This is a genomic window from Arthrobacter sp. KKT183, from assembly GCF_055657625.1.
The window spans coordinates 2,682,717-2,740,387 of the sequence record NZ_CM145770.1; the positions used below are offsets into that span (position 1 = coordinate 2,682,717).

Sequence of the window (57,671 nt, forward strand, 5' to 3'; positions counted from 1 at the left end):
GGTTGCCACCTGACACCCCATCGAGTGCCCAATAAGCACCACGGAGCCCACATCGAGGTTGCGCAGAACGGTCAGCACAATCTCTCCGAGCTCCGGAACAGACAGCGGGCGGTGCGGCCCTGGAGAGGAACCGAACCCGGGCAGCTCGATGGCATACACCGCGCTGTTCCGCGCCAGTTCGGCGGCGAGACGCTCGAAGTAGCGGGCCGAGACGCCGATACCGTGAACCAGCACCACAGGATCTCCCCGCCCCACTCTCCGCACGGTCACCACGCAGTCCGCAACGCGCTCCTTAACTACGTCATCCCACGGCCCGCGGCCCATTCTCCTACCCTTCATCGCCGGCATCTCCATCCAGCGTAGTCCGTTAGGTTCGGCTTATTATGAATTACTCACAACAGATGTTTGACTGGTGTCATGACCGAACATACCGCGCCCGCGAACACGTGGGCTGAGTCCCTGCGTTCAGCGGGACGCCGGGTGACGAAGCAGCGCCTGGCGGTACTCGCCGCCGTTGAGCAGTCGCCGCATTCAACCGCGGACGACGTCGTCACTGCGGTCCGCGCCGAACTCGCCGACATCACCGTGCAGTCGGTCTACGTAGTGCTCTCCGACCTCACCGTCAGCGGACTGCTGCGCAGGATCGAAACACCCAACTCGCCCGCACGGTATGAGACCAGGGTGAATGACAATCACCACCACGCCGTCTGCACCGGGTGCGGCCGGATCGAGGATGTGGACTGCGCCGTGGGGCATGCACCGTGCCTGACGCCCGCCTGGTCGCCGGGCTCAAACCAGATGACCATCCAGATTGCCGACGTCGTCTATCAGGGCCTGTGCAACGACTGCCGCGAGGCATCCGCCCAAAATTTCACCACTACTTCCTGAACTAACTGAAACACACTGAAAGAAGGAGAATCCATGACTGCCAACTACAGCACCACCCAATCGGGTGCCCCCGTTGTTGACGACAGCAATTCCTCGGCGCTGGGCCGCGACGGCGCCATCCCGCTGACTGACCATTACCTGATCGAGAAGCTCGCCCAGTTCAACCGCGAGCGCGTGCCCGAGCGCGTTGTGCACGCCAAGGGCGGCGGCGCATTCGGCGTATTCGAGGCCACTGAGGACGTCAGCAAGTACACCAAGGCAGCTCTCTTCCAACAGGGCGCACAGACCGAGACGCTGCTCCGGTTCTCCTCCGTCGCCGGTGAGCAGGGTTCTCCTGATACCTGGCGCGACCCCCGCGGGTTCGCCCTGAAGTTCTACACCTCCGAGGGCAACTACGACCTCGTGGGCAACAACACCCCGGTGTTCTTCATCCGCGACGGCATCAAGTTCCCCGACTTCATCCACTCGCAGAAGCGCCTTCCCGGCTCCAACCTGCGTGATGCAGACATGCAGTGGGACTTCTGGACCCTCTCCCCCGAGTCCGCACACCAGGTGACCTGGCTGATGGGTGACCGCGGCCTCCCCGCCTCGTGGCGGACCATGAACGGTTACGGCTCACATACCTACCAGTGGATCAACGAGGCCGGAGAAAAGTTCTGGGTCAAGTACCACTTCAAATCTGCCCAGGGCCACGAGGCGCTGACCGGCGACGAGGCCGAGGCACTCGCCGGCTCCGACGCCGACCACCACATCCGTGACCTCTACGAGAACATCGAGCAGGGCAACTTCCCCAGCTGGGATCTCAAGGTCCAGGTCATGCCGTATGAGGATGCGAAGAACTACCGGTTCAACCCGTTCGATCTCACCAAGGTGTGGCCGCACGCGGACTACCCGCTGATCCCGGTCGGCAAGCTGACCCTGAACCGCAACCCGGAGAACTACTTCGCGCAGATCGAACAGGCAACCTTCGCGCCGTCGAACTTCGTTCCGGGCATCGCCGCGTCGCCGGACCGCATGCTGCAGGCACGCATCTTCTCCTACGCAGACGCACACCGCTACCGCGTGGGCACCAACCACGCGCAGCTGCCCGTCAATGCCCCGAAGAGCGAGGTGCGCAACTACTCCAAGGACGGCGGCGCACGCTTCTTCTTCAACTCGCCGCAGACCCCGGTCTACGCACCGAACTCGATGGGCGGCCCTGCTGCAGATCCGTCGCTGACGGGCCCCGAGGGCGGCTGGGAGAACGACGGCGATCTGGTGCGTGCCGCCCACAGCCTCCACGCTGAGGACGATGACTTCGGTCAGGCCGGAACGCTGTACCGGGAGGTCTACAACGACGCCGAGAAGGCGCGTTTCCTGGAGAACATCACCGGTGCGGTGAGCGGAGTAACCATTGCGGACATCCGCGAACGCGCCATCCAGTACTGGACCAATGTCGATGCCGATCTCGGTGCCAAGCTACGCGCCAACCTCGGCAGCGCGTCCGGTGCTGCACAGAACTCTGACGCCGAGGCTGCGAACAAGTTCTAGTCCGTAGCGTTTAACCACGCAACGCAGGAAGGGCGGGCCCATAGCGGGCCCGCCCTTCCTGCACTTCTTATCTGTTTGCCTGGGAGAGAGCCTGGTCCAGTCCGGTGAAGAAGCGGTCCATCAGCAAGTGCAGTGCCTGTTCGACGGAATCCCGGTCCTGGTTCAAAACGTAGTCATACTGCAGGCCGTACAGACTTGTTGTGAACAACCGCGCCGAGGAATCGGCCTCCGCACGCTGCATACCCTGATTGACCAGCCAGTCTGCCGACAAGGAATGCCAGTAAGCGAACTTCCTCATGGCACTGCCTCGTGGATTGAGGCTCACTGCATCCTGAAGAGCCGCTTCGAATTCAAGGCGCTGCAGCTGTCGGTTTCGCTCAATCAGGAGCCAGTTCCAGGAATCGAGAATCCACCTGCGGAAATCTTCCCGGGCAAATCCTTCGGGATTCTCAGGCTTCAACGCGTCATGACGCGCCTCGATGTGCCGGACAATCTCATTGATGAGTTCCTCGCGGTTGCCGAAGTGGTACACGAGTACGTAGCTGCTGATACCCAGGCCGTCCGCCAGGGTGCGGAAGCTCAGGCTCGCGAACGTCTTGTCGAGGAGATGATCGACAATCTGCTCGAGGAGCTCGTTCTTCCGTTCCGGTTTCGGGGGGCGCGCCATTGCTGAATAGTACAGCGCGTGGAGCACGCCCCCGTGCGCACTTCCTACTTCCCGGCGCGCAATTCCTCCAACACCGGCTCGCCCGTTTTATCTTCTGCGGCAAGGCGTGAGTGCCGCTGTCCATAGGCGAAGTAGATAGCGAAACCGACCACGAGCCAGATCCCGAAGAACACCCAGGTCACGGTGGCCAGGTTGAGCATGAGGTACACGCAGAGGATGGCCGACAGGATCGGAATGACCTTGCCGAACGGCACACGGAAGGATGGCTTCAGGTCGGGCCGCTTCTTCCGGAGTACCAGGATGCCCAGACTTACGGTGACGAACGCGGAAAGCGTGCCGATATTGATCATCTCGGCGAGCAGTTCAACCTCGGTGAAACCGGCCAGGAGAGCGACGACGACGCCACACAGAATCTGCGTACGCGCAGGAGTGCTTCGCTTGGCTGAGGTCCGGCTCAGTCCGCGGGGCATCAGGCCGTCGCGACTCATGGCGAAGATGACGCGCGCCAGGCCCATGAGCAGCACCATGATGACCGTGGTCAGCCCGATCAGGCTGCCCACGGAAATGATTCCGGCGGCCCAGTCAGCACCCACAAGCTGGAATGCGGTGGCCAACGACGGCGACTCGGTTGCGGCCAGCTCCTGGTAGGACACCATGCCTGTCACGGCCAGCGTCACCAGGATGTAAAGCACGGTCACCAGGGCGAGTCCGCTGAAGATGCCGCGCGGGAGGGTCTTCTGTGGATTCTTCACTTCCTCCGCGGAAGTGGCCACGACGTCGAAGCCGATGAATGCGAAGAACACCAGTGCCGCGCCGGAGATGATGCCCGTGAAACCGTACATGGCAGGATTTGCGCCGCTAAGGAAGGACAGGAACGGCTGGGACGCCCAGCTGCTGTCGAGTTCGGCCGGTGCCTCGGAGGCAGGGACAAACGGCGTGTAGTTTGCGCCGTCGATGTAGAAGAACCCAACGACGATGACGAACAGGACGATGGCGATCTTGATGATCGTGAAGATGTTGTTCACGCGGGCGGAAAGCTTGGTTCCCAGCACCAGGATCATCGTGAAGATGGCGACGATGATCAGCGGGCCCCAGTACACCGTGATGCCCAGGAGGTTGACCTGGGACGGAACGTCGAGGTTAAGCACCGCGAACAGATCGCTGAGGTAGACGCCCCAGAACTTCGCGATGACGGCGCCCGCCATCAGCAGCTCGAGGATAAGGTTCCACCCGATGATCCACGCGAGTAGCTCTCCCATGGTGGCGTAGGTAAAGACGTAGGCACTGCCTGCAACGGGCATTGCCGTTGCGAACTCGGCGTAGCACATGATGGCGAGCGCGCAGGTGATGGCGGCGAGCACAAACGAGATGGTCACTGCAGGGCCGGCGTTGAATGCTGCTGCCTGGGCACCGACAGAGAAGATCCCGGCACCGACAGCAACTGCGACGCCCATGATCATGAGGTCCCAGGTGGTCAGCGACCGCTTGAGTGTGCGGCCTTTCTCACCTGAATCTGCGATCGATTGTTCGATCGACTTGGTACGGAAAAGATTCACGGCTTTGTGTCCTCTGTGGGGAAAACTGACCGGTCAATCGTAATGAGCACGTAATACGCCTCCACATTCGTCTCGGCATGTGAGACGAATGTGGAGGCGTATTGGGACGGTCAGTGTCTGGTTGAGACAGGCGCCGACTCCGTCAGTGGGCGTGCGCCGTCGTCGTCCGTGTGTTCAACCAGGCGAGCGCCTTCAACGTCAACATCGGGCAGGACGCGGTCCAGCCACTTCGGCAGCCACCAGGCTGAGCGGCCGAGGAGGTGCATCGCGGCCGGGATGAGGGTCATCCGGACCACGAACGCATCGAGCAGCACACCGAACGCCAGGCCGAAACCGATGGGGCGGACCATGGTCAGATGCGAGAAGACAAAGCCTGCGAACACCGAGACCATAATGATGGCCGCAGCCGTGACCACCCTGGCGCCGTGGCTGAATCCGACCCGCACGGCTTCCTTGGCGGGCCGGCCATGAACGAAGGACTCGCGCATACCGGAGACAAGGAACATCTGGTAGTCCATGGCCAGACCGAAGAGCACGCCGATCAGGATGATGGGGAGGAAGCTCAGGATCGGGCCGGGGTTGGTGACGCCGAAGAAGTCTCCCAGCCAACCCCACTGGTAGATCGCGACGGTGGCACCGAAGCTGGCCAGTAGCGAGAGCAGGAAGCCGGCGGTGGCGATGAGCGGCACCAGGATGGACCGGAACACCAGGAGCAGCAACACCAGCGACAGCCCGACGACGATGCCCAGGTAGAGCGGCATGGCCTCCATGAGTTTCGCGGAGACGTCGATGTTCGCGGCGGTCTGCCCCGTGACGGACACGGTCACGCCGGTAGCGTCCTCGATGCTGGCGGCTTCGGCACGGAGGTCACGCACCAGTTGCTCGGTGCTCTCGCTCGCCGGGCCTTCTTCCGGGATGACCTGGTAGATCGCGGTGCGTCCGTCGTCGCTGATTCCGGCAGGGACAGCGGTGACGACGTCATCAATGGCGGCGAGGCGGTCGGCGACGTCGAGCTGGAGGTCGGTGCGCTCGCCCTCATCCTCGATCGGGGGCAGTTCACCGACGGCGAGGAGAGGTCCGTTGGTGCCTTCGCCGAACTTCTCCCCCACCAGTGTGTAGGCCTGGTAGGCGGTGGAATCGGTCGGCTCGGAGCCGCCGTCAGGCAGGCCGACGCGCAGTTCCAGCGCCGGCAAAGCAAGCACACAGAGCGCGACGACGCCAACCAGTACCGTGAGGATGGGTTTGCGGGTGACAAAACCGCCCCAGCCGAGGCCTGCGGCATAGGAATTGTCAACAGAGTGCTCGTCAGCCTCTGCCTCGCTGGCGGAGTGCGCGGTCTTCCAGCGGCGTTTCGAGATGACCCTGCGGCCCATGAAACCAAGCAGCGCGGGCGTCAGGGTGAGCGCAACCAACACGGCGACGGCGACTGTTCCGGCAGCGGACAGGCCGAGGATCGTGAGGAACGGCAGGCCGGGGACGGCGAGCGCAGCCAGCGCGATGATGACCGTGATGCCCGCGAAAAGCACAGCGTTGCCCGCGGTTCCGGTGGCGCGTGCGATGGATTCCTGCAGCGGCATGCCGCGCAGCAGCTGTGTGCGGTGGCGGTTCACTATGAAGAGCGAATAATCGATCCCGACGGCGAGTCCGAGCATCAGCGCGAGCACCGGCGAGATGGAGCTCATCTGGATGACTCCGGTGAGTGCGAAGGTTATTCCGACGCCGACTCCTACGCCGACGATGGCCATGAGCAGCGGCAGGCCGGCTGCTACCAGCGTCCCGAGCATGACGATCAGGACAATGGCGGCGACCAGGAGGCCGATGACCTCGGCCGGACCGAAAATCTCGGAGATGTCCTGGACGATCTCCTTGCTGTATTCGACGTTCAGCCCGGCTTCAGTCGCGGCGCCCGCTGCTTCCTGGACCGCTTCACGGGTCTCGGGTGTGATGGCGTCTACTGCGGTGGTGAACTGGACGCTGGCAACCGCTGTGGTGCCGTCGTCGGACACGAACTGAATGGCTGAGGTGGCCTCGAGGAGGCGCTCTCCGCGCTCGAGTTCCACTCGGGCTGCGTCGAGTTCTGCCTGGCCCTCGTCGAGCTGGGCGCGCTGGGCGTCGATCTCGGCCTGGGCGGCGTCAAGCTGCGCCACGGTTGCGTCGATCTGCTCAGCGGGCAGGAACGCCTTCCCCGCTTCAAATTGAGCGCGCTGGTCATCGAGCTGCGCCTGGGCGGCATCGAGTTGGGCGGCGGCGTCGGCGAGCTCCTGGGCGCCGGCCCCGAGTTCCGCCCTGCCGTTCGCGATCTCCTCGCGGCTGTCGGCGAGCTGCTGGGCAGTCTCGAACGGGTCGATGACTGATTCGACGCCGTCGAGCCCTTCCACCTCCGTGAGGGCAGCCGTGACTTCCTCCTGCTGCTCCGCGGTGAACTCACCGTCAGTGCTCTGGAAAACGATGGTCCCCATGCCGCCGACGGCCTCGGGCATCTCCTCCTTGAGCTGATTGAGGACACGCTGTGACTCGGTGCCCGGGATGGTGAAGTTGTTGCTCAGTGTGCCGGAGAAGGCGACGGCGGAGCCACCTACCGCAACCATGATGGCCAGCCAGGCGGAGACCACCCACCAGCGGCGGCGGTAGGCGAAGGAACCGAGTCGGTACAGGAGGAAAGCCATGGTGTTGTGCGTCCTGGGTTAGAGGTCTGGATTAGGAGGAAGGACGGGAGAAGCCGTCGCGCAGCATGGTCAGCGTCGCGACGATGGAGTCCTCGAGGGTTTGCGCCGCATTGTGGTCCGGGTTCTCACTCGATGCCCATTCCCGCATTGCGGCCTTGGCGCAGGAGAGAAGTGAGCCGACCAGCGCGTGCACGTAGAGGGTTGATGCCTGGCCGCGCAGCCGGTCCTCGACCGCGCTGATGATGCGGGCTTCAGCCCGCTCCCAGGCGAGGAGGTGGGTACCGAGGAGGTCCGGGTTGCCTGCAGCCATGCGGAAGAGGTCGCCGCAGTCCTTCAGGTTTTCCACCTTGGTGGTGGCGGCGAGCGCGGCAATCATCGCGTCGAGGATGGGCTCATCCCCGGGACGGTCCGCGAGTTCGGCTTCGGCGCGGTCGAGAAACGACTCCGTGGAGACGATCAGTGCCTCTTCCGGGCTGTGAAAGTAGTTGAAGAAGGTGCGTCGGGAGACGTTCGCCTGATCGGCTATTTGCTCAGCCGTGAATCCGCCCATGCCGTGGGTGCGTGCGAGGTCCAGAGCCGCCTGGGCAATGGCCCTCCGTGTTTCGAGCTTGTTCTGCTCGCGGCGGCTGATTTGTTGTTCTGTCACATACTTACACTATGTGCAACTTTGCACAGAGTGCAAACTGGCGTTCCCGCCGTCGCGCGTGCGGGCCACATTCCCCGGGTACTGAGCATGAAACGGCGTGTCGCCTACCGACACGCCGTTTATTGGGCAAGCCATCCCTGAGAAGGTGGGGAAACCGGCCCACCGCGAAGAACCCCTGGGACTTACTCCCCGCGGGAAATCGCGATCATGTCCTCGCGCGGAACCAGCTTCACACGCTCGCGGACCAGCTCAGGCAGGCTGCCGTCGTCGTGCATGTAGTTGGCGCCCAGCTTCATTTCGTGGGAATCGAGTTTCAGCCAGCCCTCCCAGGTGGTGTACCGGACGCCGCGATCCTCAAGGAGGTTGATGATGGCGTCTTCCGACGGATGCTCTGCCGGGGGCAGGTTGAGGCGGTCCTCCAGGAGGTAGCCGATGGTCTCAAGGGCGTCACCCTTGGTGTGGCCGATCAGCCCCACGGGCCCACGCTTGATCCAACCCGTGCAGTAGATGCCGGGCACCGCGTTGCCTGACTCGTCGATGACCCGGCCGCCCTCGTTGGGAATGACGCCGGCCTGCTCGTCGTAGCCCACCTCCGGAAGTTCGGAGCCGAAGTAGCCGATAGCCCGGTAGAGCGCCTGGACCGGGTAGTCGAGATACTCGCCCGTACCCTCGACTGAGCCGCTGCCGTTGAGGCGGGTGCGTTCGAAGCGGATGTTCGCAACCTTGCCCGGAGTCTCCGGCGAGTCAGTGATCTCCACAGGACTGTGCAGGAAGTGCAGGTGAAGGCGGCGCGACGCCGTGAACTCCGCCGGGTCTTCCGGCTGCTCAACCAGCCAGTTGGTCAGCGTCTTGACCATCGTCTTCGTCTGGTTATTGCTGGCGATCTGCTGTTCCGAGGCCTCGTCAAAGTCGAAATCCTCCGGGTACAGCACAATGTCGACGTCCCGTGAGTGGGACAGCTCGCGCAGTTCCAGCGGCGTGAACTTTACCTGTGCGGGACCGCGGCGGCCGAAGACGTGCACGTCCGTCACCGGCGACTTCTTCAGCGCGGCGTAGACGTTGGATGGAATCTCCGTGACCAGGAGGTCATCGGCGTGCTTGGAGAGGACGCGGGCGATGTCCAGGGCCACGTTGCCGTTGCCGATAACAGCGATCTCCTTGGCGTCCAGCGGCCAGTCCCGGTCAACGTCAGGGTGCCCGTCATACCAGGAGACGAAGTCCGCTCCGCCGAAGGAGCCTTCGAGGTCGACCCCCGGGATGTTGAGGTCCGCGTCCTTCACCGCGCCGGTGGCAAAAATGACGGCATCGTAGAAGGTGCGGAAGTCTTTCAGTGTGAGGTCGCGGCCATAGTTGACGTTACCGAGGAAGCGGATGTCCCCGCGGTCCAGCACTTTATGCAGCGCGGTCACAATTCCCTTGATACGCGGGTGATCAGGGGCCACACCGTACCGGATCAGGCCGTACGGCGCCGGGTACTGGTCAAAAAGGTCGATGGAAACTTCGAAGTCTCCGCCCTTGACCTCCTGCGACTTTGTCAGGATGTCTGCGGCATACACACCGGCCGGGCCTGCGCCGATGATGGCGACCCGAAGTGGACGGACCGACGTCGTGCTGGACACTGATGCCTTCTTCCTGGTGGATGACCTGGGGGCTCCCTGAGGACTTCTCCTAAGGGATGAACGGACGCACATTAGCGCACAGTTTCCTATTCTAAATCCCCCGTCCGATGCGCGTCGAAACCAGTGGCGCGGATCACCCGCTCCCCCACCCGCGTTGCCTACGGAATAGGAACGGCACGACGGCGGTTGGCACGCATGTGAGCCGCACCCGCACCAGTACGCGTCCTGCCCGTAGCGAAAACGCCACGGGCGTGCTTTTTGGTATCGGCGCTTACGGACTGTGGGGCTTGCTCCCCATCTACTTCCTCATCCTGCTGCCGGCCACCGCAGTGGAGATTGTCGCGAACCGTGTGCTCTGGTCACTGATTTTCTGCGCACTGCTGCTGACCGTTCTGCGGTCCTGGGCCACAGTCCGCACCGCCTTTGCGAACCGGCGGGTGCTCGGAACCCTTACCGTTGCCGCTCTCCTGATTGCGGTGAACTGGCTCGTCTATACCTACGGGGTTACCAACGGTCACGCCATCGAAGCTTCGCTGGGCTACTTCATCAACCCGATCGTGTCGGTACTTCTCGGTGTCCTCGTGCTGCGGGAAAAGCTGCGCCCGCTGCAGTGGGCAGCCGTGGGAATGGGGCTTGTCGCCGTCGTCGTCCTGGCGATTGGCTACGGGAACGTTCCGTGGATTGCCCTGGCGCTGGCGTTTTCGTTCGGTTTCTACGGGTTTGTGAAGAAGCGGGTGGGGCCGAGTGTCGACGCCGTGACCAGCCTCAGCATCGAAACAGCAGTGCTGACGCCGATCGCCGCCGTCGTAATGATCTGGCTGGCGCTCTCCGGCGGCGCAACGCTGACCACGGAGGGGCCTGGCCACTTCTGGATCATGGCGGCGTCGGGAATTATCACCGCCGTTCCACTGATTTTCTTCGGGGCAGCCGCCAGACGGCTGCCCCTGACCACCATCGGGATGCTGCAGTACCTCGCGCCGGTCCTTCAGTTCATCCTGGCCCTCACGGTTTTCCGCGAGGAGATGCCGCTGGAGCGGTGGATCGGCTTTGGGCTGGTATGGATAGGCCTCGCGCTCCTCACCGTGGACATGGTCCGAACGGTCCGGAAGAACGCGAGGCCCCGCAAGAGCGGGCAGCAACAGCAGCCCGCGAGCGTCTGACTACTCGGCCACCTCAAGCGCCGGAGTATCCCGGCGCAGCGTCTCGCCGCGGAAAAAGCCTGGATGCGTGCGGCGGACGACGAGCATCACCACGACGCCGAGTGCGATGATCCCGACTCCGATCACGAACACCAGGCCCACCCCGAAGATCTCCGAGCCGCTGCCGAAGGCCGGGTCCCAGCTGTCCACGGCGGTCTGCAGGAACACGATCACGAGGCCGATTCCGCCGAGCAGCGGAGCCAGGAGCCGGAACACGAAGTTCCGCGCCGAGGTAAACGCCGTCCGGCGGAAGTACCAGACGCAGGCCAGTGCGGTCAGGCCGTAGTAGAAGCAGATCATCAGGCCGAGGGCCATGATGGTGTCGTTCAGGACGTTGTCGCTGATGATGCGCATGAGCGAGTAGAACCCGGCGGAGATGACGCCCGCTACAACGGTTGCGAAGACCGGCGAGCGGTACGTCGGGTGCACCGTTGCGAACTTCTGCGGCAGCGCCTGGTAGTAGCCCATGGCCAGCAGACTGCGGGCCGGGGAGAGGAAGGTGGACTGCAGCGAGGCCGCGCAGCTGGACAGGACCGCGAGCGAGAGCAGGATGGCAAACGGCCCCATGACCGGAGCTGCGAGCGCCGCGAAGACGTTCTCGGAGATGTCCGCGTTGTTGAGGCCCAGTCCCTCAGTGCCGATGCCGGCGAACATGACTGTCGCGATGGCGCCGAGCAGGTAGATACCCAGTACGACGACGGCGGTCCAGGTTGCGGCCTGGCCGGCCGTGCGCTTGCCGTTCCGTGATTCCTCGCTCACCGTGAGGCAGACATCCCAGCCCCAGAACGCGAAGATGGACAGCGAAAGTCCCAGTGCAAAGGCGGAGAAGCTTTCGATGGCGAAGGGGTTGAACCAGTCCCAGCTGAACGCCACGGTGTCAGCGGCTGCGCCCTGCTGGATGCGGCTGAACGCTGCAATTACGAACCACGCCAGCACACCGACCTGCAGTCCCACGAGCGCGTACTGCACGGCCTTGGTGGTCTTCACGCCGCGGCAGGAAACCCACACGGCAGCGCCGACAAACACCAGGCAGGTCAGGATATTCAGCCAGCGGATACCGGTGAGGTCCGCGATGGCCTCCTGCCCGGTGAGCTGGGCGAGGAACAGATAGAAGAAGTCGACAGCGACGCCGGCCAGGTTGGAGAGCACAATGATGTTCGCCGCCAGCAGCCCCCACCCGCCGATCCAGCCGATGTACGGACCGAATGCCTTGGTCACCCAGGTGAACGTTGTTCCGCTGTCCGGGCTGTCCGCGTTGAGCTCGCGGTATCCCAGCGCCACCAGGAACATCGGGATGAACCCGACCAGGAAGATCGCCGGAAGGTGCACGCCGATACTCTGCACCGTGGGGCCCAGGGTGCTGGTGAGGACGTACGCCGGCGCAATGGTGGAAATACCGATCACGACGACGGCGAGGAGGCCGAGCTGCCCCGTCTTCAGTCCCTTGCCGGAGTACGTGGGTGTGCCGTCTGGAGCGCCGGTGCGCACCTTCATAGTGCTCATGGGTTCCTTACCTCTTTGTTAGGAATTCTTCGTTAAGAATTGTCTTGAAGTCTGGTTCTCTCAGGTGAGACCGCGATGCGCGCCAGCGGGTTCTCCACTGTCACCTGGATCACATAAACGAATTGCGTTCGTTTAGTATGCAGGCTCCGACGCCCGTGTGCAAGAGACACCATCCATGAGTTGGCAGGACATGCCCCTGATCACCCTCCATTCGGGGCGTTTCCTGCCGAATCAACGCACAAGAACGACGGCGGCCGGCCGGGTCAGTCCCTCAAGGGAACCGCCCAGCCGACCGCCGTCGTCGTCGTTTATGCGCTCAGCTCTACTTGACCGCGCGGATTGCCTTCTCGAGGACGTCCAGTCCGTCGTTCAGGAGCTCCTCGCCAATGACCAGCGGGGGCAGCAGCCGGATGATGTTGCCGTAGGTTCCGCACGTGAGGATGATGACCCCTTCCTCCAGGCATGCCGCCGCAATCGCCTTCGTTGCCACCGGGTTGGGCTCTCTGGTGCCCGGCAGAACGAATTCGACGGCGAGCATGGCGCCGCGGCCGCGGACCTCGCCGATGATGTCCGTCTGCTCCTGCAGCGCGCGCAGCCGGGGCACCACGATCTCCTCGATCCGCCGCGCACGCGCGGACAGGTCCAGCTCCGTCATGGTGTCGATCGCAGCGAGCGCCGCAGCGCAGGCAACGGGGTTGCCGCCGTAGGTGCCGCCCAGACCACCTGGGTGCACGGCGTCGAGCAGGTCCGCCCGGCCGGTGACTGCCGAGAGGGGCATGCCCCCTGCGATGCCCTTGGCCATGGTGATGAGGTCAGGAACAACTCCCTCATGGTTCACTGCGAACCATTCGCCGGTGCGGCAGAATCCGGACTGCACCTCGTCGGCAATGAAGACGACACCCTTTTCCTTCGCCCACGCTGCGAGGGTGGGCATGAAGCCGTCAGCGGGAACAATGAAGCCGCCCTCGCCCTGCACCGGCTCGATGATGATCGCGGCGAGTGACTCCGCACCGATCTGCTTCTCCATCACGGAGATGGCCCGCTGCGCCGCTTCCTCACCCGTGATTGACGGGTTTTCCTCGCGGAACGGGTAGCTCATGGGCAGGCGGTACACCTCGGAAGCGAACGGACCAAAGGTGCCGTCGGGGCCGGCCTTGTAGGGCAGCGACTTCGCCGTTAGCGCCATAGTCAGGTTGGTGCGGCCGTGGTAGGCGTGGTCAAACGCGGCTACCGCTGGCCGGCCGGTGGCCATCCGTGCGATCTTGACGGCGTTCTCCACCGCTTCAGCGCCGGAGTTGAACAGCACCGTCCGCTTCTCGAAATCGCCCGGAGTCAGCTCGGCGAGCTTCTCTGCGACGGCGATGTACCCCTCATACGGGGTCACCATGAAGCAGGTGTGGGTGAAGTGCTCCACCTGTTCCTTCACGGCGCCGACGACGGCGGGATCGGACGCGCCGACGCTTGTCACCGCGATACCTGAGCCGAAGTCTATGAACGAGTTACCGTCGACGTCGTGCAGAATCCCGCCGTCGGCGTCCGCAACATACACGGGAACGCCGGAGGCAACACCCTTGGCAACGACGGCGGAGCGGCGTGCGTTGAGAGCGGTGGATTTGGGGCCGGGGAAGTCGCCGATGATGCGGCGCTTTTGCTCGAGCCGGAAGTGCGGCTGGAGTGCCTGGGTGGTCATAGGAAGTCCTTTCTGGACTAGGAATCTGGACTAAGAATCTCGACGAAGAAGTTCTCAGGCGTCCAGCGCGCTCATGACGTGCTTGATGCGGGTGTAGTCCTCAACGCCGTACATGGAAAGGTCCTTGCCGTAGCCGGAGCTCTTGAATCCGCCATGGGGCATTTCGGCAGTGAGGAGGATATGGGTGTTGATCCACACAGCCCCGAAATCCAGGTCGCGGGAGACGCGCATGGCTGTTCCGTGGTCGGTGGTCCAGATACTGGAGGCCAGGGCGTAGTCGACGTCATTGGCCATTTCAATTGCTTCATCCTCGGTGGAGAACTTCTGCACGGTGATGACCGGTCCGAAGGTTTCCTTCTGCACGATGTCGTCAGTCTGCCGGGCGCCGGTGATGATGGTGGCTTCGTAGAAGTAGCCCTTGTCACCGGAGCGCTTGCCGCCGACCGCTACGGAGCAGTGCGAGGGCAGTGCATCCATGACGGCGTTGACGGCGTTGAAGTGGTTGATGTTGTTGAGCGGACCGAAGTAGTTCTTCGAGTCATCGGCGTCGCCCGTCGTAAGGGTTTTGGTGTGTTCAACCATGGCAGCCACGAGATCATCGTGGGCCGAATCCTGCACCAGCACACGGGTCACGGCGGTGCAGTCCTGACCTGCATTGAAGAAGGCCGCCTCGGCGATGGCCGCCGCGCTCTTCTTCACATCAGCGTCCCCGAAGACGATGGCAGGAGCCTTGCCTCCGAGCTCGAGATGGGCCCGCTTGAGGCCCTTCGCGGCTCCGGTGGCGACGGCGATGCCCGCCCGCACCGAGCCGGTGATCGAGACCATGGCCGGGGTCTTGTGCTCAACCATGGCTGCGCCGGTGGCTCCGGTGCCCAGCACAACGTTCAGTACGCCGTCGGGCAGGATGCCCTGCGTCAGGCGGGCGAGGACCAGGGTGGATTCCGGAGTGGTGTCGCTGGGCTTCAGCACAATCGTGTTGCCTGCGGCGAGCGCCGGTCCGATCTTCCAGATGGCCATGAGGAACGGGTAGTTCCACGGTGCAACCTGGGCGATGACCCCAACGGGTTCGCGACGGACATACGAGGTGTGGCCCTCGAAGTACTCTCCGGCGGACTTGCCCTCAAGGATGCGGGCGGCGCCGGCGAAGAAGCGCATCTGGTCAGCTCCGGCTGCGACTTCCTCCGAGGCGATCATTTCGCGGACCTGCCCGGTGTTGCGGTGCTGGGCTTCAACGAGTTCCTCGCTGTGGGCCTCGATGGCGTCCGCAAGCTTGAGCAGCATGAGCTGGCGCTGCCCGGGAGTCTCCCGCTTCCAGGAGGAGAAGGCCGTCTTGGCGGCGCTCATCGCGGCGTCGATGTCAGCCTGGACTGACACGGGTGACTGTGCGACCACTTCACCGTTGGTCGGGTTGACGATGTCCAGCAGTTCGCTGCCGCTCGGCGTGACGAACTTGCCGTTGATGAAGTTCTGCAGGGTTGCGACCACGGCGTATTTCCTTTCGTTTCCGGACAGGAGTGCCCAAATTCACTGCCGACCATACGTGGTCCACGCCACGCCGCCTAGGTTTGAACGCACAGCGCTTCCGCAAAAGCGTGATGCATCCGCACAAGCGCGTCAGCCTATAGTGGACGTTATGGCGATCACACTGTCGGCCCTCCTTGCCACGCCCGCACTGAAGCTCCAACAGGTGGGCACCAGTGCTGTGGCGGACGTCCCGGTCCAGTGGGTTGCGGTGACCGAGCTGGAAGATCCGAAGCCATTCCTCAGCGGCGGCGAAGTGGTGCTCACCACCGGCCTCCGGCAGAAATCAGCCACCTCACAGCGGAACTTCGTCCGGCACGTCCAGGCCTCCGGCGCACTCGCGATCGGGTTTGCAACGGGCCTCAGCCACGAGAAGGTGCCCGCCGCGTTCCTGGATCAGGCGGACGAGCTCGGACTCCCGGTGTTCCGCGTTCCGTACGAGACGCCATTCATCGCAATCGGAAAAATCGTTGCTGATTCCCTGTCCGCCGAACACTATGCGCGGCTCGAAAACCTGCTCACGGGCCACCAGGTGCTGGCCGCTGCACTGCTGGGCGGCGGTGGGCTCCCCCAGCTCCTGCGTGAGCTTGCCGCGATGCTGCGCACCGACGTCGCGCTGTCCCAATATGGAACGGTGCTGTTCGCAACCAGTGGCAGCGCCCCGGGCTTCGGGGCAGTTGAGCAGGCCGCCGAGCAGGCCGCTGAGCAGAACCGCGCGTGGCACCGTATGCCCGTGGCGACGGGCCTGAAGGACCGCTGCACCCTGGCCATCGGCGAACCGTACCAACGCGACGCCATCACGGACTACGCACAGAGCCTGATCAGCGTGGAACTGAGCAACCAGGCCAGGCGCAGGGCGAGTGAGCGCGCCGTCGTCGGGCAGTTGCTGCAGGACGTGGTGCGCGGCTCGCTCACCGGCAGCGATGCTGCAGCGCGCCTGGGCAGCGCCGGCATCGACACTGCGCGGAGGCAGTGCGTTGTGCTTGCCGATGTGGCAACCGGTCAGCGCCGCGCTCTGCGGACGCTTCCACTGCCGGGCGCGTACGACGACGCCGTCACGGCCGTTGTGGACGACCGCCTGGTGATCGCGGTGCCGGAAGGTGACGGGGAGTCTTTCAGCCAGGCGCTGAGCGCCTACCTTCACGGCGCCGGTTTCACAGCGAAAGTAGGCTTCGGGGGCGGCTATGCCCAGCCCAGCGGGCTGCGCTGGAGCTACTTCGAGGCGCGGGAGTCGCTGACCCGGGGCCAGGCGGTCAACCAACCGGACCGGCTCAGCCTCACGTCCCTCCTCATGGCAAGTGAGGACGTGCCGCTGGCGGATCTGGCCGCCGAAGCGCTCGATCCGGTCGTGGCGTTCGATGACCGCCACGGCGCAGAGTTGATGCTCACGCTCGAGAAGTACCTGGCTCATAACGGGTCGGTGGCCGCCGTTGCGGACGTGCTGCAGCTGCACCGGAACACCGTTCGCTACCGTCTGCAGCAGATCGTCGAACTCACGGGCTACGATCCCGCCATCACCGCAGACCGCGTACACCTGTACCTGGCGTTGAATGTGCGCGGCCTCCGGTAGGCCGCGCCCCTGCTTCTGAACTTGGTACGGAAACAGGGGAATCCGGTGCCCGACGAGCGATCTCTCTGGCGCGCCGCCCCCAACGCTCCATAAGGTAATCGAATGGCTAATCAACTGCATACGAGTCTGCTCCACACCTGGCAGGGCATCGACGATCCGGGCCGCCTGGATTCCGCCACGATCAATCTGGAGCCGGGTCGGCTGAGCGCACACGGCACATCCAGGACAGACTCGTATGCCATGAGCTGGGCGCTCACGACGGCGGAGGGCTGGGTAACCCGCCGCCTGACCGCGACGGTGCATGGTCACGGCTGGAGCCGGCACCTCGAGCTGGAGCGGGACAGTGACGGCGTGTGGACCAGCACCGGCTCAAGTTCCGGCGAATGCGACCTCCCCGCACCAGGCATCAAAGACCCTTCCTTGCTGATCGGTGCCCTCGACTGTGATCTGGGGCTGTGCCCGCTGACCAACACGATGCCCATCCTGCGGTTGAACCTGCACTCCGAGGAGTTGGCGCCGGCGGATGAGACCTCAATGGTCATGGCATGGGTGGAGGTTCCGAGCCTTCGGGTGATGCGCAGCAGCCAGATGTACAGCCAACTGCGTTCAGCGAACAACGAGCGGAACGGCGTAGTTCTCTACAGCTCCGACAACCATGGGTTCACGGCGGAGTTGCAGATCGACAGGGAGGGCGTGGTTATCGAATATCCCGGGCTGGCAACCCGAATCCGCTAAGTTTCGGTAACTTTTCTCACGATCCAACCCCTGATGGGCCATTGCACCTAACACACCGAATGCGCTTGTGTACAGAGCGTACGGTGGAATTATGTCTGATTCCGCACACAATCCTGCCCAAGTACAGTCAGGGCCGCCGGGAACGGCCTCCGCACAAGCACCCAGCAAGGGTGTTCTTGATCGTCCTGTCTTCTACACGTCCCTGGTGGTCGTGCTGGCGCTGGTCATCCTCGGTGTCGCTTTCCCCACCGGTTTTGCCGATGTCACCAGCAGCGTCCTCGATGGATTGGTAACCAATTTCTCCTGGGCCTTTGTCCTCACCGCAACCGGCTTTGTTGTCTTCGCGGCATTCCTCGCCTTCAGCAAGTACGGCCGCATCCGCCTCGGAGCCGACGATGAGAAGCCAGCCTTCTCCCGCGCCTCCTGGATTGCAATGATGTTCAGCGCGGGCATGGGGATCGGCCTGATGTTCTATGGCGTCACCGAACCCATCTCCCACTACCTGACGCCGCCGCTTGCAGGTGTGGAGCCCGGTACCGACGCCGCCGCCCGTCAGGCCATGAACTACACGCTCTTCCACTGGTCTCTGCATCCGTGGGCTATCTACGCCGTCGTCGGACTGGCCCTGGCCTACTCCGCGTTCCGCAAGGGACGCGGCATCGGATTCAGCGCCGCCTTCGCTCCGCTGTTCCGCGGGCGCACCAATATCAAGGCCCTGCGCGCAATCGACGTGTTCGCTATCTTCGCAACCCTGTTCGGCTCTGCTACCTCCCTGGGTCTCGGCGTTGTCCAGATCAACGGCGGGCTCACCGAAGTCTTCGGGATCGAAAGCAACATCTGGGTCCAGGTAGGGCTCATCGGGCTCTTGACCGTGTGCTTCGTCGTCTCCGCCGTCAGCGGTATCTCCCGCGGCATCAAATGGCTCTCCAACGGCAACATGATTGCCGCGCTGGTGCTCCTCGCCTTCCTGTTCATCGTGGGCCCGACGGTCTTCATCCTCGAGCTGATCCCTTCCGCCGCAGGCAACTACCTGTTTGCCCTCCCCCAGATGGCAACTCGCACCGGAGCCTTCGGCGGCCAGGACTGGCTCTCAGCCTGGACCATCTTCTACTGGGCGTGGTGGGTTTCATGGACGCCGTTCGTCGGTTCCTTCCTCGCCAAGATCTCGCGCGGCCGCACCATCCGTGAGTTCATCCTCGGCGTCGTCGCTGTGCCGAGCCTCGTCAGCCTCGTCTGGTTCGGTGTCTGGGGAGGCACCGCGATTACCGCGCAGAATAACGGCGTGGACATCGCCGCGGCCAACGCGGAGAGTCAGGAGTCAGCGATGTTCGCGCTGCTGGCTGAATACCCGCTGGCCTCGGTGACGGCGATCCTCGTCGTCCTGCTCGTTGCGGTGTTCTTCATCTCCGGCGCGGATGCCGCCTCGATCGTGCTGGGCTCGCTCTCCTCCTTCGGTTCCGAGAACCCGAAGAAGTGGCTCACCATTCTGTGGGGAACCATGACCGGCGCGGTAGCAGCAGTCCTGCTCTTCATCGGCAGTCTCGGTGCGCTGCAGACGCTGACGATCATCGCCGCAGCACCGTTTGTCCTCATCATGGTGGGCCTCTGCGTGGCGCTCATGATGGACCTCTCAAAGGATCCGGCGATTATCGGCGCGAAACGTCGTCGTACTCCCGCTGCACCGGCCCTTGAGCCGGAGCGTCAGGAGGAAGACCTCGGCACGGCCGAGGAAGCCGCTGCACGGTAGGCAGCCACTGCCTGTCACGACGACGACGCTCCCGCAGCCTCAGGCTGTGGGAGCGTCGTCGTCTGGACACCGCGCAGGCAACCCCGCAGATTAGTGGGTGGCTTCGCTTGTTGACGCCGCGGCGCCGGATTCAGCTTCGCGAGGACTATCCGGCAGCTCGAACGTGAACGTGGTGCCGCGGCCCAGCTCGCTGCGGCAATGGATGCGGCCGCCGTGTTCCTCGACGATCGAACGGACGATGGCCAGGCCCAGCCCCACGCCGGGGATCGCCGCCTGCCGCACGCTGGAGGTCCGGAAGAACTTCGAGAACACCTCGGCGCTGTCCTCCGGGCTCATGCCCATTCCCTGATCCTCCACCTCGCAGACCACGGAGCCCGGCATCTTCTGCGCACGCACCGTAACGGTTCCGCCCGCCGGCGAATACTTGACCGCATTGGAGAGCAGGTTATCCAGAACCTGACCGATCCGCGCGGGATCACACCGGGCGCTGGTGCCCACGGGAACCTCGTCAACAATGTCGACGCCGGCTTCCTTGCCGCGCGCCATGATGGCATCCACTGATTCGCGGGATATGTCGGCGAGGTCCGCGCGCACCGGGGACACTTCCGGCGGCCCGGAGGCTGCGGTGAGCAGGTCGTCTACGAGCCTGCGAAGGCGCGTCACGTTGCGGCCGATGACGTTCAGGCCGGTCAGCGTCTCCGGCGGCGGGTCGTCATCGAGCATCATCTCCAGATATCCGACGATGACCGTCAGCGGAGTGCGCAGTTCGTGGGAGACCATCGCCACGAACTCCTCCTTCGCGTTCAGCGCGTTCACCAGCTCAGTGACATCGTTGAAAGCGACGACGGCGCCCTCACGGTGTCCGCCCTCGTCCAGCATCATGCGGGCAGAGGCTGACAGAACGCGCTGGTGGTCTCCCTCGCCGATCCGGATGAGGTAATCGGAGAATGTTTCACCCGCAACGGCGCGGTAGGCCGGGCGTTCTGCGGTGGGGATGAGCGTGACGCCGTCGGGTCGGAACAGCAGGAGGTCCTTCTCCGGTGCGTCATCCACCCCATCGGGCAGCCCGATCCGGTGGACCTCGTGCTGGCGCCGGTTGAACAGGATGTCATGCCCGTCCGCGTCGATGGCGAGGAGACCGACGTCGACGGTGTTCATCGTGGCATTCAGCAACCGCTCCCGCTGGGCGCTGCGGTGGAGCACCTGCTGCAGTGCGTGGTCCTTTTCCTCCATGGCTTTCTGCTGGTCCATCATGCTGGCCGTCATGACCCGGATTGTCACCGCGATGCCGAAGATGATGGTGGGCAGCAGGGCTGATTGGGTCAGGTCCGATGCACTGACGCCGGCGTTCGCCGCGAACAGTGGAACCCAGATCATCGCGAACGGGCCAATCAGGCTCAGCGCAAGGCCAAGCCGCGGGTATAGGCCGGAAGCCGCCAGCCACAGGACCGGGAAAACCGCCATCAGCCCGATCCCGAGGACCTCCGTGTTGGCGCCGAAGCGCAGCAGCGCGATCGGGATGAAATCGAGCACCGGAATGGTCAGGAACAGTCCGTACGGCAACCGGTCCCAGGGGATGAGCGCACACAGCAGGAGAATTCCGCAGCTGAGGATCATGCCCCACTGGAACGCTGCGCTGGCCCATACCACCGGATGGAAAGCGACGCTCCCTGCTGCCAGCAGCGCGGTTGTGATCGATAATGGAGCCTGACTAAGCAGCACCCGTGAGCGCATCGACATCTCGTGGAACTGCCTGGTATTGAACGTCAGATAGGACAGAACATTGTCCATGGTGACTGGTGCTCCTAACGCTCGGGTGCCGTTCCGACACTGCCAACTCTATAGATCGGCGCAACCGGCAAATCGCAGCTTCGCAGGGATGTGACGCAGCGTGTGCGACCCGGCCGGAAATTGTGGGTTAAATGGAGCATGACCGTCTCACCGCCGGAACGCCGCGCTCTTGTCATCGAGGACGACCCCGATATCCGGATGCTTCTGGCGTCGCTGCTTAAGCGCGAGGGTTTCCAGGTGACGGAGGCCGGAACGGTTCGTGAGGGGGTTGAAGCCGCGCGGCGCGGCGTGGACATCATTACCCTGGACCTCAACCTGCCCGACGGCAACGGACTGGACGCCTGCGCACAGATCCGGCCTATCTCAGACGCCTACATCCTCATGATCACTGCCCGCGGCAGTGAGATAGACCGCTTGCAGGGACTGGATACCGGTGCTGACGACTACATCGTCAAACCCTTCAGCCCGCGCGAACTCGTAGCGCGCATCAATTCTCTTTTCCGTCGCCAGAACCGCCAACTCGCTGCCAGCACCGCGGCCACTGAAGCGGACGCCGATGAGAGGCAACGCGCCGCGCAGGTGCAGCAGAGCCTGCTGCCCCGGCACGGTCTCCAACTGCCCGGTTACGACATTGCGGGACAATTTCGCCCCTCCCGCGACGTTGGCGGAGACTTCTTCGACTGGTACCCCACCCTTGACGGCATGCACTTCTCCGTCGCCGATGCCATGGGCAAAGGTATGGGAGCCGCCCTGGTAGCCGCCACGGTTCGCGCGGTGCTGCGCTCAACTGCCGAGGAACCGGACCTTGCGCGGGCCTTCACCTCTGCGGCGGCATCCCTCGACGCCGACCTTGAGCGTGCGTCGTCCTTCGTCACGCTTCTCCACGGCCGGCTCACCGCTTCCGACGGCGCCGTGGACCTCATCGACGCCGGTCATGGCCTCGCACTGCATGTCAGCTCCGACGGCTCATGGAGACGCCTAGCCTCCGGCGGGGTGCCGCTGGGCACCGTTCCGGGCTGGGACTGGGAGGTGATGACCGTGACATTGGCTGCCGGTGATGCCCTCGCCATCATCAGTGACGGCTTGCTGGACATCTACGACACACTGGACGAGTTTGCTGCAGCCGCCGCAGAGGTCGTTGCCACGTCGTCCTCGGCTGCAGACGCCTGCGACAAGCTGTTGATTCTGGGGGAAGATCCACGCGTGGAAGATGACGTCACCGCTGTTGTGGTTCGCCGGACAGCCGGGGTCGGCGCATGAACGCGTTCTGGGTGCGGCTGCTGGTTGTGCTCACTGTCATCCTGGGGATCAACTACATCGCGTGGCGTTGGCTGGAATCGCTGAACTGGGAGGCCTGGTGGATTGCCGTGCCGCTGGTCGCAGCCGAAACCTACAGCCTCATCGATGTTGCTCTTTTTGGGCTCACCGTATGGCGGGTTAAGCGCCGCACCGCTCCCGAGCCGCCGGTCGGCGCAACGGTGGACGTCTTCATCACGACCTACAACGAGCCCGTCGAGATGGTGCTTGAGACCGCGGAGGCGGCGAAGCGGATCACCTATCCGCACAACACCTGGATTCTCGACGACGGCTCGCGTCCCGAATTGCAGGAGGCCGCAGACCGAATCGGTGTGGGCTACATCACGCGCGGGCCGGAATGGGCAAACCGGCCCCGGCACGCCAAGGCTGGAAACCTCAACAATGCCCTGATGAGCACCTCCGGCGAGTTTCTGCTCATTCTCGACACGGACCAGGTGCCGGACCCGCGCATCCTGGACCGGACCCTCGGTTACTTCAACAACCGGCGCGTGAGCCTCGTGCAGACACCACAGTATTTCGTGAACGTTCCCGACGATGATCCCCTCGGAAGTCAGGCGCCCCTCTTCTACGGTCCCATCCAGCAGGGCAAGGACGGCTGGAACGCCGCATTCTTCTGCGGCTCCAACGCCATCCTCCGCCGTGAGGCGCTCATGCAGCTCGGACTCGCCGGGTATGTCGAGGAGGTGGAAAGGGCGGTCACCGCAGCGCTGAAATCCGCCCGCGCTGCGGTACGCCGCGCCCGGAAGTCTCCGGAGGCCGCGAACCCGCTGGTGGCCGAACTGTTGGACGATGTCGAGAAGGCGGTCGCCGCGGCGCGCACGGAAAAAGCGGCCGGCGCGCCCCTCGCCGAGGTGACTTACCGGGTCCGCCGCTCGGTGGACAGCGCAGTGCAGCAGATGGTCGCGGCTGACATGTCGGCGATGGAGGCGGATCTTGCCGAGATCGCTGCCATGGACCTCGGTAGCGAACCCGGGGTTGCTGTCCCGGACAACCTGGATCAGGCGGTCGAGCAGCTGTCGGACCGAGCGTGGTCGCCCCTGGGCGCACTTGAGTCGGTGCAGGCTGTCCTCGATGCCATCTCGGTGGACCGCGATGACGAGGCTCAACCGGTCATGCCGCTGGCCACCATCTCTGTGACAGAGGACATGGCTACGTCCATGCGCATGCACGCGATGGGCTGGCAGAGCGTCTACCACCACGAGATCCTTGCCCACGGACTGGCGCCCGAAGACCTGAAGACCATGCTGACGCAGCGGCTCCGCTGGGCGCAGGGAACCATCCAGGTACTCCTGCGCGAGAATCCGTTGCTGAAGAAGGGTATGAGCCTGGTTCAGCGGCTGATGTACTTCGCAACGATGTGGAGCTACCTGAGCGGTTTCGCCGCCGTCGTCTACTTCGCCGCACCGATCATCTACCTGACGCTCGGCATCCTTCCCGTGAACAGCATCAGCTTCGATTTCTTCATCCGCTTCCTGCCGTTCATGATCGTCAACCAGTTGCTCTTCGCAGTGGTGGGCCGAGGGGTGAGCACCTGGCGCGGCCAACAGTACAGCCTGGCGCTGTTCCCGACCTGGATCAAGGCCTGCACGACGGCGGCCCGTAACGTCTGGTTCGGCCGTCCGCTGGGCTTTGCGGTCACGCCGAAGGCCCGGCAGGACGGCGGACCCAGTTGGAGCCTGATCCGGCCGCAGCTGATTGTCATGGTGCTGCTTGTCATTGCCGCGGTGGTTGGCATAGTCCGGCTGGCCACCGGACTCAACGAACCACTCGGAACGTTCGTCAACGTCTTCTGGGTCGTCTTCGACCTGATTGTGTTGAGCGTGCTCATCAAGGCAGTGAAATACGAGGGATACGTCATCGAGGAAAGGAAAGCTGATGCAGTTCACGATTGAGGACAGGGGCACGTACACCGAGGTGGTGGCCAACGGCCGGCTCAATATGGTCTCAGCGCCTACGCTGCGCAGCACCGTCGATGAGGCCGTCGGAGCCGGCAGCCGCCACATCGTGGTCAACCTTGCGGCCACGGACTTCATGGACTCCTCCGGACTCGGCGCCCTGATCGGCTGCCTCAAGGTCGCTCGGCAGGCAGGCGGGGATCTCCGGATTGCCTGTGCGCAGAAGCAGGTACAGATGGTCCTGGAGCTCACCAACATGAACCGGGTGCTGTCTCCTTACGCGACGGTAGAAGAGGCATTCGCCAGTGACTGACCGCGATTCACAGCGACGGTTCGAAGCCGAGGCAGTTCCGGCGGCCATCAACGATCTCCACGATGAGCTTGACCGGTTCTGGAGTGACCTTGAAGATGTCCCGTTCGAGGACCAGATGGCTTTCACCACCGCCGTCATCGAGGCCGCCTCCAATGTCGTTGAGCACGGAGTTCCGCTCGACCGCGCTGGGATGCGCCTCGGCGTCGAGTTGAGCGCCACCGCCACCCGGCTTCAGGCGCGCATTCTGGAAATCAATGCGGCAGCGCATCCGGATCCTTTGACGCCGGCAACAGGTGATCCCGAGGAGCTGGAATCCGGGCGCGGCCTGTTCCTGATCAACGCCCTGGTCACCACAGTCACGGTTGAACGTCAGGGGAACACCAACGTCTGGGTCCTCTCTAAGGAGTCCGCTCCCCGGCGGTAGGACCTCGGGGCGCGGATCGCCTGCGCGCCGCTAATGCTATGCGTCGGCCGGTGCGTCGACCTGCACGCTCCGGGCGACGGAGACCATGTCTTCGCGGGGCACAACCTTGATCCGCTCACGGACCACGCCGTCGATCTCGGTGGCGGCATCGCCCAAAGCGCGCTCGTGCGCATCGAGCGCGAGCCAGCCCTCCCAGGTGGTGAACTGCACGCCGCGTCCGTTCAGAAGATTGACGACGGCGTCATCCGCCGGCGCTGCGGCCGCCGGGAGGTTCTCAAGATCCTCCAGCAAGTGGGTCACCGTCTCCAGCGCGTCACCCTTGGTATGCCCGATGAGACCGACAGGGCCACGCTTGATCCAGCCCGTTGCGTACACGCCTGCCACGGGGACGCCGGAGCCATCCAGCACGCGGCCGCCGTCGTTCGGGATGACACCGCGGCGGTGATCGAACTCGACCTCCGGCAGGGCTGAGCCGAAGTAGCCCACCGCGCGGTAGACCGCCTGGACCGGGTAGTCGAGGTATTCGCCGGTGCCGACGGCGTTGCCGGTTCCATCGAGTGCGGTGCGCTCGAACCTGATGCCCGTGACCTTTCCGTCCTCGCCCAGGACCTCCACCGGGTTGTGGAGGAAGTGCAGGTGGAGCCGGCGGGATGCGGTGAATTCAGCCGGGTCTTCGGGCTGCTCGGCGATCCAGTTGGTCAGCGTGCCGACCATGGTCTTGGTCTGGTTGTTCGTCTGGATCTGCCGGTCGGACTCGGCATCGAACTCGAAGTCCTCGGGGTAGAGCACAATGTCGACGTCCCGTGAGTGCGAAAGTTCCCGTAGCTCCAGCGGAGTGAACTTCACCTGGGCCGGCCCGCGGCGGCCGAACACGTGCACATCCGTCACCGGCGAGTTCCTCAGCCCCTGGTAGACGTTGTCCGGGATCTCAGTGACAAGGAGGTCATCGGCGTGCTTGGAGAGCACGCGCGCTACGTCGAGGGCCACGTTGCCGTTGCCCAGAACAGCAATCTCCGTGGCTTCGAGCGGCCACTGGCGCGGCACGTCCGGGTGCCCGTCGTACCAGGAGACGAAGTCCGCTCCGCCGAAGGAGCCCTCAAGTTCAATGCCGGGAATGTTGAGGTCCGCGTCCTTGATCGCGCCGGTGGCGAAAATGACGGCGTCGTAATGGGTTTGCAGGTCCTCCAGCGTGAGGTCCGTACCGTATTCAACGTTGCCGAAGAAGCGGATGTCACCGCGGTCCAGCACCTTGTGCAGGGCGTTGACGATTCCCTTGATACGCGGGTGGTCAGGTGCAACGCCGTAGCGGATGAGGCCATACGGCGCCGGGTAGCGGTCGTAGAGGTCGATGCTGACCTTCAGCTCACCCGAGGCAACGGGCGCTGACTTGGTGAGGATGTCGGCGGCGTAGACGCCGGCCGGACCGGAGCCGATGACGGCGACGCGCAAGGGTCGGCGGGAGGCGCCGGAGGAGAACGCGGAGGATTGCGACACGGCTGTGTTCCTTTGCTGTGATGTGGTGTTGGGTGGCGTGGGCTAGGCGGGTTGCCAGTGGGGTGAAAGCGCGACGACGTTTCCCACCACAATCACGGCGGGAGACTTCACATCGCGCAGCTCGGCGAGGTCCGCGATGGTTTCAAGAGTGCCGGTGGTCACGCGCTGCGACTCCATCCACCCGTTTTCGATGATGGCGACGGGCGTGGACGCCTTCCGGCCGCCGGTGATGAGTGACGCCGAGGAGGAACGCAGCAGCGACACTCCCATCAGGAGGATCAGTGTGTGGTCGCTGCCCGGCGGGATGAGCCCTGTCTGCTGCCGGATGTCCTCGTGACCGGTGATGACGCTGAAGCCCTTCGCCACTCCCCTGTGCGTCACGGGGATGCCGGCGGCGGCCGGCACGGAGATGGCGGATGTGACGCCGGGAACCACCTCGACGGGCACGCCGTGATCGCGGCAGTAGGCTTCCTCTTCACCGCCGCGGCCCAGGACGTACGGGTCGCCGCCCTTCAGCCGCACAACGCGGTTGCCCAACAGAGCCTGCTCGACGAGGATCCGGTTGATCTCCTCCTGGGGGACCGGATGGTGGCCGGGGAGCTTGCCCACCTCGATCACCTGGACGTCCGCAGAAAGGCCCGTGATCAGGGAACGCGGTCCGAGCCGGTCAGCCACGACGACGTCGGCCATGGCCAGCAGGCGCCTGCCGCGGGTGGTGATGAGGCCGGCATCGGCCGGTCCCCCGCCCACCAGCGCGACTGTTCCCATCCCCTCGGCCGTGCGATGCCGACGCAGCGGCAGCTCACCGGATTCGAGGGCGGCAGCAACGCCGTCGCGCAGGGCCGCCGCCCGTTTGGGGTCGCCGTTGGTGTTGACGGCAACAGTCACGTCATCGATACGGGCGACTGCGGGAACCCACGCTGCGGACGCCGCTGAGTCGCCGCCCTTGACGCACCAGATGCACAGCGCTTCGGCCTCGGCGGCTATCCGGTCCTGCACTTCGGCGGAACCGGAATGGGCGAGGACCAGCCACGCGCCGTCGAGGTCGGCGGTGCGGTACTCGCGCTGCTGCCAGTCCACGCGGCCGGCGGCGGCAGCGTCGGTGATGTCCTCACACGCATAGGGGGCGATAACTGTAACCAGTGCGCCGTCGTCGAGCAGTGCCTGCAGCCGGCGTGCGGCCACCGGGCCGCCGCCCACCACGAGGACCTTGCGACCGCGCAACTGCAGTCCAAGAGGGTAGGTCATTGCGAACCTCCGGTGAGCAGGCCGCGGCGGCGGAGCAGGTGACGTTCGAGCGGCCCGAAAACCAACACTTCAATCACTACTCCCACGACGAGGATGAGCAGGATGGTTGCCATGACACCGCCGACGTCGTCGAGCTCGCGCCCGCGCTGCAGCAACGTGCCAAGGCCGAGGCCCAGTTGCTGGCCGCCGGCAATGATCTCGGCGGCCATCAGCGCTCGCCAGGAGAATGCCCAGCCCTGCCGGAGTCCGGAGATGTAGGCCGGGAGTGCCGCAGGCAGCACGATGTGGAGTGCGGTGTCCCAGGTTCCCGCGCCGAGTACCCTGCCCACCTTGCGGTGCAGTGGCTGGATCTGGTCCACGCCGGCGAGCAGGCCGTTGACGATGGCCGGAACGGCGCCGGTAAGCACCACGAAGTACACCGTGGCGTCGGTGACGCCGAAGAAGAGAATGGCCAGCGGCACCCAGGCCACGGTTGGCAGCGTCAACAGGAACGTCATATAGGGGGCGACGGCGGCGCGGAGCCAGATCGAGGCGGACAAGCCCAGCGCCAGCACAGTGCCCACGAGCACGGACAGGAGGAACCCCGGTACTCCCCGGCTCAGGCTGGTGGCGACACCCTGGACGACCTCTCCGGAGTGCCACAGCCGTCCCAGCGCAGCGAAGAGGTCTGAGGGCCCCGTTCCGCCGTTGATCGACGAGGCAGCGGCCCAGAGACCGAGGACCACGGCGAGGGTGACAACCGGCGCCAGGGTCAGCAGGACTCCCCCGTGCCGGCGTGCCCTGGAAACGGTCGGAACGGACTGCGCGGACCGTCTGGGTTCAGCTAACTGCGGCAAGACCGTGCACCTCCCGGTGGAGGACGGTCCTGATTGTTTCAGCCAGGGCTGCACCGGCGACGGCGTCATGGCGCTGGGTATCCGAGACCTGCCATTCGCCGGCAATGGAACCCTGATCGGAGGCCAGGAGAATAACGCGCTGGCCCAACCGGATTGCTTCGCGAACGTTGTGGGTCACCAGGACGATGGTCCGGCCGGTGGCTCGCCAGATATCCTCCAGCTCGTCGTGCAGGAAATCCCGGGTGATGGAGTCGAGCGCGCTGAACGGCTCGTCCATGAGGAGCAGGCTGCGGTTCTGCGCGAGGGCGCGTGCCAGCGCTACCCGCTGCTGCATCCCGCCGGAGAGCTGGTGGACCAACCGGTAGCCGGCATCGGGAAGCCGCACCAGGTTCAGAAGTTCCTGCGTCCGTTGCTGACGATCCTGCCGCGGCACGCCGGCGAACTTCAGCGCAAGCGAGATGTTACCGGCCGCACTGAGCCACGGCAGCAGCGCCGATTCCTGGAACATGACTGCTGCGGGCGGCGCCAGCACAGTACCGCCGTCGGCATGATCGAGCCCGGCGACGATGTTCAACAGGGTCGACTTGCCCGAGCCCGATCCGCCGACCAGGCAGACGAACTCGCCGCTGGAAATCGACAGGTCGAGCCCCTCGAAGACCGGGATGCTTGCGAAATTCTTGCTCAGGTTAGCAATTTCCACAGTGGGTGCGCCGTTCACGGCGCACCGGGCTTGCTAGCTGTCATAACGCTCGTCCTCGCGGGCAGACAGTTCAAGGTGGTCGGACTCCACCAGGCCTGCGGCCAGGGTGTTGCCGTCGGACGGGTCGATGACCAGGAAGGCTCCAGTACGGCGGAAGTTTCCGTAGTTGTCCACGGGCAGCGCTGACGCGAGCCGGATGTGGGCGGTTCCGATGTCATTGAGCTCAAGGCCCGACGCCGGTTGATCGGCGAACGTGGCGAGGTCCAGCTTGTTGATGACCTGGCGAACCAGCCCCTGGACGGTCTTGCTGCCGTGCTTGATGAGAAGCCTGGAGCCCTCCTTCAGCGGCTTCGGCGACAGCCAGCAGAGGGCTGCGTAGAGGTCCTGGGTGGGTTGCGGGAGGCTGGCGGTTGAACTAACTTCAGCAATCAGGTCTCCGCGGGCAATGTCGATGTCGTCGGCGAGCCGCAGCACCACTGACTGCGGAGCGAAGGCTTCCTCGAGGTCTTGCCCGGCGAAGTCGATGCCGGTGACCGTCGTTTCGCGTCCGGAGGGCTGCACTATGACGGCGTCCCCCACCCGGATGGACCCGGCCGCCACCTGCCCGGCGTAGCCGCGGTAGTCACGGTAAGCGTCGGCGTCGAGCCCGGGAGCCACTGCACCCTGCGGGCGAATGACGGTCTGGACCGGGAAGCGGAAGGCTTCGAGATCGGTTTCGAGCTCGGCGAGCGCCGGCAGCTGCTCGAGGGTCTCCAGCAGCGACGGGCCGCCGTACCACGGGGTCTTCTCCGAGCGGTCCACCACGTTGTCACCCTCAAGGGCGGACACGGGAATGACTGCCGGTTCATCGACCTTCAGTTCGCGGGCGGCCTGCTTGAGCTGGGACTCGACGTCGCGGAACACGGCCTCGCTGTAGTCCACGAGGTCGATCTTGTTCACCGCCACAATGATGTGCGCGACGCGCAGCAGCCGCGCCACCGCGAGGTGACGGCGAGTCTGCTCCAGCACACCCTTGCGAGCGTCAATCAGTACGACGACGGCGTCAGCCGTGGAAGCGCCGGTCACCGTGTTCTTCGTGTACTGAACATGCCCCGGGGTGTCCGCGAGGATGAAGGTGCGGTTGGCCGTGGCGAAGTACCGGTAGGCCACGTCGATCGTGATGCCCTGTTCCCGTTCGGCACGCAGGCCGTCGGTCAGCAGCGCGAGGTCCAGCTTTTGACTGCCGGTGGCCCCTTCCCCGCCGAAGCCTCGCTCGGCGGAGGTGCGCGCAACGGCGTCGAGCTGGTCAGCCAGGACTGACTTGCTGTCATGCAGGAGGCGGCCCACGAGGGTGGACTTGCCGTCGTCGACGGAGCCTGCGGTTGCAAATCTGAAAAGGGTTGAGTGCTCAAGTGCTGTTTCGACTGCTGTGCTCATTAGAAGTACCCATCTTTCTTGCGGTCTTCCATGGCGGCTTCCGAGATCCGGTCGTCCGCGCGGGTGGCGCCGCGTTCAGTGAGAGTGCTGAGGGCGACTTCCCTCACGACTGCCGACACGTCTGCCGCAGCCGATTCGACTGCACCGGTGCAGGACATGTCACCGACCGTGCGGTAGCGGACCATCCGTGTCTCAACGGTCTCCTTTTCGGTTGGCTGGGACACGTCACCGACGGCACGCCACATGCCGTCACGGCGGAAGACCTCGCGCTCGTGTGCGTAGTACAGTCCGGGCAGGTCGATGTTCTCGCGTTCGATGTAGCGCCAGACATCCAGTTCAGTCCAGTTGCTGATCGGGAAGGCCCGCACGTGCTGCCCGATGGTGTGGCGGCCGTTGTACAGGTTCCACAGCTCGGGCCGCTGGTTGCGCGGATCCCACTGACCGAACTCGTCGCGCAGGCTGAGGATGCGTTCTTTGGCGCGGGCTTTGTCCTCATCCCGGCGGCCGCCGCCGAAGACTGCGTCAAACTTGTTCGCGTTGATGGTGTCAAGCAGCGGGACGGTCTGCAGCGGGTTCCGTGTCCCGTCAGCTCGTTCGCTCAGCTCGCCGCGGTCGATGTACTCCTGGACGGACCCAACCACGAGGCGGATCCCGAGCCGCTCAACCGTGCGGTCCCGGAACTCGAGAACCTCGGGAAAGTTGTGCCCGGTATCCACGTGCAGCACCGGAAACGAAACCTTGCCGGGCCAGAACGCCTTGGTGGCAAGGTGCAGCATGACCACGGAGTCCTTGCCGCCGGAGAACAACAAAGCGGGCCGCTCAAACTCGGCAACGACTTCCCGAATAATGTGAATGGCTTCGGATTCCAACGTATCCAATGAGCTCAAGCGGTGCGTGGCTCCCCCGATGCGGTCTGTCTGCAAAGCCGTTTCCGCGCTGAGGTGACGTGCCCGCTGAGCCGGAGCCGCTGATGCCGCCCAGGGAGTGGCATCTAAGGTGTCAGCCGAGGGCCCCGACGCGAGCTTGCGAGCGTTGGGTAGGCTGCCACCGCTGTCGGAGCCGCGCGCCTGGTCGGTCGTAGATCGGCCGTGCGGCGAAGGGGCGGGGGCGGCATCAGCGGTGGAGGCGGAGCCTGCACCGCTGGGAAGGAAGGTGTTGGTTGATGAGCTCATTGGTGGATTCCGCACTCTGTCTTCGCTAGGCCGGCCCAACGGCCGGCTCTCGGGTCTTCTCCTGGGGCTACCGGCCGCGTACACGGCTTGCAGCCGATCGAGGGGTAGCCATTGGATAGGAGCATGTTCACGGGGACCTGGTGTTCGCCCGCGTAGTCGAGGAGCTCGTCGAACGTCCAGGCGGCGAGCGGGTTGATCTTGACCAGGTTGTGCACGTGGTCCCAGGTGACCAGCGGCGTGTTGGTCCGGGTGGGTGCCTCGTCACGGCGGACCCCGGTGAACCAGACCTCATAGCCGGCCAGGGCGTTCTTGAGGGGATTCATCTTGCGGAGCGCGCAGCACTGGGCGGGATCCCGGCCGAACAGGTCCTTGCCATAGGTAGCGTCCTGTTCGGCGACAGTCTGCCCGGGCATTACGTCGACGATTGTGACGTCGAGCTGGCCGGCAACCTCGTCCCGGGTAATCCGGGTTTCAGTGAAGTGATAGCCGGTGTCAAGGAAGAGGACATCAATGCCGGGGAATTGCTGCGACACCAGGTGCGGCAGGACGGCGTCGGCCATGGAGCAGGCAACGGCGGCCTGGGACAGGTTGAAGTTTCGGGCTACCCAGGCGATCACCTGCTCGGCGGAGGAGTTCCAGCCGAGCTCTTCGGCACCCGCGGCGGCGAGTGCCTTCAACTCGGCTTCAGGGCGGCGGGACCGGCCTGCGGCTTCCAGGGAAACGTTCTCGGGTGACAGCGTCACTGCAGGTCTCCTTCCTCGACTCGGTGCGCCCACTGGGCGAAGGTCTCGTTATCCTGGCGACCGCCGACATAGCGGCGGACAACGCGTTCGACGTAGTCGGGCAGGTTCTCGACGGTGACTTTCAGGCCGCGGATAGTGCGTCCGAGGCCTGCCTCACCGCGGTTGGAATCCGCTAGCCCGCCGCCGAGGTGAACCTGGAATCCGGGAGTGGGGTCGCCGTCGGGCGTTGGAAGCATCATGCCCTTGAGGCCGATGTCCGCAGTCTGGATGCGGGCGCACGAGTTGGGGCAGCCGTTGATGTTCAGCGCGATCGGTTGGGTGAGCGTGCCGCTGTCAACGAGGTCTTTCAGGCGGCGCTCAAGCTCGGCGATGGCCGTGGCTGCGGTGACCTTGGTTTCCACGATGGCGAGCTTGCAGAACTCGATGCCCGTGCACGCGATGGTGGAGCGGCGGAACAGCGATGGCCGGGCGGACAGCCCCAGCTCATCCAGTTTTGAGATGAGCGGCTCCACCTGCTCCTTCTCGATGTCGAGGATTACGAGCTTCTGGTGCGGGGTGGTGCGCAGCCGGGTGGAGCCGTGAGCTTCGAGGGTGTCGGCGAGTGAGGTGAGGATTGTTCCGGAGACCCTGCCAACCGTGGGCGAGACGCCGATGAAGAATTTCCCGTCCTTCTGCTCGTGGACGCCGATGTGGTCCCCCGGAGTATCGGGCTTGGGCGCAGCGGGACCGTCAGGGAGCTCGAAACCGAGGTACTCGTCCTGCAGGACCTGCCGGAATTTCTCGGCACCCCAGTCGTTGAGGAGGAACTTCAGGCGGGCCTTGGTGCGCATGCGGCGGTAGCCGTAGTCCCGGAAAATGCTGGTCACGCCAAGCCATACCTCGGCGGCGACCTCCGGAGTGACGAACGCGCCCAGGCGTTCCGCCAGGCGGGCGTTGGTGGAGAGGCCGCCGCCTACCCAGAGGTCGTAGCCTGCGCCGAGCTCGGGATGGACCACACCGACCAGGGCGAAGTCGTTGATCTCATGCACCACGTCCTGGCTCGGGTGGCCGGTGATCGCGGTCTTGTATTTGCGCGGAAGGTTCGCCAGCTCGGGATCGCCGATGAACCGGTCGCTCAGTTCGCGGATGAGCGGGGTGGGATCGAGGATTTCATCCTTTGCGATCCCCGCCACGGGTGAACCGAGGATCACGCGGGGAACGTCGCCGCAGGCCTCGGTGGTGGAGAGGCCGACGGACTCAAGGCGGTTCCAGATCTCGGGGACGTCCTCAACGCGGACCCAGTGAAGCTGGATATTCTGGCGGTCCGTGATGTCCGCGGAGTCGCGGGCGAACTCGGTGGAGATACCGCCGATGACCCGCAGCTGGTCAGTACTGAGCGCACCACCGTCAATGCGCACGCGCAGCATGAAGTATTTGTCTTCGAGTTCGTGCGGTTCGAGCGTGGCGGTCTTGCCGCCGTCGATACCCTGCCGGCGCTGCGTGTAGAGGCCCCACCAGCGGAAGCGCCCGTGAAGGTCCGTGCCATCGATTGAATCGAAGCCGTTTTTCGCGTAAATCTGCTCGATCCGCTCACGGACGTTGAGCCCGTTGTCCTCCTGCTTCCAGGTTTCATTGGGGTTCAGAGGCGTGGTGCCGTCAACCTTCCACTGGCCGTGAGGCTTGGCAGCGGGCCTGGCCGCGCGCGGCTTTCGCCCGGCTTCAGGGGCTGCTTCGGTCGCGAGTGAACTCGTCATGTAAAGACAGTAGGACCGGCCTCGGAAGCCCTTCAAAGGTCCGGAAACACCCGTTCACGTGGGGACACAGCACGTCACAATGCCAGCAGGGTCTTGACAGGACTGGCGCGCTCGCGGAACCAACGTTGGTCAGGGCCTGGCGCATGCCTTGACGAGGGGCCGGCAGGCCCTGCCGCAGTCCCTGGTGGGGTCAGGCACCTGAAGGCGGCTGGCGGCGTCGTCGTACCGGGCAAGCGCAATCTCCGCGAGCGCCGTCGACGGTAGCAGCGGCGCACTCACCACGGCGCCGCCGGCTTTGGCGAGCTGGTCATGAAAGTAGCCGGGAGCCAGCAGATAGGAGGCGATCGCGGGAGCGGTGCCGTCCTGATGAGCCCCTGCCACTGCTTCCGGAACGGAGGGGCTCGCGCTGGCCCCATACCCGACGACCATCCGCCCGGTCCGCAGTCCGTTAAGCTGCCCTGCCAGCTCCTCGACGTCCACAGCCGCGCAGGCGTCCGAGGAACCCGCTGCAGCAAGTACGACGGCGTCACTCACCTGCACGCCCGCTTCCTCCAGCCGCTGCTGCAGCAGCTCCGCCAGCCTCGGGTCGGGGCCTAGCGGAGCTGCGGCGAAGGTGTTCGGGCGGCTCTGCACCGCTTCGGCGATGTCCACTTTAACGTGATACCCCACGGACAACAGCAGCGGCACGATGACGGCCGGGCCGTCCGGAAGCGAGGCCACTACCCCGGGAAGATCGGGCTCCTGGACGTCGACGTAGGCTTCCCGGATGTCCAGCTCGGGGCGCAGGGCACGCATCTCATCCCGCAGCTGATTGACGGCCGCCTGCCCCTCAGCGCTGCTGGTTCCGTGCGAACAGGCGATCAGGACGGGGTGTTTGGGCGTCTGCATGTTGGCCATTGAAGCACCCGCCTGCGACTATTGACAGTTGTGTCCCGTAACGCAGAGACCTCATGAACGCGCCGCTGGTCCTGGACCTGTTCGGCGTCTTCTTCTTTGCCATGTCCGGAGCGCTGCTGGCGGCGCGCAAGGGGTTCGATCTGATCGGCTCGCTGCTGCTGGCTTCCCTCGCCTCGCTGGGAGGAGGAGTGGCACGGGACCTGATCATCGACGTCGAGCCCGTAGCGTTCTACAACCCTCTCTATCTGGTGCCGCCGCTGCTTGCCACTGGCCTGGTCTACTTCCTGTATTCCGGGATCGAGAAAGCAAGCCGGCCGCTGGTGCTCTTCGATGCAGGAGGCCTTGCCCTGTTCTGCATCGTCGGTGCGCTCAAGGCCATCAACGAGGGCCTCAACCCCGTAGCGGCAGTGCTGCTGGGAGTGACAACCGCAGTCGGCGGAGGTCTGCTGCGCGACGTCGTTGCAAATGAGGTGCCGCAGCTCTTCACCGGTGACCTGTATGCCCTACCCGCCTTCCTCGGTGCAACGCTCACTGTTGCGCTGGCAGAGCTGGGCCTGTTCAACGTGGTGACGGGGATCGTCGTCGCTGTGTTGGTATTCACGCTGCGGGTGATGGCGTGGCGGTCGGGCTGGCATGCACCCCTCGCAGCTCAGGACGCGCGTCGCGCCGACCCCCCGTCCACGGGATAGGATGAGGGCATCCCCCTGACACCACCTGGAGCCACTGTGACCGAGCTGTTCCTGGATAAATTCCGTGCCCTCGTACCTGCCTATTTCGAGGAACCCTGGGTGCCGGAAGACGGCCTTTCGGAAGACGAGCTGGCGGAGCTGCGCGAAGGCCAGGATTTCCCGCTTCCGATGGCCGTGCACGAGTTCTACCTCGCGGTCGGTGCTTCCGAAGATCTCATGGAGGCGTTCCACTATGTGTGGGATCCGGACGAGCTGGAGATCGAAGACGGATTCCTGCTCTTCATGGAAGACGTGGATGAGAAGTTTGTCTGGGGCATCAAGGCAGATCAGCTGAATGTCCCGGATCCCATAGTGTGGCGGCGCAACAATGCGCGGGCCTCCTGGAAGAACGAGGAAGGAACGTTCAGTGAGTTCATGCTTGACATGTTCGACTGGGTGTTCGACGACGAGGCAGAATGACCTGGACAACGCACGCTCCTGCGGGGTATGAGTGCCCCTTCTGCGATCTGGCGTCCGGCGAGTTTCGGTTCCCGACCAATCTCTGCAGGCCCGGCGACCTGATCTACTCGGATGACCTGGTGCTGGCGTTCATCGCCTCCCACGGCTTCGAGCCGAACCCCGGGCACGTCCTGGTGACTCCGCGCGCCCACTATGAGCTGCTGTATGAACTGCCCGACGACGTCGCGGGCCGCATCATGACCGTCACCCGGGACATGGCCATTGCCATCAAGCGCGCGTGGAACCCTGACGGCGTTTCAACCCGCCAGCACAACGAGCCGGCCGGAAGCCAGCACGTGTGGCACTACCACCAGCATGTCCTCCCCCGCTGGCACGACGACGGCTTCTACTTCACGCCGAAGCGCCCCATCGTGGACCCCGCCATCCGGGCCCGCAAGGCTGGCGAGCTCCGCGCTGCGCTTTAGCTGCTAGCTGCTTACGCCCGAGCACAATCCTGCACTTTCAGGCTCGATCGGTGGGATGCCACGCCGTTGTGCCCTGAGAACATGCGGATCTGGACTCGTCCAGGTGAGAGAAACTGCAGGATTGTGCTCGGTCAGCATTCCTCCACAAATTCCTCCGGCGGCTGAGTTAGTCCACATTGGGACGCTCCAGTCCGAACCCTGGTCCGGTTGGCTTGACACTGGCCGAATGGATCCTGCTGCACAATTGCGCCATGTCGGTGGCGTCGCGCCAGTCCGCACGCTTCGCCAACGCGGCGTCAGCCGGCGTGCCATGGATCATGCCATCAGCACCGGGCAAGTCCTGAAAGTACGACGAGGAATACTCGCCATACCCGGGGCGCCTTCGGATTTCGTGTCGGCAGTGAGTCACAACGGCCGGCTCAGTTGTGTATCAGCAGCCAGCCACTTCGGTCTGTGGTGCTTGGATTCACCCGAAATGCTCCACCTGAGCTGCCCGGACGGCGGAAGCGGGACCCATGTGAATCACCGGTCCCTCAGCGTGCCGCCTCATCCATACCTACCATTGGTCGGGTTGGGCGATGCACTCCTTCACGTGCTGCGTTGTCGTCCCCTGCATGAAGCGGTGGTGATGGTCGAGAGTGCCGTCCGGCGTGGTGACATGGCTTTGTCTTTTCTGTTCGACCGGTTGGACGGAGACCGAAATGGGAAGGCCAGGGAAGCCCTGCGCCGCGTGACCGGATGCGCTGAATCACCCATTGAAGTGGTCGCCAGACTGTTATTCGTAGCGGCTGGGTTCCACGTGGAGACTCAGGTAAGCATCGAAGGAGTAGGACGAGTGGACTTTCTACTCGACGGCTTCCTTGTGGTGGAGATCGACGGCGCTGCCTTTCACTCCGATCGAAAGGCGCTTCGACGAGACCACCGCCGCAATAATGCGACACTCCTCAACGGTTACCTCATTCTCCGGTACGGCTACGAGGACGTCATGTTCGAGCAGGAAGCGATGTTGGATCAGATTCGCTTGGCGTTACGCCGAGGACGGCCTCACGGGCGCTGAACCGTGCACAATCCTGCAGGTTCTTGGGGGCTCCTTCCTCATTCCGCAAGCAACGACGCGGAATGCCCTGGCCGGCGTCCCCCGAAACGCCCGGAAGTTGCAGGATTGTGCACGCGGGAGGTGAACTGACCGGGAATCAGCCGTCTCGGCTGACGACCGCCTGCGCAAAACTCGCCAGGGCCGTCTTGACCATGCTGTCAGGCAGCGGGTCGAGCGCCGTCACCGCGTCTTCCGCCCACTGCTGCGCAACAGCCCACGCCTGCCGGGTGGCGGAATGCCCGCGAAGAGCGGACACGGCTTCAGCCAGGGCTTCATCGGACGTCAGATCGCCGTCGACCAGCGCGAGCACCCGCTGCGCGGAGTCATCACCGGACGCCGCCGCCTGCCGCAGCAACAGCACGGGCAGCGTGGGCACGCCCTCGCGCAGATCGGTACCCGGGGATTTACCCGATTTGTCCTTCAGCCCGGTGACATCGATGACGTCGTCAGCAAGCTGGAACGCCACTCCGACCTTCTCGCCGTAGGACACCATGACGTCCACAGCCGACGCCGGTGCATCCGCAAAAATTGCACCCAACTGGCCGGACGCCGCAACCAGCGAACCGGTTTTATCCGTAATGACCGACAGGTAGTGCTCCACCGGATCCTCGCCGTCCCGGGGGCCGACGGTCTCATGCAACTGGCCCAGGCACAGCCGCTCAAAGGTGCGCGCCTGGATGCCCAGCGCACGCGATCCCAATTCCGAGACAAGGATCGACGCACGGGCGAAAATGAGGTCCCCGGTCAGGATGGCCACGGAATTGCCCCACACTTCGTGGGCCGTGGGCGCACCGCGGCGGTAGGGGGCGGAGTCCATGACGTCGTCGTGATAGAGCGTTGCGAGGTGAGTCAGTTCGACGACGACGGCGGCAACCACCACCTCCGCCTTGCTTGCATCCCCGAGGTGGGAGGCAAGGATGGTCAACAGTGGACGGATCCGCTTGCCGCCGGCTTCCACCAGGTGGCGGGAGGTGGCATCGGCCAGGGGGTCGGAACTGGAGATCGCCTCCCGCAGCTGCTTCTCAACCTTCGCCAGGCACGTCGACACCGCCGGACCAAGCTCCGGGTCCTCAGCGATCAGGGCGAAACCCGCCGGCAGGCGCATCCCGGTAGCAATCACACCGGTGCTCGGGTCCAGCTCGTCGATGAGCGGCCGAGGATGGCCAGCGCGGGTCCAGCTGGTGTGGGGGGAATCCGTCATGGGTCTAAGCCTATCGGGCGAGGGACCCGATGCGAGCGCAGCGGGGATCAGGCGCACAACCCGGGAAGTTTTGTGCAGTTTCGGTGCGTTCCACGGCCGTCGAACCCACCGGACGTGCGCAAAAGTTCCCGAGGGGTTTCGGACAAACTACTGGTTGCTGGTTGCCGGGACCAGCTTCTCGAGCACATGGATCAGCCGATCCTCGAAGCCCTTCGGTGAGGAGTCAGTCAGATTGGCCAGCATCCGCACAACGAACCGCATCAGCACCGGGATCGGCATGCCGGTGCGCAGCGCGAGGCGAAGGATGGCCGGTTTACCGATGAGCCCCGCGAAGATCCGCCCGAGGGTGAAGTGGCTCCCCCACTGGTCCTGGATGTACGGCGCGTAGCCGGCAAGCACGGTGTCCCGCCCAATCCCCGGCGGAGCGGTGAACGACCGCTCGATGAACTCGGCCGCATACCGCGCCGACTCCATCGCATAGGAGATGCCCTCACCATTGAACGGCGACACCATGCCCCCGGCGTCCCCCAGCAGCAACAGTCCGGGTGAATAGTGCGGCGTGCGGTTGAACCCCATCGGCAACGCCGCACCGCGGATTTCGCCGACCTGGTTCTCCTCGGTGAACCCCCACCCGGCGGGCATCCCGGCAGTCCAGTCACGCAACACCTGCTTGTAATCGAGCTTCCCGAACGACGCCGAGGAGTTCAGAATCCCCAGGCCCACATTCGACGTGCCGTCGCCCACACCGAACACCCAGCCGTATCCGGGCAGCGGCTTTCCGGAGGCGTCCGGCAGCTCGAGCCAGCCCTCCATCCACGGATCCTCATGCCGGGGGCTGGTGAAGTATGTACGTACAGCGACGCCGAGCGGCCGGTCATCCCGCTTGGCCATACCGAGACTCACGGCGGTCCGCGTCGAGTTGCCGTCCGCAGCCAGCACGACGTCCGCGCTGAGTGTTTTCTGCTCGCCGGTTCGGCGCCCGTTGGGACCCAGAACATTGACGACGACGCCGGTCACCCGCCCGGATTCATCCCGTACTGCTTCGGTGACGGAGTGGCCCTCGAGAATCTGCGCTCCGGCGGACCGGGCGTGCGAGGCGAGCTGCTCATCGAAGCCGAGGCGCGTACGGACAAGCCCGTAGGAGGGGAAGTCGGACAGTTCGGGCCACGGGAGCTCCACCGTGCGGCCGCCGGCCAGCAGCCGCAGGCCCTTGTTCCGCCGCCAGCCGAGTTCCTCGCCATGCGGCAACCCAAGCAGCTGGATCTCCCGGACGGCGCGCGGCGTGAACCCGTCGCCGCACACTTTCTCCCGGGGAAAGTAGGTCTTCTCGACAACCGTGGTTTCGATCCCTGCGGCGGCCAGGTAGTAGGCGGCAGTGGACCCGGCAGGCCCCGCTCCGATGATGAGGACTGACACCTAGTTGGCAGCCCTGCTGCTGCGGCGCCGACCGCGCGTCTGTGAGGCGGCCGCCGTCGTCGTGATGGTGCCCTCCGGTTTGGTGGCGCGGTGCACCGCGACGATGCCGCCGTTGAGGTTGCGGTACGCGACCGATTCCCAGCCGCTCTGCGTGATCCAACCCGCGAGCTCGTCCTGGTTGGGCCAGGCTCGGATGGACTCGGCGAGGTAGACGTAGGCGGCGGGATTGGAGCTGACCTTGGTGGCAATCGCCGGGAGCGCCCGCATCAGGTATTCGGTGTACAGGGTGCGCCACAGCGGAACGACCGGCTGGGAGAACTCGGCGATGACGAGGCGGCCCCCAGGCTTGGTGACGCGGAGCATCTCCTCCAGCGCCCTGGTGGGCCTGTCCACATTGCGCAGGCCGAAGGAGATGGTGGAGGCGTCAAAGGAGTTGTCGGCGAACGGAAGGTCGGTGGCGTCTCCGGCGATGAAGTCGATATCCGGCCGGCGGCGCTTGCCCACCCGCAACATTCCAAGTGAGAAATCACACGCGACCACGTGTACGCCGGCGTCCGCGTAAGGCTCGCTGGAGGTGCCCGTACCGGCTGCGAGATCGAGCACCCGCTCGCCGGCCTTGGCGTCTACGGCATCAACAACGATCCGCCGCCACCGGTGGGTTTGCCCCAGCGACAGCACGTCATTCACGACGTCATACTTGGGCGCCACGTCGTCAAACATGGCTGCAACTTCGTCAGGACGCTTATCCAGCGATGCTCGATTCACTTTGTCATTGTCTCAAACATTGTCAGTGCCGAAAAATGCGGCCCCTCGCCTAGCGGAACGGGCGGGCTGCCGCTCGGGAGTACGCTAGAGCATCATGAGCAATCCGTCCCCTGCCGCAGTGGCGACGCCGCTGAATCAGGCGCCGGCCCTCCGCAGCATCACCTTTGAGCGGGGCGACCTCCAGCTCGACACCGGCCTCCTGGACTTCGTGGTCCGCAGTGATGTCCACACCTGGATCCGGCGCGGCGGAGGCATCGTTGCCTTCGGTGAAACGGCGCGCTTCACCACCTCCGGCCCCGGCCGCTTCGCTGAGGCTCAGGCCTGGTGGCGCGAGGTTGTTGCGGCGGCTGACGTCGTTGACCCTCTCGCCCAGCCGGGCAGCGGGCTGGTGGCGTTCGGCTCGTTCGCCTTCTCAAAGACGTCCCGTCACCTGTCGCGCCTGATAGTGCCGCGCATTCTTGTCGGCAGCCGGGAAGGCAAGAGCTGGATCACCTACATCACGGACGACGACGGCGCAGAGCTAAGTGCCTCAGCCGCCGAAGCGGAACTCGCCGCCTACCTCGACGAGGTGGAGCCCGAACGCAAACCCTGTTCGGGAGACCGGATTGCCCCGGGAATCCTGACCGAAGAGCAATGGATGACGGCCGTCAGCCGCGGGGTCGCGCACATCAGGGAAGGTGAGCTGAGCAAGCTCGTGCTGGCCCGCGATGTCGTCGCGGAACTCGGATCCCCGATCTCGACGTCGCAGGTGCTCCGCGAGCTCGCTGTCCGGTACTCCGATTGCTGGACGTATTCGGTGGACGGGCTGATCGGCTCCACGCCGGAGATGCTCATCAAGGTCGAGGACCAGACAGCCCGCGCCCGGGTGCTGGCAGGAACCCTCGACCGCTCAACCGCCCCCGCCGGTGAGAGCGGATACGCGAACCGAGTTCTGGCCGGTTCCGAGAAGCAGCAGCACGAGCATGAGATTGCGATCGACTCCCTTACACGGCAGTTGGAGCCCTTCACCCGGACCATGACCTCGCACAGCGAACCGTTTGTCCTTGAACTTCCCAACGTGTGGCACCTGGCGTCCGATGTAAGTGCGGAGCTCACGGTGGACAGCGAGGGCAACGTGCCGTCGTCGTTGGCCCTGGTGGAGGCGCTCCACCCCACCGCCGCCGTGTGCGGGACGCCCACTACGGTGGCGGGCGACCTGATTCGCGAGCTGGAACATTTGGAACGCGGACCGTATGCCGGGCCGGTGGGCTGGATGGATGCAACAGGAAACGGTGAGTGGGGCATCGCCCTGCGGGGCGCCGTCGTCGAGACCCCGACGCGGGTCCGGATGTACGCCGGGTGCGGCATTGTCGAGGCTTCCCAGCCGGTGGCGGAGCTGGCGGAAACGTGGAGCAAGTTCCGGCCGATGATCGAGGCGCTGGGCCTGCGGGCACCATTACGATCCTGACTCGATTGCTGTCGCGCTTGGTTACCAATAGGCAATTCCTGTAGCCTGTGATGCACATCTCTTTACCGATAGAATCGTCCATGACGTTTCATTACTCCGTCCCGAGTCTTTACTCCGTCCCGAGCTGAGGTACTGCATGTTTTCCAAGATTTCCAAGTCGCTCGCCGTTATGGCAATCGGCACCCTGGCACTAACCGCGTGTGGCGGCGGTTCCGAGTCCGAAGAGGGCGGCGAGGCAGCAGGTGGTTCCGAGTTCGACCTCGTATCCCCCGGTGCCCTGACCGTCTGCTCTGACATCCCCTACGAGCCGTTCGAATACGAGGAAAACGGTGAGTATGTCGGGTTCGATATGGACCTGATGAAGGAGATTGCTGCCGGACTTGACCTTGAGTTCACTGTGCAGGATGTCGGCTTCGACGGCCTGCAGTCCGGTGCCGTGCTTGCCGCAGGGCAGTGCGATGTCGGCGCCAGCGCCATGACCATCACTCCTGATCGGGAAGAGAACCTGACCTTCGCCGACCCGTACTACGACTCCCTGCAGTCGCTGCTGGTTCCTGCTGACTCTGACGTCGCCACTCTTGAAGACCTCGCCGGCAAATCCGTGGGCGTCCAGCAGGGCACCACCGGCGAGCAGTACGCCCGCGATAATGTCCCCGCAGACACCGAGGTAGTGGCCTTCCCGAGCGACGCCGAGCTCTACGCGGCGCTGCAGGCCGGCAACGTTGCCGCGATCCTGCAGGACCTGCCGGTGAACCTGAACCACACGCAGGAAGGCGAGTACACCATCGCTGCGGAGTTCGAGACTGATGAGCAGTACGGTTTCGCATTCCCCAAGGAGGGCAGCGAAGCGCTCGTCGAGGCTGTGAACACCGAGCTCGCGGAGCTGCGTGACAACGGCACCTACGACGAAATCTACAACACCTACTTCGAGGAGCAGTAAGCTTCCACGGACTTGCGGCAGTTCCAGCTTCTGGGACTGCCGCAGCCGTGTTCACCTCCTGAAAGATAGGTAAAACACGTGAGACCATCTACCCGCAAACGCTTGTTCCGCGGAGTCCTGTACGCAATTTTCATCCTTGCCGTCGCTGCCGTCATCCTCGTTGCCGACTGGGAAGCAATACGTACCAACTTCTTCAACCTCGATGTTGCGGCTGAAGCCTTTCCCACGGTCGTCACCGAGGCCGCGAAAAACACCGTCGTCTACACGGTCATTGCCTTCATCGGTGGAATGATCGGCGGTCTGATCCTGGCGCTGATGAAGCTTTCTCCGGTGGGTCCCTACCGCTGGGTTGCCACTGCCTACATCGAACTTTTCCGCGGCCTCCCGGCGCTCCTCGTCATCTTCGGTTTCGCGTTCGCCGTGCCGATCGCCTTCGAGTGGCGTCCGCCGGGAGGTTCGACCGGCGCCGGTTTGATTGCGTTGATCGTTGTCTCCTCGGCCTACATCGCTGAAACAATCCGCGCGGGCATCGAGGCTGTGCCCAAAGGTCAGGTTGAAGCGGCACGCTCGCTCGGTATGCGGCCCTCGTGGACACTGGTGTCCGTGGTGCTGCCGCAGGCATTCCGCATCATCACTCCACCGCTGACCAACGAATTGGTCATCCTGATCAAGGACACCTCGCTGCTGTTCATCGCGGGCATGGCGCTCGGCGACAGGGAACTGACCACTTTCGCGCGCGACACCGTGTCTTCGCAGGCAAACTCGACGCCTCTCGTTCTTGCCGCGCTGTTGTACCTGATCATCACCCTCCCGCTGACCCAGCTGGTTGCCAAACTGGAACGCCATAACAAGAGAGGCCGGTAGGTCATGGCCGAACTGCAAACAACGGGCGTACCCGCCATTGAAGTACGCAAGCTGTGCAAGTCCTTCGGGGACAACGAGGTGCTCAAGGGCATCGACTTTCACGTTGATCAGGGCGAGGTGGTCTGCGTCATCGGCCCGTCCGGATCGGGCAAATCCACATTGCTGCGCTGCGTCAACCGGTTGGAAGAGCCCACCTCGGGAACCATCATCGTTGAGGGCGTCGACATCACCGATGAGGACACTGACCTGGACAAGGTGCGTACCCGCATTGGCATGGTGTTCCAGCAGTTCAACCTGTTTCCCCACCTCACGGTCCTGCGGAACCTGACGCTCGCCCAGATCCGCGCGAAGAAGCGGGGCAAGGCGGAAGCTGAGGAAATCGCCCGCCGCAACCTGGACAAGGTGGGCCTGGCGGACAAGGTCGATGCGTTCCCGGCTCAGCTTTCCGGCGGCCAGCAGCAGCGCGTCGCCATCGCCCGGGCGCTTTCGATGGACCCGGACATGATGCTCTTCGATGAACCGACCAGCGCACTCGATCCGGAGCTGGTCGGAGACGTCCTCGACGTCATGAAGCAGCTTGCGCGTGATGGCATGACCATGATGGTGGTCACCCACGAGATGGGCTTCGCCCGCGAGGTCGGCGACCGCGTTGTCTTCATGGACGGCGGCGTTGTCGTGGAGCAGGGCAAGCCGGATGATGTCCTTGGAAACCCGCAGCACGAGCGCACGAGAGGCTTCCTCTCGAAGGTTCTCTAATTGTGATTTGAGGGCCGTTTCCAAACGGGTTGGTGCGTGCAAAAATATACGCACCAACCCGCCTGGTCTCCCCTACCCCAGGAATCCCATGTCCGAGCTTCCCACCGCCGGACGGCCGCGCCTGAGAGCGCGGTTCGCCGCCGTCGTCGTCGTTTGTTTCACTCTGCTCACCGGGCTGCTTACCGCACCGCCGGCCGTTGCCGCGCTCCCGGTGAATGACCCCGGCAACATCCAGGTGCTGGTGACCAAGTCCCGGCCGCTCAATCCCCTCCGGTACATTGCGCCGGATCTCGTGTTCTTCCCCGGGACCAACTATGTGCTCCGGCGTGAGGTGTCGGCGAATCTGCAGAACCTCTTCGCGGGTTCCAGGAGCGCCGGCGCGCCGCTTGCCGTGGTCAGCGCGTACCGCTCCTATGACCAGCAGGCTGCGCTGTACAACTCGTACGTGGCCCAGTACGGCCAGGCGGTCGCGGACACCATTTCTGCCCGTCCCGGCCACAGCGAGCACCAGACCGGGCTGGCGGTCGACGTCGGCAACCTCAGCGGCTCATGCGGCCTCAACGCCTGCTTCGCCACCACGGCGGGCGGCCGCTGGGTGGCAGCGAATGCGCACCGGTACGGGTTCATCATCCGCTACCCGGACGGGTATCAGTCCACCACCGGCTACACCTTCGAGCCGTGGCACCTGCGCTATGTCGGCAGGTCCGTGGCCACCGAGATGCGGACCCGAGGCATCCCCACCATGGAGCACTACTACAACGGCTCCAACCCGCCCATCAAGCACTCCTCCGACGTGGTCGCAGTCGACTCGACGGGAACGTCGTGGACATATCCGTCAAACTTCCTCAACGGGTTTCGTCCGCGTGCGCGGCTCGGCGCCGGGTGGTCCACGCTCAAGGCGGGCTTCAGCACCGACTGGAATGCCGACGGGCTCCAGGACATCCTTGCGCAGTGGAATGACGGCCGGTTGACGCTGTACCGCGGTCAGTTCGGCGGCGGATTCCGGGCGCCGATCAGCATAGGTCATGGTTGGGGAAGCTACGACATCACCGTGGGAGCCTGGCTCCGCGGCAGCCGGTTCCCCTCCGTGGTGGCGAAGGACGGTGCAGGCGTGCTGTGGCACTACGCGAACACCGCCGGCGCCGGTTTGTCAGCGCCCGCCAGCATAGGCCACGGCTGGCAAAACCTGCGCCTCACTCAGGCCGACTGGGATCGCGACGGCAACCAGGACATCCTCGCCATCCGGACCAACGGACAGCTGGCACTGTACCGTTCCACAGGAGCCGGTGCGTTCGTCAATGAAGCCCGGCGTGTGATCGGCCATGGGTGGCAGGGGATGGACAGTGTGAAGGCCATTGCCGGGTTCCAGGGTCCCGGTTCATATGGTCTGCGGGCGCGCTCAGCTGCGGGAGAACTTCGGTACTACCCTATGCCGGGCAACCGGTGGGGAGCTGCCGCGACCATCGGCCACGGCTGGCAGACCTACCGGCTGTTCCGTTGAGCGGGGCAGTCTCGGCGCCCTGCTCCGCTGGATGAGGCTGAGCTGCGGTCAGCGCCCGACGGCGTCCAGCACCGCCTGCTTCACCCGCGCGTGCATGGCACGCAGCGCGGCGCGGTCGGTCCGCACCTCCAGGACCGACCGGCCCCTGATCGGTTCCTCCAGCGCTGCGTCCAGCTCGTCGGCTGTGCTGATCAGACGATGCGGCACGCCGTACCCCTCCGCCAGAGCGGCGAGGTTAGCGAAGTGCGGCGTGCCGAACAAGCGTTCGACGGCGGATCCATAACGCTCCAGCGTTGCCGGGTTCCCATGCTCAAGCAGCCCGAAGATGCCGCCGCCTGAATCATTGAGCACTACCACCTGCAGGTCCGGTTCCTCTTCGCCCGTCCCCAGCAGAAGGCCGCCGGCGTCATGGAGGAAGGTCAGGTCACCGACAAGGAGCCGGGTGGGGATTCCGGCTGCGAGCGCGATTCCGGCTGCGGTGGAGATGGTGCCGTCGATCCCGGCGAGACCCCGGTTGGCGTACACCTCGAGCGGGTGCCAGTCACCCGTGGCCATCAGGTCCACATCGCGAATGGGGTTGGAGGACCCGAGCACGAGATTGTCCGTCGTGTTCTCCCACACTGCATCCGCCACGTGCAGTCCGGTCAGCACCGGCTCGTCCGCGAGATGCAGTTGCAGAGCGGCCTCGGCGCGGGCCCCGGCTTTCCGCCATTCGCCGAGCCAACCGTCTGCACCGCGGCCGGCAAAGGCCAGCAGTTCATCGAGGGTGCTGATCAGCCGTTCTGAGCGCCTGCCCTCCTCGAACCACGCCTGCGGCTCGGGCACATACAGGGCGCGTTCCACGTCCGTCCTGGCCAGCAGCGCCGCCACCGGCCGGGAGAGGGTGGGCCGGCCAAAGACAACAACGCGCTCGATCTGCGGGCCGAACCGCTCGAGAAGCAGCCGGTACGCGACGATCACCGACGAGCCGAACCGGGCGTTCGACGAGGGCTCCGCCAGTAACGGCAGGCCTAGATGCTGCGCGAACACCGCCGCCAGCTCCCCCGCACCGTGCCCGGCGACCACAACGGTGCGCGCGCCGTCACCGGAAGGTGCAGGCGTCGTCGTCCGTTGTGGTGCGGTTGTTATGTCTGGTGCTGTGACTGCGCTTGTTGCTGTCGCCGTTCCGGGCTCCGTTCCCGCCTCACTGCGCGCTGCCCCAGCCGAGCCCGCGGCGCCGTCAATACTCGGCACCAACGGGTCCCGGAACGCCAGGTTCACGTGCACCGGACCGGCCGGACCGCTGGCTCCGCGCGCTTCGGCGAGCGCCCGGGCGAGGAAGGGGGCAGGATCGGTTCCGGCGGGGACATCCATGGCGGCACGGACGTGGACACCGAACAGTCCCGGCTGCCGGGTGGTCTGGTTGGCGCCGGTTCCACGCAGCTCCTCCGGGCGGTCAGCAGAGAGAACCACGAGGGGTACAGCGGCATGATTCGCTTCCATGACCGCCGGAAGCAGTTCCCCCACAGCGGTTCCGGAGGTGGTGACGACGGCGGCCGGCCGCTGTGCACCGAGCGCGAGGCCCAGCGCGGTGAAGGCACCCACCCGTTCATCAATGCGCACGTGGATGCGGAGCTCCCCGCGCTCCGCTGCCTCGGCGAGCGCGTAGGCCAGAGGTGCGCTGCGCGATCCGGGAGCGAGAACGACGTCGGTGATTCCGGCGGCAGCGAGGGCTGCAGTCACGCGGCGGGCTGATTCGATAGAGTCCACTCCCCCATCCTCACATCCCTACGCACCACGTCAGGGAACTTTTGCGCAGATCCGGCGGGTCGACGACCGGTCGAACCCACCGGAGCTGCACCAAAGTTCCCCTGGGTGGCTACTTGGCGTCGCGGCCCCCGCGGTTGTCGTCCGTCCGCGGCTTCCCCTTGCCGTGTCCGCGGCCAGGCTTGTCATCGCCCTTGCCTGCGCGCTCAGCCGGGAAGACCTGGATGACCGACGGGCGCGGCAGGGCGCCTTCGCCGCGCTTCGGAGCAGTGCCCGCCTCGACGTAGTCGGGGAACAGGGAGTTCTGGGCGCCCCAGGCACCGTCCTCTCCCGGGTGCTGAACGGCAACGAAGACGTTGCGCTCATCGTCGTGGATGATCGGTCCGCAGGTCTCGCCGTCGCGCGGAACCGAGAGGAACTGGTCCACCCGGCCGCGTTCGCTGCCCTCGAGGCCCACCCGGAAGAGTCCGTCACAGTAGCCGATGGTGCCCGGCTGACCGTCGGTGGAAATCCACAGGTTGCCGGCAGTGTCGAACGCCAGGTTGTCCGGGCAGGAGATCGGGGACACCTTGTCCTTCGGGTAGCCGCTGAAGTAGGTGCTCGAGTTGGTGGCGGGATCACCGCAGACCATCAGCAGGTTCCAGGTGAACCGTGTGGAGGTCTGGTCGCCGCCGTTTTCAGTGAGTTCCACGATGTGCCCGTCACGGTTGCGGGTGCGGGGGTTTGCCTCGTCCACCGGAGCCTGGCCCGGTACGCCGCGGTTGGTGTTGTTGGTGCACGCGACGTACACCTTGCCGGTTGCCGGGTTGGGCTCCACGTCTTCGGCGCGGTCCATCTTTGTGGGTCCCACCTTGTCCGCTGCCAGGCGGGTGAAAACCGCAACCTCAGCGGCGCTCATGCCCGGAACGGCGGACTCGTTGTCAATGATCAGCGGCAGCCACTCGCCGACGCCGTCAAATGCACCATCGGAGGGAAGCGCACCGGTGCCGTCGATTTCCGGAACGGAGTTGCCCTGGAAGCGGGCCACATACAGCGAACCCTCGGAGAGCAGCTCCATGTTTGCCCTGCGGTCCTCGGCGCTGTTTCCCGTGCGGACGGTGTTCTTCGAAACGAACTTGTAGAGGTAGTCGAAGCGCTCATCGTCGCCTGAATAGGCAACCACGCGGCCGTCGCCCGCAACAATGACGTTTGCACCCTCGTGCTTGAAGCGGCCCAGCATGGAGTGCTTCTTCGGTATGGAGTTCGGATCGAATGGATCGACCTCCACGATGTAGCCGAACCGGTTCGCTTCGTTGGCGTAGCCGGCGTTGCGGGTGTCGAAACGGGGCTCATCGGTTTCCCACGCGCGCCCGGTGGGCCGGGATGTGAGACCGTAGCGGCGGTCGGCGTCGGACGTTCCCGGGGTGATGAAGTAGCCGTTGAAGTTTTCCTCGCCGGAGAGGATGGTGCCCCACGGCGTGGTGCCGCCGGCGCAGTTGCCCAGCGTACCGAGAATGGTGCGTCCTGCAGGGTCATCGATGGTCTTCACGAGCTCGGATCCGGCCGCTGGGCCCGTCAACTCGTACGGGGTATCCAGGAGGTAGCGGCGGTTGAGGCCCGCGCCCACAATGTAGCTCCACGGCGCGTTCTTGTTCTTCCGCTCAAGCTGGACGACGGAGAGCCCGTGAGCCGCGCGGGCAATGGCCCGTACTTCGCCGGCGGGAAGTTCCGGCGGGAACATGATGCTCTCGTTGGTGTATTCGTGGTTGGCAAACAGGACGGCGCGGCGGCCTTTGCTGCCGGGAATCTCGACGATGTCGGTGTAGTCGCAGTTGTAACCGAACTGCTGCGCTTGCGCGGCGGCGCTCTGGTTGTTGGCGTCGAACGCCGGAGCACCACGGAACAGCGGGTCGCCCCAGCGGATCACCGGACGCCAGGCGAAACCTTCGGGAACAGTGAAGTCGTCAACGAGCGCGTCCACCGGGTCGATCGGCGTGAACTTCAGCTTCCCCTTTCCACCGTGGCGCTTCATCGCTACGGCGGGTGCAATGCCCGTTCCGCCCGGCGCCAGCTGCGGTGCGTTGGCGCCGATGAGCATGGTGAGGGCGCCCACGGCTCCTGCGCCCATGACGCTGCGGCGGGAGAGCTCGTTGGAGACAATGTCGCGGAAGTAGTTGTTGCTGCTGGTGTTGCAGACCGCGGACGCGCAGGCGTTGTCGCACTTCAGTGCGCAGGTGACGGCGCTGCGCTTGCCGTTGGTGTGGCCGAGCATGGGCAGGAGACGGCGCTTGGTGTCGCTCACTTGAGGAACCTTCCGGTGTACAGATGTGGGGTCCGTCCCACCCTGACAAGGAAAATGAACCTTTGGAGGGTCCTTCGGTGAACGCAAACCCAACGACCGGCGAATACCGGCCGTCACGCATTGCCGGATCCCTACAGCTTCCCGGACACCCGCTTCAGCCGCTCGAGCCACCAGTTCGCACGGTCCCGCGGAGCCTCATGACGATCAAGAAGCTCTTCCGTAACGGTGAGCGGCCGCACCGGCAACCAGCCGCCGTCGGGCAGTAGCGGCTCAGGCGATACGTCGCCGTCCATCAGCGACAGCGTTGCCAGCCCACACGCATACGGCAACTCCGGCAGCGACGCCGCCAGGGCCACTCCGGCTTGAATTCCCACCGAGGTGTCCAGTGCAGAACTGACGACCGCGGGAAGTCCCGCCTGCGCCACGATGTCCAGTGCCCTCCGCACGCCTCCGAGCGGCGCGACCTTCACAACGATCAGATCCGCCGCGTCCTCCCGGGCGACGCGCAGCGGGTCTTCGGCTTTCCGGACGCTTTCATCAGCGGCGATGAGCACCGGGAGTCCGCGCCGCTGCACTTCCAGCCGCACTGCGCGCAGGTCTGCTGTGTCCATCACGGGCTGCTCGGCGTACTCCAGCGAGTAGGGGGCAAGAGACTCCAGCGCGGTCAGTGCCTCGGCCGTGCTCCAGCCGCCATTGGCGTCGATGCGCAGGTTTGCCTCCGGGAGGAGGCGGCGCACCTCCGCCACGCGCGCGACGTCGTCGAAAAGGGACTGCCCGCGTTCCGCCACCTTGATCTTGACCGCGCTCACCGCGCCGAACCGCGCCAGGACAGATTCGACGCCGGACGCCGGCACCGCAGGCACGGTCGCGTTCACCGGTACACGGCTGCGCACCGGCGTCGGGTATCCGTGCCAGGCGGCTTCCACTGCGGCGCGGAGCCACGTAGCCGACTCGTCGTCGTCGTACTCGGGAAAGGGTGAGAATTCGCCCCAGCCGGCCGGTCCCTGCAGAATCAGGGCCTCGCGATGGGTCAGTTCGCGGAAGCGGACGCGCATCGGCACGGAGACGACGCGCGCCGACGCCAGCAGTTCCTCGACAGTGGGTTGCTTCATGCCACCAGCGTAGTGATAACGAGTGGCCAAGTTATTCCCAAGTTCTATCCGCGATTGTTTCTTCAGCAGGCGACCGTCCTGCGGATCATCCTCGGGGCCCGTCCGCTCCGTCACGAAAGGATGCGTGATGAATTCACGAAGTCCCGTTACGTCCGTTCCAACGGCTAAAGCGCCGCGTTCACGCAGGCGCACCCTTCCCCTGCTTGCCGGAACCACCACTTTGGCCCTTCTGGCCGGCGGAGCGTCCGTCGTCATGGCAGCCAACCCGCCGGTAGGTCCCGGCAACGTTGAAATCTTCACCAAGCGGGACATGGTGGCCATTGAGGGCTACACAGCCCAGGCAGGCCAGGATGCCACCATCAAGGTCACCCGCGACGGGAACCTGATCGGCATTGCCCACGGGGTGGTCGACGCAACCGGCTTCCTCGAGGTGAACCACCCCGGCGGCGTCTGCTGGGATGTGGTCACGCCCAACATCACCGGCAAGGATGTGGTCAGCGTTGAGTTCGCGGATGGCAGTGGAGACGGCGCCAACGCCGGAACCGCCGTCATCACCTCCGTGACGAGGGAGGACCTTCCGGCCACCGATATCGCAGGAGACGTCGAGGGCAGGGTTGTCGTCAAGGGTACCTACGGCACCGACGTGGACACGGCACGCATGGGTGTGGAGATCGTCAATCCGGACATGCGGGACATGGGGATCGGCGAACGGGCAATCGGCTGGCCGGATGATGAGGTACCGGCGGGCTACACCGTGGATGGTACGGCCGCAAACGGCGCGTTCACCGTCACGTACGGGTTCTTCTCGAAGGCGGAACAGGACGCAGCCTTCGCGGGAGATCCGTCGGTCGCGAGCTGGCAGGCCGAGCCGGCAACTGTCGAGGCTCAGCTTGGCCTGACCATCTCCGAATTCAAGGAGATCGACGGCCCGGGCTTCGGTGGCTGCCCCGCCGGTCCGGCAGGGCAGGCCCCCAACCAGCCCACCGAGGTTTTCGCGAAGGCGTCCGGCAACGGCACCCTCACGGCGACCTGGGCACCAGCAACCGTTCCCGCGGATGCCCCGGCTATCACCGGCTACCAGGTGATCGCGGCGGATACCGTGCTCGGCCAGGAGGTAAGCATCAAGGTTGGATCCACCGCCACCACGGCCACCATTCAGGGCCTTGTAGGCGGACAGGTCTACCCGGTCAGCGTCGTTGCACTCAACGGTCAGGCGAGCATGCCTGCCTCCGGCGGCAACGTCACCGTTTCTGCGACAGCAGTCTCCGAAGCCACTGCACCAACGGCTCCAGGCAGCGTGGCAGTAAAGGACGGCACCCTGGCCGGATCGGCGGATGTCACGTGGACAGCTGCAACCGCCAACGGCGCCGCAGTGACGGGATACCGCGTCGATGCGACCACCAGTGCCGGTGTCGCAAAGACCGTCACGGCTGCAAGCGGCGCAACCTCCGCGTGGCTTGAAGGACTCACGCCCGGCACGGCGTACGGCATCGTCGTCACCGCGCTGAGTGCCGCAGGTGACACGTCTGCAGCCCCGACAGCCTTCACTCCCGTGCAGGCCACTCTCCAGGCGCCTGCGGCACCGAAGGTCGTGCGTACCACTGTGGGCAACCAAAGCGCTACGGTCGAATGGCAAGCGGCCGTTGCCGCGAACACGCCGATCACGGGTTACATCCTGACCGCCACGCCGGCAACGGGAACACCGGTGACGGTGACAACAGACGCCGCAGCCCGCACCGCAGTGCTGAACGGGCTCACCAACGGTACGGCGTACTCACTGAAACTTGTCGCAACCAGCGCGGCAGGCAACAGTGCACCGGCGACCTTCGGCACAGGGGCTTCGGCAACCGTCACCCCAGCCGACCAGCTCACGGCATCGGCGCAGTTCCGCTCCGACCGCCGTGAATGGCGAATCACCGGGACGGCAACCATCACTGCCGGTAATACGATCACTGCGCGGAGCACGAATCTCGCCCGGTCGGTGATTGGTACGGCAACCGTTGCAGCTGACGGCAGCTGGACCATCCGCACGCGGAACTCAACCGCCCCGGCGACGGCGACCATCACCATCTCATCCTCGGCCGGCGGATCCATCACGATACCTGTCTCAACACGGTAGCAAGCAGTGGCACCCGGTTCCGCCCGCACCTGCCCCGGTGCGGGCGGAGCTGTGCCGCGTGCCTGGACAAACCCGCCCGATTCAGGAACCAACGCGGCGCTGTGTCAGTGTTAAACAGGTGAACACCCAGCACTCGAGAACGGCACGCCGCTTTTCCACAGCCGCACGGCACCCAGTGCTGTTTGTCCTCGGCGCGCTTGGGTGCTTTGTCGCTTTGGGGTGGACCTACTGGGCGTTTGTCCGCACCACCACTGGGCAGTTTGCAGACGAGTCCGCGTGGGCGGAAGCGGGCATAGCTGCACCCGATACCCAGGGCCCCTTCCTTCGGTTCCTCGACAGCCTGCCTCTGATCTCGGTGTTCATCGCCGCAGCGGTGATTCTGTTTGTGACACTCGGACGACGGCGGTGGGCGGCTGCCGGAATAGCGCTCGGCACCATCATCGGCGCCAATCTCACAACGCAGATCCTTAAGAACGTCCTCTTTGACCGTCCGGACCGCGGGGTGCCCACGCTCGATTTCAACTCACTTCCGTCCGGGCATACAACGCTGGCTGCCTCTGCCGCTGCCGCGATCTTCCTCGTTGTATCCCCCCGCTGGCGCCCGCTCGCGGCAGCCGCCGGCGGCACCTACTCCGTTCTGGCGGGGGCCGCGACGTTCATCAATCTGTGGCACCGGCCGGCCGACGTCGTGGCCGCGTACCTGGTGGTTGGAGCCTGGACGCTCATCGGCGGGCTCCTGATCCTGCGCTCCGGAAACCGCTGGAACGTGTGGGAGGGATTTGGACGGTTCTGGGGTGCGTCCCGGGGCTGGCTGGCACTGTGCTGGATCCCCGGCCTGCTGGGCCTGGCGCTGTCCCTTGGTCTCTACGTGTACGTGCAGGCAATCGGCCCTGCTCCTGTTCCGGGCACGGCCGGCGTTCCGCTGTTCTTCTGGTCCGGCCTCTCCCTCATCGTCGGAGTCGGTTACACGCTGAGCGCTACGGCTTGCTGGCTGTTCGGCTCCCAGGCTCGGCTGCAGGGCGCCGCGAGCTGAGCCTCGGCCGGGCCTTTTCGGCGGCACGCTACCGCTGACGCCCCCGCGGCTCTCTCGGCGGCACCCACAGCCACAGGACAACCGCCCCCACGAGTCCCAGCGCGCCCGTTGTCCAGATCCCTCCCGCCAGGGACGCGGCCGCCGTCACGGCAGACACGGTTCCCGGACCGGCCATGGTCCCCACATCCGTCAGCAGGCGCCAGATCCCGAGGAACTGCGGCCGCCCAGGCGATGGTGAGAAGTCTGCTCCGAGCGTCATGACGATCCCGGAGCCGATCCCGTTGCCGAACCCGATGAGCAACGCGACGGCCAGCAGGCTCAGCGCGTCACGAGTGAGCGGCAGGAGGAGCAGCGACACTCCCATGATCAGCATGCAGGGCACCGCCACCCAGCGCCTGCCGTAAAGGTCCATCACCTTGCCCGCGGGGTAGAAAATCAGCATGTCGATGGCGCCGGAGAGACCGTAGATGAGCGCCGTCGTTGCGGGGTCAAGCCCTATCTCCTGAGCCCAGAGCGGCAGGACGGCCTGCCTGGTGGCCCGGACCGCGGCAATCAGCAACACGCCCAGGCCCACTGTGCCGAAGACCCGGGCGTGGCTCCGGAAGATGGCCTGGAGGGTCGGCGGCGCCGCAGCCGCAGCCGCCGTGCCCTGGCCGAGGGACGCGCGCGGACCACCCAACTCGGGAACCTGGAAGCTGAGGACAGCGGCAACGAAGGTAGCTCCGGCACCCACCCAGTAGGCGCCGTCGAGCCCCAGGAAACTCATGGCAAGCGCGCCGGCGAACGGCCCCAGAAAGACACCGATCCGGGTCACTCCACCGAGGGTCGAGAGCGCGCGCGCCCGGAAGTGAACGGGCACCGCCTCAGTGAGGTAGCTCTGGCGGGCGAGCCCGAACACCGCCCCTGCCATACCGACCATGAAGATCGCAGCCGCGAATACGGCCAGGTTAGGCGCCGACAGCGCAAGGATCATCGCCGCCGAGCACCAGAGCGACGCCGCTACCAGCGCCCACCGCTCCCCAAACCGGGAGGTGATCAGCGTCGCAGGTACGTTGGTGACCAGCGATCCGATGCCGGTGAGCGTGAGGATGAGCGCCGCCGTCGCCACATCGGCGCCGAGCTCAGTGGCAGAGAGCACGATGACCGGGATGATGGACCCCGTTGCCGCGCCGTACAGGAGTGACGGGCCGTATGCGCCAACGGCAATCTTTCGGAGGTTGAACGGTTCCTGGGGCACCGTTCACACGCTAGCGCAGTGCAGTGTCCTTCCGCGGAACCAGGAAGAAGCCGACGACGGCGAGAACTCCCGCTATGCCCTCGGCAACCGCGCTGAGCGTCTTCTCGAAAAACCACAGCGGTTCATACATGGCCGGAATCGGGCCCACTTGCGGGAGCTGGATATAGACGGACAGCACGACGGCGGCGAAGGCCGAGAGCGCAACCAGCGCGGCGATGGCGTAGGACAGGCGGCTTCCGCGAATCAGTACGTAGAGCCCCGCAAGGATGGCCGCCACGGCTTGGATGCGGAAAAGAGTCCCGCCGCCCATGCCGTCGGGGTAAGCCTGCTGGTACTGGGGAGCAAGGATGAAGTGCACGTAGGCGTCGACAGCCAACCCCAGCGCAATGACCACGCGGATCACCATCAGCAGCGGAGCCGAGCGTCCGCGCCCGCGGGCAACGCGCCCGTGCGTTGCCGCGTTAGCCATCGCTGCTCACCACCAGCGTCCCCGTCATGTTGGGGTGGTAGGTGCAGAAGAAGGGGTACTCGCCCGGTTCGGACGGCGCAGTGAAGGTCACGGTCTCGCCGCCCTGCACAATCGCGTCGAAGTCTTCGGTCTCAGTGGTGGTCACCGTGTGGGGTGCGGTGTCCTCGTTGACTACCGTGATCTCCGCCCCCGCGGGCACGGAGTCGGGCATCTCATACTCGAAATTTCGGATGGTAATGACGATTTCCTCGGCCGGAGCCTCTTCCGTGGGCTCCTCCGAAGCTGCCCCGCTGGGCGCCTCCGAGACCGCTTCGCTGGGCTCCGCAGCTGCGGTTGTCTCCTCTGCCGTGGGCTCGGCCGCACTACTGGTCTCGGCCGGCGGCGCCTCACTGGTCGGCTCGCCGCCTGAACCGCAGCCGGCCACTCCAATGAGCGCTGCAGCAAGGACCAGGCCAAGGGCACTACGCGTGATTTTCATTGCTCTCCATTCCGGCGGGATTCACCACCGGCTTCCCCGGGAGCATGCATCCCTCTCACCTGGTCTTCGCTGTGGGAAGCCG

At 64.9% G+C, this 57,671-nt stretch carries 49 protein-coding genes (1 of these 49 only partly in view); 21 read left to right on the plus strand and 28 right to left on the minus strand.

From position 1 onward, the window contains the following. Positions 1 to 324, minus strand: partial view of an alpha/beta fold hydrolase gene (locus tag ACZ2GY_RS12765; protein WP_471672047.1) — the beginning only. Its footprint begins 429 nt before the window's first position; 324 of the gene's 753 nt are visible here — the first part of the coding sequence; its start codon is at positions 322 to 324; its stop codon lies beyond the left edge, outside the window. 93 nt (positions 325 to 417) lie between these two features. On the opposite strand from ACZ2GY_RS12765, the gene ACZ2GY_RS12770 reads away from it, so the two are divergent. Together ACZ2GY_RS12770 and ACZ2GY_RS12775 are read left to right on the plus strand one after the other, a co-directional pair. Further along, positions 418 to 888: a Fur family transcriptional regulator gene (locus tag ACZ2GY_RS12770; protein WP_277359273.1), complete on the plus strand. Its 471-nt coding sequence runs from the start codon at positions 418 to 420 to the stop codon at positions 886 to 888. Positions 889 to 921: 33 nt separating this feature from the next. Further along, complete coding sequence (locus ACZ2GY_RS12775; RefSeq protein WP_277359274.1) at positions 922 to 2,418, plus strand: catalase; 1,497 nt, start codon at positions 922 to 924, stop codon at positions 2,416 to 2,418. A gap of 67 nt (positions 2,419 to 2,485) precedes the next feature. On the opposite strand, the gene ACZ2GY_RS12780 is transcribed toward ACZ2GY_RS12775, so the two are convergent. From ACZ2GY_RS12780 to ACZ2GY_RS12800, 5 genes are all read right to left on the minus strand, one after another. Beyond that, a complete protein-coding gene (locus ACZ2GY_RS12780) occupies positions 2,486 to 3,085 on the minus strand; it encodes a TetR/AcrR family transcriptional regulator (protein WP_277359275.1) in 600 nt (199 codons plus the stop codon). Between the two features lie 44 nt (positions 3,086 to 3,129). Beyond that, complete coding sequence (locus tag ACZ2GY_RS12785; RefSeq protein WP_346027241.1) at positions 3,130 to 4,641, minus strand: amino acid permease; 1,512 nt, start codon at positions 4,639 to 4,641, stop codon at positions 3,130 to 3,132. 110 nt (positions 4,642 to 4,751) lie between these two features. Continuing rightward, positions 4,752 to 7,307 (minus strand): MMPL family transporter, encoded by a 2,556-nt coding sequence (locus ACZ2GY_RS12790; protein WP_471672048.1) that lies wholly within the window; start codon positions 7,305 to 7,307, stop codon positions 4,752 to 4,754. 31 nt (positions 7,308 to 7,338) lie between these two features. Then, positions 7,339 to 7,953 (minus strand): TetR/AcrR family transcriptional regulator, encoded by a 615-nt coding sequence (locus ACZ2GY_RS12795; RefSeq protein ID WP_277359278.1) that lies wholly within the window; start codon positions 7,951 to 7,953, stop codon positions 7,339 to 7,341. Positions 7,954 to 8,135: 182 nt separating this feature from the next. Continuing rightward, a complete protein-coding gene (locus ACZ2GY_RS12800; protein ID WP_277359279.1) occupies positions 8,136 to 9,572 on the minus strand; it encodes an FAD-dependent oxidoreductase in 1,437 nt (478 codons plus the stop codon). A 197-nt stretch (positions 9,573 to 9,769) separates the two neighbouring features. On the opposite strand from ACZ2GY_RS12800, the gene rarD reads away from it, so the two are divergent. Further along, a complete protein-coding gene (gene rarD, locus ACZ2GY_RS12805) occupies positions 9,770 to 10,732 on the plus strand; it encodes an EamA family transporter RarD (protein WP_277359280.1) in 963 nt (320 codons plus the stop codon). Here rarD and ACZ2GY_RS12810 read toward each other — a convergent pair whose 3' ends face one another. The 3 genes from ACZ2GY_RS12810 to ACZ2GY_RS12820 form a co-directional block, all read right to left on the minus strand. Further along, positions 10,733 to 12,274, minus strand: coding sequence for an APC family permease (locus ACZ2GY_RS12810; protein WP_277359281.1), 1,542 nt, complete (start codon positions 12,272 to 12,274; stop codon positions 10,733 to 10,735). A 322-nt stretch (positions 12,275 to 12,596) separates the two neighbouring features. After that, on the minus strand, positions 12,597 to 13,964 hold the full coding sequence (gabT, locus tag ACZ2GY_RS12815) for a 4-aminobutyrate--2-oxoglutarate transaminase (protein ID WP_056543785.1): 1,368 nt from the start codon (positions 13,962 to 13,964) through the stop codon (positions 12,597 to 12,599). A 54-nt stretch (positions 13,965 to 14,018) separates the two neighbouring features. Further along, complete coding sequence (locus ACZ2GY_RS12820; protein ID WP_346027244.1) at positions 14,019 to 15,449, minus strand: gamma-aminobutyraldehyde dehydrogenase; 1,431 nt, start codon at positions 15,447 to 15,449, stop codon at positions 14,019 to 14,021. Between the two features lie 148 nt (positions 15,450 to 15,597). Between ACZ2GY_RS12820 and ACZ2GY_RS12825 the strand changes: the two genes are divergently transcribed. The 3 genes from ACZ2GY_RS12825 to ACZ2GY_RS12835 all read left to right on the plus strand — a co-directional run bounded on the left by ACZ2GY_RS12825 (position 15,598) and on the right by ACZ2GY_RS12835 (position 19,537). Beyond that, positions 15,598 to 17,055 carry a PucR family transcriptional regulator gene (locus ACZ2GY_RS12825; RefSeq protein WP_346027245.1) on the plus strand — a complete coding sequence of 486 codons (1,458 nt, stop codon included), beginning with the start codon at positions 15,598 to 15,600 and terminating at the stop codon, positions 17,053 to 17,055. Between the two features lie 102 nt (positions 17,056 to 17,157). Next, positions 17,158 to 17,790: a putative glycolipid-binding domain-containing protein gene (locus tag ACZ2GY_RS12830; protein WP_471672049.1), complete on the plus strand. Its 633-nt coding sequence runs from the start codon at positions 17,158 to 17,160 to the stop codon at positions 17,788 to 17,790. Between the two features lie 91 nt (positions 17,791 to 17,881). After that, positions 17,882 to 19,537, plus strand: a complete 1,656-nt coding sequence (locus ACZ2GY_RS12835) for a BCCT family transporter (RefSeq protein ID WP_471672050.1) — start codon at positions 17,882 to 17,884, stop codon at positions 19,535 to 19,537. A 90-nt stretch (positions 19,538 to 19,627) separates the two neighbouring features. Here ACZ2GY_RS12835 and ACZ2GY_RS12840 read toward each other — a convergent pair whose 3' ends face one another. Next, a complete protein-coding gene (locus ACZ2GY_RS12840; protein ID WP_471672051.1) occupies positions 19,628 to 21,328 on the minus strand; it encodes a sensor histidine kinase in 1,701 nt (566 codons plus the stop codon). 138 nt (positions 21,329 to 21,466) lie between these two features. On the opposite strand from ACZ2GY_RS12840, the gene ACZ2GY_RS12845 reads away from it, so the two are divergent. Genes ACZ2GY_RS12845 through ACZ2GY_RS12860 form a run of 4 tightly spaced genes read left to right on the plus strand, consistent with a single transcriptional unit; the run spans position 21,467 to position 25,277 of the window. Further along, the gene (locus tag ACZ2GY_RS12845) at positions 21,467 to 22,588 is read left to right on the plus strand and encodes a PP2C family protein-serine/threonine phosphatase (protein ID WP_277359813.1); all 1,122 of its coding nucleotides are present in this window, start codon (positions 21,467 to 21,469) and stop codon (positions 22,586 to 22,588) included. Beyond that, complete coding sequence (locus ACZ2GY_RS12850; protein WP_471672052.1) at positions 22,585 to 24,537, plus strand: glycosyltransferase; 1,953 nt, start codon at positions 22,585 to 22,587, stop codon at positions 24,535 to 24,537. Before ACZ2GY_RS12845 ends, ACZ2GY_RS12850 begins: the two co-directional genes overlap by 4 nt. Beyond that, complete coding sequence (locus ACZ2GY_RS12855) at positions 24,521 to 24,853, plus strand: STAS domain-containing protein (protein WP_277359811.1); 333 nt, start codon at positions 24,521 to 24,523, stop codon at positions 24,851 to 24,853. The genes ACZ2GY_RS12850 and ACZ2GY_RS12855 overlap by 17 nt, the downstream gene beginning before the upstream one ends. Then, complete coding sequence (locus ACZ2GY_RS12860) at positions 24,846 to 25,277, plus strand: ATP-binding protein (RefSeq protein ID WP_277359810.1); 432 nt, start codon at positions 24,846 to 24,848, stop codon at positions 25,275 to 25,277. The genes ACZ2GY_RS12855 and ACZ2GY_RS12860 overlap by 8 nt, the downstream gene beginning before the upstream one ends. A 36-nt stretch (positions 25,278 to 25,313) precedes the next feature. Here the strand turns inward: ACZ2GY_RS12860 and ACZ2GY_RS12865 are convergent, their stop codons facing one another. The 9 genes from ACZ2GY_RS12865 to ACZ2GY_RS12905 all read right to left on the minus strand — a co-directional run bounded on the left by ACZ2GY_RS12865 (position 25,314) and on the right by ACZ2GY_RS12905 (position 35,516). Beyond that, positions 25,314 to 26,771 (minus strand): FAD-dependent oxidoreductase, encoded by a 1,458-nt coding sequence (locus ACZ2GY_RS12865; RefSeq protein ID WP_471672053.1) that lies wholly within the window; start codon positions 26,769 to 26,771, stop codon positions 25,314 to 25,316. 42 nt (positions 26,772 to 26,813) lie between these two features. Beyond that, the gene (cobA, locus tag ACZ2GY_RS12870; RefSeq protein WP_346027252.1) at positions 26,814 to 28,019 is read right to left on the minus strand and encodes a uroporphyrinogen-III C-methyltransferase; all 1,206 of its coding nucleotides are present in this window, start codon (positions 28,017 to 28,019) and stop codon (positions 26,814 to 26,816) included. Then, the gene (locus ACZ2GY_RS12875) at positions 28,016 to 28,855 is read right to left on the minus strand and encodes an ABC transporter permease (protein WP_277359352.1); all 840 of its coding nucleotides are present in this window, start codon (positions 28,853 to 28,855) and stop codon (positions 28,016 to 28,018) included. The genes cobA and ACZ2GY_RS12875 overlap by 4 nt, the downstream gene beginning before the upstream one ends. After that, positions 28,839 to 29,573 carry an ABC transporter ATP-binding protein gene (locus ACZ2GY_RS12880; protein ID WP_471672054.1) on the minus strand — a complete coding sequence of 245 codons (735 nt, stop codon included), beginning with the start codon at positions 29,571 to 29,573 and terminating at the stop codon, positions 28,839 to 28,841. Before ACZ2GY_RS12880 ends, ACZ2GY_RS12875 begins: the two co-directional genes overlap by 17 nt. Before the next feature lie 15 nt (positions 29,574 to 29,588). Further along, positions 29,589 to 30,971: a sulfate adenylyltransferase subunit 1 gene (locus ACZ2GY_RS12885; RefSeq protein WP_346027253.1), complete on the minus strand. Its 1,383-nt coding sequence runs from the start codon at positions 30,969 to 30,971 to the stop codon at positions 29,589 to 29,591. Beyond that, positions 30,971 to 31,894, minus strand: a complete 924-nt coding sequence (cysD, locus tag ACZ2GY_RS12890) for a sulfate adenylyltransferase subunit CysD (protein WP_471673593.1) — start codon at positions 31,892 to 31,894, stop codon at positions 30,971 to 30,973. The genes ACZ2GY_RS12885 and cysD overlap by 1 nt, the downstream gene beginning before the upstream one ends. A 245-nt stretch (positions 31,895 to 32,139) precedes the next feature. Next, positions 32,140 to 32,880, minus strand: a complete 741-nt coding sequence (locus ACZ2GY_RS12895) for a phosphoadenylyl-sulfate reductase (protein WP_277359354.1) — start codon at positions 32,878 to 32,880, stop codon at positions 32,140 to 32,142. 2 nt (positions 32,881 to 32,882) lie between these two features. Next, the gene (locus tag ACZ2GY_RS12900; RefSeq protein WP_277359349.1) at positions 32,883 to 34,619 is read right to left on the minus strand and encodes a nitrite/sulfite reductase; all 1,737 of its coding nucleotides are present in this window, start codon (positions 34,617 to 34,619) and stop codon (positions 32,883 to 32,885) included. A gap of 129 nt (positions 34,620 to 34,748) precedes the next feature. Further along, positions 34,749 to 35,516 (minus strand): sirohydrochlorin chelatase, encoded by a 768-nt coding sequence (locus tag ACZ2GY_RS12905; RefSeq protein ID WP_404800750.1) that lies wholly within the window; start codon positions 35,514 to 35,516, stop codon positions 34,749 to 34,751. A 53-nt stretch (positions 35,517 to 35,569) separates the two neighbouring features. On the opposite strand from ACZ2GY_RS12905, the gene ACZ2GY_RS12910 reads away from it, so the two are divergent. The 4 genes from ACZ2GY_RS12910 to ACZ2GY_RS12925 all read left to right on the plus strand — a co-directional run bounded on the left by ACZ2GY_RS12910 (position 35,570) and on the right by ACZ2GY_RS12925 (position 38,185). Then, the gene (locus ACZ2GY_RS12910) at positions 35,570 to 36,205 is read left to right on the plus strand and encodes a trimeric intracellular cation channel family protein (RefSeq protein ID WP_277359348.1); all 636 of its coding nucleotides are present in this window, start codon (positions 35,570 to 35,572) and stop codon (positions 36,203 to 36,205) included. A gap of 36 nt (positions 36,206 to 36,241) precedes the next feature. Then, positions 36,242 to 36,664, plus strand: a complete 423-nt coding sequence (locus ACZ2GY_RS12915) for a hypothetical protein (RefSeq protein ID WP_056543734.1) — start codon at positions 36,242 to 36,244, stop codon at positions 36,662 to 36,664. Further along, positions 36,661 to 37,128 (plus strand): HIT family protein, encoded by a 468-nt coding sequence (locus ACZ2GY_RS12920; RefSeq protein WP_277359347.1) that lies wholly within the window; start codon positions 36,661 to 36,663, stop codon positions 37,126 to 37,128. The genes ACZ2GY_RS12915 and ACZ2GY_RS12920 overlap by 4 nt, the downstream gene beginning before the upstream one ends. 475 nt (positions 37,129 to 37,603) lie before the next feature. Further along, positions 37,604 to 38,185, plus strand: coding sequence for an endonuclease domain-containing protein (locus ACZ2GY_RS12925; RefSeq protein ID WP_471672055.1), 582 nt, complete (start codon positions 37,604 to 37,606; stop codon positions 38,183 to 38,185). Between the two features lie 136 nt (positions 38,186 to 38,321). Here the strand turns inward: ACZ2GY_RS12925 and ACZ2GY_RS12930 are convergent, their stop codons facing one another. From ACZ2GY_RS12930 to ACZ2GY_RS12940, 3 genes are all read right to left on the minus strand, one after another. Continuing rightward, the gene (locus ACZ2GY_RS12930; RefSeq protein ID WP_471672056.1) at positions 38,322 to 39,425 is read right to left on the minus strand and encodes a polyprenyl synthetase family protein; all 1,104 of its coding nucleotides are present in this window, start codon (positions 39,423 to 39,425) and stop codon (positions 38,322 to 38,324) included. A gap of 147 nt (positions 39,426 to 39,572) precedes the next feature. Next, positions 39,573 to 40,841: a geranylgeranyl reductase family protein gene (locus ACZ2GY_RS12935; protein WP_277359343.1), complete on the minus strand. Its 1,269-nt coding sequence runs from the start codon at positions 40,839 to 40,841 to the stop codon at positions 39,573 to 39,575. Then, complete coding sequence (locus ACZ2GY_RS12940) at positions 40,842 to 41,606, minus strand: demethylmenaquinone methyltransferase (protein ID WP_471672057.1); 765 nt, start codon at positions 41,604 to 41,606, stop codon at positions 40,842 to 40,844. A gap of 94 nt (positions 41,607 to 41,700) precedes the next feature. Between ACZ2GY_RS12940 and ACZ2GY_RS12945 the strand changes: the two genes are divergently transcribed. The 5 genes from ACZ2GY_RS12945 (at position 41,701) to ACZ2GY_RS12965 (ending at position 47,114) form a co-directional block, all read left to right on the plus strand. Next, positions 41,701 to 43,053, plus strand: a complete 1,353-nt coding sequence (locus ACZ2GY_RS12945) for an isochorismate synthase (RefSeq protein WP_471672059.1) — start codon at positions 41,701 to 41,703, stop codon at positions 43,051 to 43,053. A 136-nt stretch (positions 43,054 to 43,189) separates the two neighbouring features. Then, positions 43,190 to 43,993 (plus strand): transporter substrate-binding domain-containing protein, encoded by an 804-nt coding sequence (locus ACZ2GY_RS12950; protein WP_346027261.1) that lies wholly within the window; start codon positions 43,190 to 43,192, stop codon positions 43,991 to 43,993. Between the two features lie 78 nt (positions 43,994 to 44,071). Continuing rightward, on the plus strand, positions 44,072 to 44,857 hold the full coding sequence (locus ACZ2GY_RS12955) for an amino acid ABC transporter permease (protein WP_346027262.1): 786 nt from the start codon (positions 44,072 to 44,074) through the stop codon (positions 44,855 to 44,857). 3 nt (positions 44,858 to 44,860) lie between these two features. Next, entirely contained in the window at positions 44,861 to 45,613 is a 753-nt protein-coding gene (locus tag ACZ2GY_RS12960) for an amino acid ABC transporter ATP-binding protein (protein ID WP_277359338.1), read from the plus strand. An 88-nt stretch (positions 45,614 to 45,701) separates the two neighbouring features. After that, positions 45,702 to 47,114 (plus strand): D-alanyl-D-alanine carboxypeptidase family protein, encoded by a 1,413-nt coding sequence (locus ACZ2GY_RS12965; protein WP_471672060.1) that lies wholly within the window; start codon positions 45,702 to 45,704, stop codon positions 47,112 to 47,114. A gap of 48 nt (positions 47,115 to 47,162) precedes the next feature. Here the strand turns inward: ACZ2GY_RS12965 and menD are convergent, their stop codons facing one another. The 3 genes from menD to ACZ2GY_RS12980 all read right to left on the minus strand — a co-directional run bounded on the left by menD (position 47,163) and on the right by ACZ2GY_RS12980 (position 52,253). After that, positions 47,163 to 48,863 carry a 2-succinyl-5-enolpyruvyl-6-hydroxy-3-cyclohexene-1-carboxylic-acid synthase gene (gene menD, locus ACZ2GY_RS12970; protein ID WP_471672061.1) on the minus strand — a complete coding sequence of 567 codons (1,701 nt, stop codon included), beginning with the start codon at positions 48,861 to 48,863 and terminating at the stop codon, positions 47,163 to 47,165. 109 nt (positions 48,864 to 48,972) lie between these two features. Continuing rightward, positions 48,973 to 51,111 (minus strand): PhoX family protein, encoded by a 2,139-nt coding sequence (locus ACZ2GY_RS12975; protein WP_471673594.1) that lies wholly within the window; start codon positions 51,109 to 51,111, stop codon positions 48,973 to 48,975. Positions 51,112 to 51,272: 161 nt separating this feature from the next. After that, entirely contained in the window at positions 51,273 to 52,253 is a 981-nt protein-coding gene (locus ACZ2GY_RS12980) for an o-succinylbenzoate synthase (protein WP_471672062.1), read from the minus strand. Between the two features lie 127 nt (positions 52,254 to 52,380). Here ACZ2GY_RS12980 and ACZ2GY_RS12985 point away from each other — a divergent pair, with 127 nt between their 5' ends. Continuing rightward, a complete protein-coding gene (locus ACZ2GY_RS12985) occupies positions 52,381 to 54,372 on the plus strand; it encodes a fibronectin type III domain-containing protein (protein WP_471672063.1) in 1,992 nt (663 codons plus the stop codon). A gap of 118 nt (positions 54,373 to 54,490) precedes the next feature. Beyond that, positions 54,491 to 55,405, plus strand: coding sequence for a phosphatase PAP2 family protein (locus ACZ2GY_RS12990; protein WP_471672064.1), 915 nt, complete (start codon positions 54,491 to 54,493; stop codon positions 55,403 to 55,405). A gap of 28 nt (positions 55,406 to 55,433) precedes the next feature. On the opposite strand, the gene ACZ2GY_RS12995 is transcribed toward ACZ2GY_RS12990, so the two are convergent. From ACZ2GY_RS12995 to ACZ2GY_RS13005, 3 genes are read right to left on the minus strand one after another with little or no spacing between them, the layout of a single operon-like run. Continuing rightward, positions 55,434 to 56,642 (minus strand): MFS transporter, encoded by a 1,209-nt coding sequence (locus tag ACZ2GY_RS12995; RefSeq protein WP_471672065.1) that lies wholly within the window; start codon positions 56,640 to 56,642, stop codon positions 55,434 to 55,436. A 10-nt stretch (positions 56,643 to 56,652) separates the two neighbouring features. Continuing rightward, the gene (locus ACZ2GY_RS13000; protein ID WP_471672066.1) at positions 56,653 to 57,111 is read right to left on the minus strand and encodes a hypothetical protein; all 459 of its coding nucleotides are present in this window, start codon (positions 57,109 to 57,111) and stop codon (positions 56,653 to 56,655) included. Further along, the gene (locus tag ACZ2GY_RS13005) at positions 57,104 to 57,589 is read right to left on the minus strand and encodes a cupredoxin domain-containing protein (RefSeq protein ID WP_471672067.1); all 486 of its coding nucleotides are present in this window, start codon (positions 57,587 to 57,589) and stop codon (positions 57,104 to 57,106) included. The genes ACZ2GY_RS13000 and ACZ2GY_RS13005 overlap by 8 nt, the downstream gene beginning before the upstream one ends. Positions 57,590 to 57,671: the final 82 nt, after the last annotated feature.

Excerpts from the sequence above, each read along its gene's own strand:
- ACZ2GY_RS12770 (WP_277359273.1), top strand. The coding sequence starts at position 418 with ATGACCGAACATACCGCGCCCGCGAACACGTGGGCTGAGTCCCTGCGT.
- ACZ2GY_RS12775 (WP_277359274.1), top strand. The coding sequence starts at position 922 with ATGACTGCCAACTACAGCACCACCCAATCGGGTGCCCCCGTTGTTGAC.
- ACZ2GY_RS12780 (WP_277359275.1), bottom strand. The coding sequence starts at position 3,085 with ATGGCGCGCCCCCCGAAACCGGAACGGAAGAACGAGCTCCTCGAGCAG.
- ACZ2GY_RS12790 (WP_471672048.1), bottom strand. The coding sequence starts at position 7,307 with ATGGCTTTCCTCCTGTACCGACTCGGTTCCTTCGCCTACCGCCGCCGC.
- ACZ2GY_RS12810 (WP_277359281.1), bottom strand. The coding sequence starts at position 12,274 with ATGAGCACTATGAAGGTGCGCACCGGCGCTCCAGACGGCACACCCACG.
- gabT (WP_056543785.1), bottom strand. The coding sequence starts at position 13,964 with ATGACCACCCAGGCACTCCAGCCGCACTTCCGGCTCGAGCAAAAGCGC.
- ACZ2GY_RS12825 (WP_346027245.1), top strand. The coding sequence starts at position 15,598 with ATGGCGATCACACTGTCGGCCCTCCTTGCCACGCCCGCACTGAAGCTC.
- ACZ2GY_RS12830 (WP_471672049.1), top strand. The coding sequence starts at position 17,158 with ATGGCTAATCAACTGCATACGAGTCTGCTCCACACCTGGCAGGGCATC.
- ACZ2GY_RS12835 (WP_471672050.1), top strand. The coding sequence starts at position 17,882 with ATGTCTGATTCCGCACACAATCCTGCCCAAGTACAGTCAGGGCCGCCG.
- ACZ2GY_RS12840 (WP_471672051.1), bottom strand. The coding sequence starts at position 21,328 with ATGGACAATGTTCTGTCCTATCTGACGTTCAATACCAGGCAGTTCCAC.
- ACZ2GY_RS12845 (WP_277359813.1), top strand. The coding sequence starts at position 21,467 with ATGACCGTCTCACCGCCGGAACGCCGCGCTCTTGTCATCGAGGACGAC.
- ACZ2GY_RS12850 (WP_471672052.1), top strand. The coding sequence starts at position 22,585 with ATGAACGCGTTCTGGGTGCGGCTGCTGGTTGTGCTCACTGTCATCCTG.
- ACZ2GY_RS12855 (WP_277359811.1), top strand. The coding sequence starts at position 24,521 with ATGCAGTTCACGATTGAGGACAGGGGCACGTACACCGAGGTGGTGGCC.
- cobA (WP_346027252.1), bottom strand. The coding sequence starts at position 28,019 with ATGACCTACCCTCTTGGACTGCAGTTGCGCGGTCGCAAGGTCCTCGTG.
- ACZ2GY_RS12885 (WP_346027253.1), bottom strand. The coding sequence starts at position 30,971 with ATGAGCACAGCAGTCGAAACAGCACTTGAGCACTCAACCCTTTTCAGA.
- ACZ2GY_RS12900 (WP_277359349.1), bottom strand. The coding sequence starts at position 34,619 with ATGACGAGTTCACTCGCGACCGAAGCAGCCCCTGAAGCCGGGCGAAAG.
- ACZ2GY_RS12905 (WP_404800750.1), bottom strand. The coding sequence starts at position 35,516 with ATGGCCAACATGCAGACGCCCAAACACCCCGTCCTGATCGCCTGTTCG.
- ACZ2GY_RS12910 (WP_277359348.1), top strand. The coding sequence starts at position 35,570 with ATGAACGCGCCGCTGGTCCTGGACCTGTTCGGCGTCTTCTTCTTTGCC.
- ACZ2GY_RS12920 (WP_277359347.1), top strand. The coding sequence starts at position 36,661 with ATGACCTGGACAACGCACGCTCCTGCGGGGTATGAGTGCCCCTTCTGC.
- ACZ2GY_RS12925 (WP_471672055.1), top strand. The coding sequence starts at position 37,604 with ATGCTCCACCTGAGCTGCCCGGACGGCGGAAGCGGGACCCATGTGAAT.
- ACZ2GY_RS12930 (WP_471672056.1), bottom strand. The coding sequence starts at position 39,425 with ATGACGGATTCCCCCCACACCAGCTGGACCCGCGCTGGCCATCCTCGG.
- ACZ2GY_RS12945 (WP_471672059.1), top strand. The coding sequence starts at position 41,701 with ATGAGCAATCCGTCCCCTGCCGCAGTGGCGACGCCGCTGAATCAGGCG.
- ACZ2GY_RS12950 (WP_346027261.1), top strand. The coding sequence starts at position 43,190 with ATGTTTTCCAAGATTTCCAAGTCGCTCGCCGTTATGGCAATCGGCACC.
- ACZ2GY_RS12960 (WP_277359338.1), top strand. The coding sequence starts at position 44,861 with ATGGCCGAACTGCAAACAACGGGCGTACCCGCCATTGAAGTACGCAAG.
- ACZ2GY_RS12965 (WP_471672060.1), top strand. The coding sequence starts at position 45,702 with ATGTCCGAGCTTCCCACCGCCGGACGGCCGCGCCTGAGAGCGCGGTTC.
- ACZ2GY_RS12975 (WP_471673594.1), bottom strand. The coding sequence starts at position 51,111 with ATGCTCGGCCACACCAACGGCAAGCGCAGCGCCGTCACCTGCGCACTG.
- ACZ2GY_RS12980 (WP_471672062.1), bottom strand. The coding sequence starts at position 52,253 with ATGAAGCAACCCACTGTCGAGGAACTGCTGGCGTCGGCGCGCGTCGTC.
- ACZ2GY_RS12985 (WP_471672063.1), top strand. The coding sequence starts at position 52,381 with ATGAATTCACGAAGTCCCGTTACGTCCGTTCCAACGGCTAAAGCGCCG.
- ACZ2GY_RS13000 (WP_471672066.1), bottom strand. The coding sequence starts at position 57,111 with ATGGCTAACGCGGCAACGCACGGGCGCGTTGCCCGCGGGCGCGGACGC.
- ACZ2GY_RS13005 (WP_471672067.1), bottom strand. The coding sequence starts at position 57,589 with ATGAAAATCACGCGTAGTGCCCTTGGCCTGGTCCTTGCTGCAGCGCTC.